This is a genomic window from Rhodospirillales bacterium, assembly GCA_028824295.1.
Lineage (GTDB): Bacteria > Pseudomonadota > Alphaproteobacteria > TMED109 > TMED109 > VXPW01.
This window is the reverse complement of the sequence record JAPPED010000008.1, coordinates 57,672-115,342: the sequence shown is the minus strand read 5'-3', so window position 1 is coordinate 115,342 and position 57,671 is coordinate 57,672. Positions and strand designations below refer to the sequence as shown.

Below are 57,671 nucleotides of genomic sequence, written 5' to 3'. Positions count from 1 at the left end.
CCGACCTCGGTCGTACCCCCGCCAATATCCACCACCATGGACGCGTTGGATTCCATAATCGGCATGTCCGCGCCCAAGGCCGCCGCCATCGGCTCTTCGATCAGGACCACGTCGCGCGCGCCTGTCGACTCGGCCGACTCGCGAATCGCCCGGCGCTCCACCTGGGTCGCACCGGACGGAATGCACACCGCGATTCGCGGCGAGATGAAGCTTCGGTTCCGGTGCACCCGGCGGATGAAGTGCTCAAGCATCATGCCGGCCATCTCGAAGTCGGCGATCACGCCGTTCCGCATGGGACGGATGGCCCTGATCGAATCGGGCGTCCGCCCGATCATCTGCTTGGCATCCTTGCCAACGGCCAGCGTGTGCGGTTTGCCGTCCCTGTAACCCACGGAGATGATGGACGGCTCGTTCAGGACCACTCCCTGGCCTTGCACGTACACGAGCGTGTTGGCAGTGCCCAAGTCAATTCCGAACTCGCTTGAGAACGCGTCCAGAAGCCCTGAGAAAATGGCCATCAGACAATCCCGCTAAGGTGCGGTTGTGGTTATCCCTGCGCCGCGAATGCCGGTGGAACTCCCCGTTGGCGTTTCGTGAATAGCCGGTTCAGGGCCGTTATGTAGGCACGAGCTGCAGCCACCATAGTATCAGTGTCGGCCGCATGACCCGTGACCGACCGACCGTTCTCCTCAAGCCGGACGGTCACGTCTGCCTGCGCGTCAGTTCCGCCCGTGACCGCACTGACCTGAAATAATTCAAGCCGGTAGTCGCCGGGGACCAAAGCCGCGATTCCCTTGAACACCGCGTCGACCGGGCCCGACCCGGTCAGTTCCTTGCTCTGCTCCACGCCGTCGATGCGGAGCGTGACCGCCGCTTGGGCGTCCTCTTCGGTTCCGCAGCGCAGCGCCAGGTCGACCAGAGCGACCCGCTCGTCCTCCGCGGCAACGCCGACGTCCGCCAGCGCCAGCAGGTCCTCTTCAAAGACTTCCTTCTTCTTGTCGGCGAGTTCCTTAAACCGGACGAAGACGTCGTTCAGCTGGTTGGCACCGAGATCGATGCCGAGCTCGCGCAGTTTCGCGCTCAGCGCCGCCCGGCCGGAGTGCTTGCCCAGCACCAGACTGGACTTGGTGAGACCGACCGACTCCGGGGTCATGATCTCGTACGTCTCCGAGTGCTTGAGCATGCCATCCTGGTGAATGCCGGATTCATGCGCGAACGCATTGGCCCCGACCACCGCCTTGTTTGGCTGCACCGAGAACCCGGTCACTTGCGCGAGCAGACGCGAGGCACGGGTGATATGCCGCGTGGCCACCGACGTCTCATAGACCATCGCGTCCTTACGGGTCCGAAGCGCCATGACGATTTCCTCCATCGCCGCGTTTCCGGCCCGCTCGCCAATGCCGTTGATCGTGCATTCCACCTGGCGCGCGCCCGCTGAAATCGCTGCGAGCGAGTTCGCCACCGCGAGGCCCAGATCGTTGTGACAGTGGACCGACAGGACCGCCTTGTCGATGTTCGGAACCCGGTTCCGTAGCATCGAGATCAGATCGGCAAACTCCGAGGGTATGGCGTAGCCGACCGTGTCAGGGATGTTGATGGTGCTGGCACCGGCGTCGATGGCGCTCTCGACGCAACGGCAGAGGAAATCGTGGTCCGTGCGCGAGCCGTCTTCGGGGCTCCACTCCACGTCTTCGGCGAAGTTCCTTGCGTACGTCACGCTGTCCACGACCAGCGCATGGACTTCTTCTGGTTCCAGCTGGAGCTTGTGCTTCATGTGGAGCGCGCTGGTCGAGATAAACGTGTGAATACGGGCGCGATTCGCCTGCTTCAGCGCCTCCGCCGCCCGCTCGATGTCGCGACGACTGGCGCGCGCCAGGCCGCAGATGATCGAGTCTTTCACCGACCCCGCGACCGCCTGCACGGCCTCGAAATCTCCGTTGGACGCGGCCGGGAAACCCGCCTCAATCACGTCCACATTCAGGTGGGACAGCACCTCCGCGACCCGTAGCTTCTCCTCAAGGTTCATCGAGCAGCCGGGAGACTGCTCTCCGTCTCGCAGGGTGGTGTCGAAGATCACTACATGATCGGCGGATTTAGCCATGACGTTCCCCGAGGGCAGACGCGCAGAAGTGGCGCGGTTCCACGGCTCTTTGGCTCCGCGCTCGCTCAGTGCACTGTCAAGCTGTACCTACCCTGAAATTACCGCAAGTTCAACGGTTTTCGGGCGCTCGGCCCGCCGCGGCGCTCAATTCTTGTCGCGGTCCACCAGCTTGTTTTCGGCCAACCACGGCATCATGGCTCGGAGCTTTTCACCGACTTCCTCGATCGGATGGCCGGCCGCGCGTCGCCGCATGCTCTTGAAGCTTGGCTGTCCGACGGCGCACTCGGTCATCCACTGGCGTGTGAAACGGCCCTTCTGGATGTCCTCGAGCACTCCTTTCATTGCGGCCCGCGCCTCCTCGCCAATGACGCGCGGGCCGCTCGTGTAGTCGCCGAATTCGGCCGTGTTGGACACCGAATAACGCATGTTGGCGATGCCGCCCTCGTAGATGAGGTCGACGATCAGCTTGACCTCGTGCAAGCACTCGAAATAGGCCATTTCGGGCGCGTAACCGGCTTCCACCAGCGTCTCGTACCCGGCGGTGATCAGTTCGGTCAATCCGCCGCAAAGCACCACCTGTTCCCCGAACAGGTCGGTCTCGCACTCCTCCTTGAACGTGGTCTCGATGATGCCCGCGCGGCCGGCCCCGAGCCCGCAGCCGTAAGAGAGGCCGATCTCCAGCGCGTTCCCCGACGCGTTCTGGTGGACGGCCACCAGGGAGGGCACGCCACCACCCCGCTCGTACTCCGCACGCACGGTATGCCCGGGCCCTTTCGGCGCCAGCATGAAGATGTCGAGATCGGGGCGCGGGTCGATCAGGCCGTAGTGAATGTTCAGGCCGTGGGCGAATCCGAGGGCGGCGCCCTGCTGCATGTTCTGCTCGAGGTGGTCGCGCCAGATTCCCCCCTGCAGTTCGTCGGGTGTCGCCATCATCATGACGTCGGCCCAGCCAGCACCGTCGGCGACGGAGACAACTTCAAAGCCGGCCGCCTCCGCCTTCGCGGCGGAGCCGGAGCCGGCGCGAAGCGCGACCTTTACGTCCTGTACACCGCTGTCGCGCAGATTGGCGGCATGAGCGTGGCCCTGGCTTCCATAACCAATGATGACGACCTTCATTCCCTTGATGAGATTGGCGTCTGAATCGCGGTCGTAATACACGCGCATGAATGTGTCTCCTGTTGGAAGTCGTGGGCCAGGCCAGCGAGCCAAGCCGCGCGAATTTAGGAAGTCGTATCGCCGCGGGCGAGTGCCACCGCGCCGGTCCGGGCCACCTCGGCGAGGCCGAGCGGCCGCATCAGATCAATGAAAGCGTCCAGCTTCCCCGCCGATCCCGTCAATTCGAAGATGAACGAACGATTCGTGCTGTCGACCACCCGGGCACGGAAGATGTCCGCAATCCGGAGCGCCTCGACCCGCTTCTCGCCCCGCCCCTGCACCTTCACCAGCAACAGATCCCTGGCCACGTACGGGCCCTCGAGGGTCAGGTCCACCACCTTGTGCACCGGCACGATACGGCCGATCTGGCTGCGGATCTGCTCCACGGTCATGGGCGTGCCGGTCGTCACGACGGTGATCCGCGACATGCCCCGTTCACGATCCACCTCGGCGACCGTCAGGCTTTCGATGTTGTAGCCCCGCGCCGAGAACAGCCCGACGACGCGCGCCAGCACGCCGAACTCGTTGTCCACGAGCACCGACAGGACGTGGGTTGAACTGGTTTCGTCCACCTTCAACCCCCCCAGGGCCGGCATGCGCAACGACGGAGCGCCCCAGCCGGGTCGTCCTTCGCCGGGAATGTAGCGAACGCACCGGGCACGCGGAAGGCGGACGCCCGTTCGCTGGAACGGCAGGTGCCCCGCATCATTCGCGTGCCGTCCCGTTGATGGGCCGGCGTCAACGGCCGGCACCGGTCGCAGGACGACCTCCAGCAGCTTGACACGGCCACGGCGCGGCCAGCGGCAAGGCCCGTCCGACGTACATGCAGTCGGCCGGAAAAGCTCCGCGACCGCATGGTTAGCCCGACGCCGGGCCGGCGGCTTCCTCCGTCCCGAGCAGAGACCACAACGAAATCCAGCCCTGCAGCGCCGCGACATGCACTAGGCCGGTCACCACGGCCGCCACCACGGTGGCCAGCAGGACCTTCCGAACCAGCAGCGGTCGGGCGGGCGCACCCGGATCCTGCCCCGGCACGCGCTCCCGGGACGGTTCGATTCCCACCGGCAGCAGCATGAAGAACAGCAGCCACCAGACGATGGAGAACACCACCACCAGGCCGAGCGCCGACATCAGCGCTGTTCCAGTTCGATGAGCGTCCCGTCGAAATCCTTCGGGTGCAGGAACAGGACCGGTTTCCCATGCGCCCCGATCTTCGGCTCGCCGTCGCCGAGCACTCTCGCGCCCGCCTGCACCAGCCGGTCACGGGCGCCGCCGAGATCGTCGACCTCGTAGCAGAGATGGTGAATTCCGCCCGCCGGGTTCCGCGCCAGGAATGCAGCCACGGGCGACTCGTCGCCCAGCGGATGCAGCAACTCGATCTTGGTGTTGGAAAGCTCGACGAATACCGTGGTGACCCCGTGATCCGGGAGCGGGAGCGGCGCCGACACTCGCGCGCCGAAAATATCCCGATAGCGGCGGGCGGCGGTGTCGAGATCGGGAACCACGATGGCAACGTGGTTCAGTTCGCCCAAGATTGATTCCATCCCGTCAGCCCCCCAGCCGGATCAGTTCCACGACGACGTCCGGCTGCTTGAGCAGGGACCGGCGACACGCACGGCGCACGGCCTTCTCGAGAATCGGCCGAGCGTGCCCGTCTTCCTCGCACTCTCCGGCCGCGAACCCGTCCCACACGCTGAGGACGGTCTCGGCGATGTCAATTTCTGCCCCGTTGCTCACCGGGTCGAGCCCGTGAAACGTGACCCGCGGCTCCACCAGGACCTCGTCATCCTCCACGACCATCGTCACGGTGACCGCCCCATGGTACGCCATGCGCCGGCGGGCCTGCAGGTGGCCGGCCTCGCGGGGCACGACGTCGGTCCCGTCCAGGATCAGCCTCCCCGCCTCGACCCAGCCGACCTCCGCCGCTTGCGGCGCCAGACGGATCACCCTGCCGTTACGTGGCTCGAACACCTCGGGCACCTGCAGGGACCGGGCGAGATTGGCGTGCGCGCGGATGTGGAGCGGCTCGCCGTGCACCGGCAGTGCGATCTGCGGCCGGATACAGTGGTACATGCGCGTGAGCTCATCGCGCGCCGGGTGTCCCGACACGTGAATCGGCGCCTGCTCCGAGGTGACGACGTCGCACCCCAGCTCAATCAGTCCGTTCCAGATTCGCTTGACCGCGATCTCGTTCCCCGGAATGACCCGCGACGAAAAGATCACCCGGTCGCCCGGCGCGAAATGCAGGGCGCGATGCCGCCGCTCGATGATCCGGGACAGCGCCGCCCGGGGTTCGCCCTGCGAACCGGTGCAGACAACCAACAGGTCGTTGCGCGGAAACGACCGGATCGCGTCTTCCTTGATGAATGCCGGGACACCGGCAAGGTATCCCGCCGCGCGCGCCGCGTCGGTGAGCCGCCACAACGACCGCCCCACCAGCGCCACCTTGCGGCTGCACCGCCGGGCCACCTCCGCCACCGTGCGGAGCCGCGCCACGTTGGAAGCGAACGTCGCCACCGCTACCAGCCCTGGCTGTCCGTCGACCAACGGGACCAGCTCGTCGGCGATATCGCCCTCGGATCCCGACTCCCCGGCGACCAGGGCATTGGTGGAATCGCAGGTGATTGCCAAGACCCCGGCGTCACCCAGCTGCCGGAGCCTGACTTCGTCCGTCGTCGGTCCCAGCCCGGGCCGCGGGTCGAACTTCCAGTCGCCCGTGTGCAGCACCACGCCGGCCGGGGTGGTCAGCGCGATCGCGTGAGACTCCGGAATCGAGTGCGTGATGGGCACGTACTCCGCGCGGAAGTGGCCGAGCTGGCGCGATTCACCGGGCGCCACCTGGTCCACCGGAACGACATCCCGCAGGCCGGCGTCCGAGAGTTTTTCCTGCAGGAGCATGGCCGCGAACGGGGTCGCGAGCACCGGACACCGGAGCCTGGGCCAAAGGTGATGCACCGCGCCGTGGTGATCCTCGTGGGCGTGCGTCAGCACGATGGCCTCGATCCGGTCCTCCATGCCTTCGAGCGCCCGGATGTCCGGCATCACGACGTCCGCCTCCGGCATCCGCTCGTCCCGAAACGACACGCCGCAATCGATCATGATCCAGCGGCCATCGTACCCGTAGAGGTTCAGGTTCATGCCGATTTCGCCGGAACCGCCCAGAGGCACGAACAGCAGTTCGTCGGAGCCGGGAATCGGCAGGCTGCTCATGCCGGGGTGTCCCGGTTGTGGCGATGCACGAAGCACAGTCCGTACAGCGTGAGGTTGGGGTCCACGGTGTCGATGACGCCGGTGGCCTGGGCGAACAGATCGGCCAGCCCGCCCGTCGCCACCACCTGCATCGACGGCTGTCCCCGTTCCGTCCGTATCCGTTCGATCAAGCCCTCGATCAGGCCGACATAGCCCCAGTAGATCCCTGACCGCATGGCGGAAACCGTGTCCCGGCCGACGACGGCCGCAGGCCGCCCGATGGCGATTCGCGGCAGACGGGCTGCCTCCGCGTGCAGCGCCTCTAGGGACAGGTTGACGCCGGGGGCGATCACGCCCCCTTCATACGAGCCGTGCGCGCCGACGACGTCGAAGGTCGTCGCTGTCCCGAAATCGACGACGATCACGGCGCCGCCGTACCGGCGGTAAGCCCCCACCGCATTGACCAGCCGGTCGGCGCCAACCTCCTGGGGACTCGGAATATGAACCTCGATGCCGAGGTCGAGCCCGTCGCCGACCACGTCGGCCCGGCATCCGAACATCCGGTCGGCTAGCAGGCGCAGTTCGAACAGGGACGCTGGCACCACCGTCGAAATCACGACGGCGCCGACGGTGTCCGGGCTGCGGCCGTCCAGTTTCATCAACTGCGACAGCGTTGCCGCGTACTCGTCCGCCGTACGGTCCACCGACGTCGCCAGGCGCCACGACACCAGCAGGCGATCGCCCTCGAACATGGCGAACACCGTGTTGGTGTTCCCGACGTCCACGGCCAGCAGCTGCGACGCCATCAGCCGTCCATCTCGGGAAACGCATCGCCGGCAATGATCCGCCGACGCTCGCCGTCGCCCTGGTCGAGCAGCAGCGCACCGTCATCGTCGACGCCGGCGAATGCCCCCTGCACTTCGTCGTCGCCGATGCGCACCCGAAACGGGGTCCCGGCCGGCAGCGCCAGGGCGCGCCAGCGCTCGAGAATTCGGTCGTGTCCGTGCGCCGCGCGGGCGGCCAGGCGCTCCAGATACGCAGCCAGCAGGCGGGCGGGGCTGACCGGCGGTGCCCCCTCGCGTGCAAGATCGGTCGCCGGCAGTGACGTCGCATCGGGGTGCGAGACCAGGTTTACGCCGGTCCCGACCACCGTGGCGGCACGCTCCGGCGCCGTCTCCGCCAGAATCCCGGCGACCTTGCGGCCGCCGACCACGAGGTCGTTCGGCCATTTCAACCGGGCGGCCACCGTGCTCCCCGTCACCTCGAGCACCGCCTCCACCAGGCAAATCCCGGCCCGAAACACCTCGAGGGCCGGGTGCGCGCCACCGGCCCCGGGACGCACCACCGACGCGTAGAGATTGCCGGGTGGAGAGACCCAGCCGCGGCCGTGACGGCCGCGGCCCTGCTCCTGCCGGCGTGCCCAGACGACGAGGTTGGCTTCCGCGGGGCGGCCGGCCCGACGCCACGCTTCAGCGTTCGTGCTGTCCACGGTGTTCAGCCGCACCACCCGAAATTCCGTCACCGCTTCCGCTCAGAGTCCAAGCGTGCCTGCGGCCCGGGCCGCCGCCTCGACCACCACGGGGGCCACGAATAGAAACAGCAGCGCGGTCAGCGCCGTCGCGGTCACCGTCCACGTGACCTTCCGTCCGGGCATGTGCTCGAAATCCTCGTCCCCATCCGCGAAATACATCACGTAGACCACGCGGAAGTAATAGGCGGCGGCCACCACGCTGGCGAGCACGCCGACCACCGCCAGCCAGAACAGGTCCGCCTCGACCGCTGCCCGAAACACATACAGCTTGGCCAGAAATCCGGCGAGCGGCGGCAGGCCAGCCATCGACAGCAACAATGCCGAGAACGCCAGCGCGAACATCGGGCGGTGCCGACCGATTCCCGCGAGGTGCTCCATCTGCTCGAACGGCTGATGGCTGCGGTGCATGGCCAGGAGACAGGCAAACGCGCCGATGGTCATGACCGCGTAGATCGCGAGATATACGCACGCTCCGTGGATTCCCTCCGGTGTTCCGGCGGCAATCCCGACGAAGATGTATCCCGAGTGACCGATGGTCCCGTAGGCCAGCAGCCGTTTGAGGCCCGTCTGCCGGAGCGCGCCGAACGCCCCCACCGTCATGGACAGGACCGCCAGCACCGCGATCGCCGGCATCCACACGTCCGCCAGGCCGATCAGTGGCCCGAACAGCACCCGCAGCATCAGGGCTCCGGCCGCAACCTTGGGAGCGGCGGCCAGGAACGCCGTGACGGGCGTCGGAGCCCCCTCGTAGACGTCCGGGGTCCACATGTGGAACGGCGCCGCCGACAACTTGAAGGCGATTCCTGCCACCAGGAAGACCAGCCCGGCCGCGGCACCGAGCGGCGGAGCATCCGGCAACGCGACGGCGAGCGCGTTGAAGTCCGTCGTGCCGGTGAACCCGTAGAGCAGCGCGCAGCCATAGAGCAGCAGGGCCGAGGCCAGCGCGCCCAGGACGAAGTACTTGATCCCGGCCTCGCCAGCGTGACGCGATTCGCGCTTCAGTGCAGTCAGGACGTAGAGCGGGATACTCATCATCTCGAGCCCCAGGTAGAGGCTCATCAGATTGTTCGCCGACACGGTCGCGAGCATGCCCAGTGCCGAAAACAGCACCAGCACCGGGTACTCGAATGCCCGCATGCTCGCCGACTGGCGGCCCTCCTCCGCAATCAGGAGGGTCCAGGCGGTCGCCCCCAGGACCAGGATCTTCATGAACTTGCCGAACCCGTCGACCACGAACAGCCCGCCGAAGATGAGGCCGTCGGGAGGCGTCGGAACCAGGGCCAGCGCCCCCACCAACGTGAGCAGCGCGGCCCGGGTCAGCCATACCCGCCGTTGATCGACAACGAAGGGGCCGACCATGGTGAGCACGGTCGCCCCCAGCGCCAGGAGCAACTCGGGCAGCGCGCCCAGGATTGCCGGGGTCAGCTCCATCACAAACCGCCACCCGTCTGTGCGGCCAGCAGCCTCGCCGCCAGTTCGGCCGACGGTCCCTCGACCAGCCGGAACACGAAGTCCGGCTGGATGCCGAGCCAGAGGACCAGGATCGCGAGCGGCAGGAACATGCCGGTTTCGCGACGATCCAGATCCGGCAGCGGCGGCCCCGCTGGCACCCTGCCGAACACCACGCGGCGGTACAGCCACAGCATGTAGGCGGCCGACAGCACCATGCCGGCGGCCGCGCAGGCCGCGAAGACCGCGCTCACGGGAAACACGCCCACGATGACGAGGAACTCGCCCACGAAGCCGCTGGTGGCCGGCAATCCGACCGCGGCCAGCGCAAACAGCATGAACAGGACCGCGTAACGCGGCATGGAATGGACGAGGCCGCCGTAGTCGGCGATCTCCCGGGAGTGCCGCCTGTCGTACACCACGCCGACCACCAGGAACAGTGCCGCCGACACCAGGCCATGGCTCAGCATTTGCACGATCGCGCCGGAGATCGCCCGTGCGGAAGCCGTGAACAGCCCGAGCGTCACGACTCCCATGTGGGCCACCGACGAATAGGCGATCAGCCGCTTCATGTCGCGCTGCATCAGAGCGACCAGCGACGTGTAGAGGATCGCGACAGCACTCAGCACGTAGACCAGCGGCATGAATTCCGCGCTTGCCGCGGGCAGCATCGGCAGCGAAAAGCGGAGGAAACCGTAGCCGCCGAGCTTCAGGAGGACGCCCGCTAGGATGACCGACCCGGCGGTCGGCGCCTGGACATGGGCGTCCGGCAGCCAAGTGTGCAGCGGCCACATCGGCACCTTGACCGCGAACGACGCGAACATCGCGATCCAGATCCAGCGCTGGGCGTCGACGGCGATCGGCATGTGCTCCAGACGGTCCATGTCGGTGGAGCCGGCCAGGCTGGCGAGCGTCAGGATCGCAATCAGGAACAGCACCGACCCGGCCAGGGTGTAGAGCACAAACTTGAAGGCGGCATGCACGCGCCGCTCGCCTCCCCAGATCCCGATGATCAGGAACATCGGAATCAGGATGGCCTCGAAGAACACGTAGAACAGCAGGGCGTCCCGCGCCACGAAGACCCCGATCATGAGGGCCTCCATGGCCAGGAACGCGACCATCCACGAGCGCACGCGCTCAACGACCGTCGTCCAGGAGGCAACGATGCAGATCGGCACCAGGAGCGCCGTCAGCAGGATGAACAGGACCGAAATCCCGTCCACGCCGACGTGATACGCGACGCCGAGCTTCGGCAGCCACACGGCGTGCTCGACAAACTGGAAGCCGTCCTTGCCCGGATCGAACCGGGCGGCCAGCACGATCGCCAATGCCAGGTTGGCAAGCGAGGTCCAGAGCGTCACATCGCGGGCGTTGCGGTCATTCTCCGCTCCGCTGCGGCCGGTCAGGGCGAGGAAGGCGATTCCCGCCACCGGCAGGAACACCAGCAGCGACAGGATGGGCCAGGTGCTCACGAAAGGCCCCCCACCAGCAGGTTCCACGCCGCAAACAGCACCGCCCCGATGACCACCACCAGCGCGTAGTGGTGCAGCTGGCCGGTCTGCAGGAACTGCACGCGCACCGCGCCCGCCAGGGCAGCCCGGCCGACCCCCTCGGGGCCGCGCCGGTCGATGAGCCCTTGATCGATCACGGCGGCGAGGAAGCTCCCCACGCGTCGAACCGTTCGCACGACGAACCCGTCGTAGAGTGCGTCAAATCGCCAGCCCGCGGCCAGGAAGGCTCCCACGGCGGCGGTCCTGGCCGCCGCCCGGGCCCCGAGCTCGGGACGAGCCACGTACACCAGCCACGCCACCAGCAGCCCGCCGCCGCCGGCGACCGCCGGAGCAATCGGCACCCATACCGGAACGTCGCCGTGGTGCGCCGTGGCAAACAGACCGCGCCAGAACGGGGTGCCCGCGTCCGCCAAGTCATGCGCCCACCAGCCGGCCACGCACGCCGCCGCGGCGAGCACCAGCACGGGGAACCGCATCGACCATCCCGGCTCGTGCACCGCCGCCAGCACCCGGGCGGGCGCCCTGGCCTCGCCGGCGAATACCAGGAAGACGAGGCGCCAACTGTACAAACCCGTCAGAAACGCCGCGGCGAGGCCCAACCAGAAGCCCGTCAGTGCGACCGGTCCGTGGGCGGCAAACGCGCTCTCGAGAATGACGTCCTTGGACCAGAAACCGGCAAACGGCGGCAGGCCCGACAGGGCCAGGCTGCCGACCACCATGGCCGCGCACGTGAGGGGCATCCGGCGGGCCAACCCGCCCATGCGGCGCAGGTCCTGTTCATGCGCAAGCGCGTGAATCACGGCACCGGCGCCGAGAAACAGCAGGGCCTTGAAGAACGCGTGCGTAAACAGATGGAACAGCGCGGCCGCGGGCACCGCCACCCCGGCCGCGAGAAACATGTAACCCAGCTGGCTGCAGGTCGACCACGCCACCACCCGCTTGATGTCGGTCTGGGCCAGCGCGATCGTCGCGGCAAACAGGGCCGTGGCCGCGCCGACCACCGCCACCAGGCCCATGGCCACCGGCGCCCCCTCGTAGAGCGGCGCGCAGCGGGCCACCAGAAACACGCCCGCCGTGACCATGGTGGCGGCGTGCAGCAACGCGGATACCGGCGTCGGCCCCTCCATCGCGTCGGCCAACCACGTGTGGAGCCCGATCTGCGCGGACTTGCCCATCGCGCCGACCAGCAGCAGCACGCCGATTACCTCCAGGGCCGGCAGGCCGAGCAATGTTGCCGCGCCCGCGTCCGCCGCCCCGCCGAACACCGCGTCGAACGTCAGGCTCTCGAACGTCAGCGCGATTGCCGCCAACGCGAGCACCAGCCCCACATCGCCGATCCGGTTCATCAGGAACGCCTTGATCGCGGCGGCATTGGCCGTGGACCGCTCGTACCAGAAGCCGATCAGGAGGTACGAGGAGAGGCCGACCCCTTCCCATCCGCAGAACAGCTGCAGGAAGTTGTCCGCGCTGACCAGCAACAGCATCGAGAACGTGAACAGCGACAGGAAGGCGAAGAAACGCGGTCGGTGTGGATCCTCGGCCATGTAGCCGATGGCGTAGAGGTGTACCAGCGCCGATATCGCGTTGACCACCACCAGCATGAGCGCCGACAGCGGATCCGCGCGCAGGGCCCAGTCGAGCTGGAGTCCGTCCACCGCGATCCACGTGGCCAGCGACACGCGGGCCGGGTCGTCCCCCAGCCCGGCCAGGACGCCGATCGACGCGGCGAGCGCCAGTGCCGTGAGGCAGGTGGTCGTGATTCCGGCCAGGGCCGGGCTCGCCCGCCGGGACAGCAGGGCCGCCAGCGCCGCACCGGCCAGCGGCAGGAACACGGCGGCGACGGTCATCATCCCTTGAGATCCTGAATGTCTTCAACCGCAATGGTCCCGCGGAGCCGGAAAAACACCACGAGGATGGCGAGACCGACGGCGGCCTCCGCCGCCGCCACGGTCAGCACGAACAGCGTGAACACCTGGCCGGCCGGGTCGCCGAGATAGGCCGAAAAGGCCACGAAGTTCAGATTCACCGCCAGCAGCAGCAACTCGATCGCCATCAGGATCATGATCACGTTTCGGCGATTCAGGACGATGCCGATGATCCCGACCGTGAACACCGAACCGCCCAGCATGAGGTAATGCGCAAGCGTGACCGTCATCGACCCTGCTCCGACACCCCGGCACCCACTGCCGGATCCTCCAGGCGAATCGATTCGCCCTGGTGGCGGACGAACTGCCGCACCGGGTCCTGCCGGCGCACGCCGGGACGGTAGCGGTGCGCGAGCACGATCGCGCCGATCATGGCGACGAGGAGGATGGCTCCCGCCAGTTCGAACAGCGCCGCATAGTCCGTGTAGATCAGGCGGCCCAGCGCCCGCGTGTTGGATACGCCACCGGGCAGCGGCTCCGGAGCCTCGGCAGGACCGCCCGCAAAGGCCACGAACGCGAGTTCCAGCAACAGGATGGCGCCGGCCGCCAGGGCGGCGGGCAGCCGGGCCCGGAGCGTCCCGCCGGGCTGCCCGGTGTCCAGCGTCATGACGACGAACAGGAACAGCACGGCGACAGCGCCCACGTAGACGATCAGCATCATCATGCCGAGGAACTCGGCACCCAGCAGGATGAACAGCCCCGCAGCGTTCAGGAACGCCAGAATCAGGAAGAACACCGCGTGTACGAGGCTGCGCGCCGACACGACGAAGACGGACGACATCATGAGCACGGCCGCGCACAGCCAGAAGAACAGGTCGGGCGCGGTCATGGCCGGTCAGCGCGCCGTCGCGTCGGCGGCAAGGCGCTCCGCGATCGCGTGTTCCCAGCGGTCGCCGTTCTCAAGCAGGCGCTCCTTGGTGTAGAGAAGCTCCTCGCGTGTCTCCGTCGAAAACTCGAAGTTGGGCCCCTGCACGATGGCGTCGACCGGGCAGGCCTCCTCGCACAGCCCGCAATAGATGCACTTCGTCATGTCGATGTCGTATCGGGTGGTGCGCCGGCTGCCGTCGGCCCGGGGTTCCGCCTCGATGGTGATCGCGAGGGCTGGGCAGACGGCCTCGCAGAGCTTGCAGGCAATGCAGCGCTCCTCGCCGTTGGGATAGCGCCGCAGGGCATGCTCGCCGCGGAAACGATGGCTCAGCCGGCCCTTTTCATTCGGATAGGCGAGGGTCACCGGCGGGCTCAGCATCCGTCGGAACGTGCGGGTCAGGCCGGCGAAGAGCTCGACCAGCGACGCCATCCGGAGCGCGTGCAGGATCCGGATCAGGACGTTGGGCTCCGTCATCGGATCACACCCTTTCCGGCAGCCAGTCGAACGCCACCAGCACGGCGGACGTCAACACCACCCAGGCCAGCGTCAGCGGCAGGAAGACCTTCCAGCCGATCCGCATCAGCTGGTCGTAACGGTACCTGGGTAAGGTGGCGCGCACCCACAGGAACACGAACAGCAGGAACGCGGTCTTGAGGGCAAACCAGACGATGCCCGGGACCGGCAGCACCTCCGTTCCCGGCACCGGCAGCCAGCCGCCCAAGAACAGGATCGTTCCCATCGCGCTCATGAGAATCATGGAGGCGTATTCGCCCAAGAAAAACATGACGAACAGCATGGACGAGTACTCGGTGGCGTACCCCGCCACCAGCGCCGCCTCGTCCTCGGGCAGATCGAAGGGCGCGCGGTTGGTCTCGGCCAATGCGGAAATGAAGAACACCACGGCCATGGGAAGCAGGGGTACCACGTACCAGATGCGTTCCTGTGCCTGCACGATCTCGGTCAAGTTAAGCGACCCAGCGCAGAGCACGACAGTCACGATCACGAAGCCGATGGACACCTCGTAGGAGACCATCTGGGCCGCCGACCGGAGGGCGCCCAGAAACGGGTACTTCGAGTTGCTCGCCCAGCCGGCCATGATGATGCCGTAGATCGCGAGCGACGAGATCGCGAACAGGTACAGCACCCCGACATTGATGTTGGCCAGCACCAGCTGTTCGCTCACCGGGATGACCGCCCAGGCGGCGAGGCTGAGCGTAAACGTCACGACCGGGGCCAGCACGAACACCACCCGGTTGGCGCGGGACGGGATGACGATCTCCTTAGCCAGCAGCTTGAGACCGTCAGCGAACGGCTGCAGCAGGCCGAACGGCCCCACGACGTTCGGACCGCGACGCCGATGGGCAGCGGCGATGACCTTGCGCTCCGCAAGGGTCAGGTAGGCGATGCACACGAGCAGCGGCACCACGACCAACAGGATGCCGAGCGTCACCTGCAGGATCGTCAGGACGGCATCAAGCATCGGCGACGGCCCGGGCACAGGCAGCCATGGTGGCCGAGGCCCGGCTGATCGGGCAGGTGCGGTAGTAGTCGGGAACCACTTCCGCGAACGGCGCTCCATCCAGTTCGCCGCCCGCATTCCCGAAGGACGTCAGCGGCGCCGGCGGCGGCACCTGGTCGATCGCCGTCAGATGCGGGTGCGCCGCCTCGATCCAGCGCCAGAGCCCCGCCAGCGAATCGTAGGGCAGCGGTGTCCCCATCCGCGCCGCCAATGCCACGGGAATCTTCCAGTCCGGTCGGGCGTCGCCCGGAGGCGGATGGGCCGGCCGAGCCCGTTGCGGCCGGCCCTCGGTGTTGACGTAGGTGGCTTCCTGCTCGGTGTACGCCGCCGCCGGAAGCAGTACGTCAGCGTAGCGCGCGCCGCGATCGGCATGATGTCCCTGGTAGACGGTGAACGTGTCCCGGAAGGCTTCCGGATCGATTTCATCGGCGCCCAGAAGGTACATGAAATCGAGCCCGCCCTCGTTCGCCGCGCTCACCATGCCCCGCGCATCGAGCCCGCCCTCGGCAGGCACCACGCCAAGCTCCAGACCGCCCGCGCGCGCGGCGCACCGCTGCAGCACCGAAAATCCGTTCCAGTCGGCGCGGGCGGCATCCGCGGCTTCGGCCACCTGCCGGGCCAGGCCGAGGATGACGGCCCCGTCTGCGCGTGCCAGGGCGCCCGAACCCACGACGATCAGGGGATGCCGGGCCTGCCCCAACGCCGCTGCGAACGGATGCGTCCCCAGCGCAAGCTCGGCGAGAGCGTCTGGACCGTTGCCAAGTTCGGTCACCGGGTAGGTCAGGTCGGTCGCCGGGCCGATCCGGGCGACCGGAATGCCGGTCGCACGCCAGCGCTTGCGGATCCGGGCGTTGATCACGGGAGCTTCGCGGCGGGGATTGGTGCCGACCAACAGGATCGCATCCGCCCGGTCGATTCCGGCAATGGTCGCGTTGAAACGCCACGAGGCCGGCTTCCCGGACCCGAACGCACCCCCATCCTGGCGGCAGTCCACGCTGGCGACACCGCGCTGGCGCATCAGGTCGGCCAGCGCCGCCATGCCCTCCAGCCCGACCAGATCGCCGGCCAGCAGAGCGGTCCGGGCGGCCGCTGCGTCCTGCAGCGCTGTTGCCACCGCCGCAAGGGCAACGTCCCAGGTCACCGGCTCGAACGCCCCGTTCTGCCGCAGCCACGGCTGATCCAGTCGCCGCACGGCCAATCCGTCGACGGCATGGCGCGACCGGTCGCCGATCCATTCCTCGTTGATGTCCTCGTTGACCCGCGGCAGCACGCGGAGCACCCGGCCGTCCCGTGCATCGATCCGGATCGCCGATCCGGTGCCGTCCAGGACGTCGACGCTTTCGGTATGGGACAGCTCCCAGGGACGGGCCGCAAAAGCGTACGGCTTCGAGGTCAGTGCGCCGACCGGACACAGGTCCACGACGTTGCCGGCCAGCTCGCTGTGCAGGCATCCCTCGAGCGCGGCCACGATCTCCATGTCTTCGCCGCGGCCCATGGTGCCGAGTTCCGGGACGCCGGCCACTTCATCCATGAACCGGACGCACCGCGTGCAGTGGATGCACCGGGTCATGACCGTCTTGACGAGCGGGCCAAAATCCTTGTCCGACACGGCGCGCTTGGCTTCCCGGAAGCGGCTCCGGACCCGCCCGTAGTAGAGGGCCTGGTCCTGCAGATCGCATTCGCCACCCTGATCGCAGATCGGACAGTCCAGCGGATGGTTCACGAGCAGGAATTCCATCACGCCCTCGCGCGCCGCCTGCACGCGCTCGGACTGCGTCAGGATCTGCATCCCCTCCGCCACCGGCATGGCGCAGCTCGCCACCGGTTTGGGGACGCCGACCTGCTCCACCAGGCACATGCGGCAGTTGCCCGCGATCGACAGGCGTTCGTGAAAACAGAACCTCGGGATCTCGACACCCGCCTGCTCGCAGGCCCGGAGGACCGTGGTGCCGTCGGCGACCTCGACCTCGGTTCCGTCAATGCTCAGCTTGGGCATCGAGCGTCTCAGGCGGCAAGGAAGCGGGAGCTTCCGGCGACGCGCTGTTCCAGTTCGTCGCGGAAGTGCGTCAGGAGGCCCTGCACGGGCCACGCGGCCGCGTCACCCAGGGCGCAGATGGTGTGTCCCTCGATCTGCGCGCACACGGACTCGAGCGTATCGAGATCCGATGGCGCGGCCTCTCCGGCCACGAACCGGTCCATGATCCGCGACACCCAGCCGGTCCCCTCCCGGCATGGGGTGCACTGACCGCAGCTTTCGTGCCAGTAGAAGTGGGACAGCCGCGCGATCGCCGCCACGATGTCGGTGGTGCGATCCATCACGATGACGCCCGCCGTGCCCAGCGCACTGCCGGCCTCGCGCAGCCCATCAAAGTCCATCTGCAGGTTGTCGCACGCGGACGCCGGCAGCACCTTGGTGCTGGAACCGCCGGGGATCACCCCCAATAGGTTGTCCCAGCCGCCGCGGACGCCGCCGCCGTACTGCTCGATTAGTTCGCGGAGCGGGATGCCCATCTCCGCCTCCACCGTGCACGGGCGTTCCACGTGCCCGGACAGGCAGAACAGCTTGGTACCGGTGTTCTGCGGGCGGCCGATACCGCCGAACCAGGGCGCCCCGCGCCGCAGAATCGCCGGCACCGCGGCGATCGTCTCGACGTTGTTCACGGTCGTGGGATAGCCCCAGAGGCCGGCGCTTGCCGGGAACGGCGGCTTGAGCCGCGGAAACCCCTTCTTGCCCTCCAGGCTCTCGATCAGTCCGGTCTCCTCGCCGCAGATGTAGGCACCCGCCCCCCGGTGGACGTGGATGTCGAAGTCGTGACCCGATCCGCAGGCGTCCGGCCCGAGCAGTCCGGCCGCGTAGCATTCCGTGATTGCCGCCTCGAGGCAGCGCCGCTCCGCCTCGAATTCGCCCCGGACGTAGATATAGGCGGTGTGCGCGCTGATGCCGACCCCGGCCAGCAACGTCCCCTCGATCAGTTTGTGCGGTTCGTGCCGCAGGATCTCGCGGTCCTTGCAGGTCCCCGGCTCGCTCTCGTCGGCGTTCACGATCAGGTAGTGAGGCCGGACGGGGGCGGGTTCCTTCGGCATGAACGACCACTTGAGGCCCGTCGAAAAGCCCGCCCCGCCCCGGCCCCGAAGGCCGGAATCACGGATCGTGCCCTGGATGGCCTCGCGGCCGCGGCGGATCAGCGCCCGGGTGTCCTCCCAGTCGCCGCGCCGCCGGGCGGCTTCAAGGCCGGGGTCCGCGGTCCCGTCGAGATTCGGGAAGACCCGGTCGGCGTCGCGCACGGCTTCAGCCGTCCTTTGGGCCACGATGGGCCTGGATCCAGGCGCGCATCTGCCCGCCGTCCAGGCGTTCGTGGAAATCGTCGTTGATCTGGACGACCGGCGCGTCCGCGCAGGCACCGAGACACTCCACCTCGATCAAAGTGAAGTCGCCGTCCGGCGTGGTCTCGCCGGGCGCGATGCCGAGCTCGTGCCGGGCGGCGGCAAGCACCTCGTCGCTGCCCCGGAGCCAGCACGGCGTCGTGCGGCACACCTGCACCAGATACCGGCCGACCGGCCGGTCGTGGAACATCGAGTAGAACGTGACCAGTTCCCGCACCCGCATCGATGGCATGCCGAGATAGTCGCCCACCGCGTCGACGACCGCGGCCGGCAACCAGCCGCCGTGCCGTCGCTGCGCGAGGTCCAGGAGCGGCAGCACGGCGCTCTGGCGGTGCTCCTGCGGGTACCTGCCGAGAATCCGCTCGGCCTCGTCCCGGTCCGGGCCGGGAAAGAGATCGGCGCCTCCGGTCATCGGTCGACCTCCCCGAAGACGATGTCCAGCGACGCGATGCAGGCCACCACGTCGGCCAGCTGGTGCCCGCGGACCATGGCGTCGAGGCCCTGCAGGTGCGCGAAACCCGGCGCCCGGATATGGCACCGGTACGGCCGACTGCCGCCGTCGGCCACGAGATAGACGCCGAACTCTCCCTTGGGCGCCTCGACCGCCGCGTAGACCTCGCCCTCGGGCACGCGCACGCCTTCCGTGAACAGCTTGAAATGCGCGATCAACGCCTCCATCGAATGTTTCATGTCGCCGCGCGCAGGTGGCCGGATCCGGGGATTGCCGGCGAGCACTGGCCCGGCCGGCAGGCGGGCGATGCACTGGCGGATCAGGCCGACGCTCTGGCGCATCTCTTCCAGCCGCAGGAGATAGCGGTCGAAGCAGTCGCCGTTCGTGCCCACGGGCACCTTGAAGTCGAGGTCCGCGTAGACCTCGTAGGGCTGGGCGCGCCGCAGGTCCCAGGCGATCCCGGATCCCCGGATCATCGGTCCGGTGAAGCCCCACGCCAGTGCGTCCTTGGCCGTGACCACGCCGATGTCGACGGTGCGCTGGCGGAAGATCCGGTTCTCACTCAGCAGCTCCTCGACGTCCGCCAGGATCGTCTCGAAGCCGTCGGCCCACGTCAGGATCTCGTCCGTGAGACCGGGCGGGAGGTCCCGATGGACCCCGCCCACCCGGTAGTAGGCGGCATGCAGCCGGGCACCCGAGGCCGCCTCGTAGAACCCCATCAGTTTCTCGCGTTCCTCGAACAGCCACAGGAACGGTGTGGTGGCGCCAAGGTCGAGCGCCTGCGCCCCGATCTGCAGCGCGTGGTTGAGGACCCGCGTGATCTCGTCGAACAGGACGCGCAGGTACCGCGCACGCGGGGGAATATCGAGTTCCAGCAGGCGTTCCGCGGCGAGCACGAAGGCATGCTCCTGCGCCATCGGCGACACGTAGTCGAGCCGGTCGAAATAGGGAATCGCCTGCACGTAGGTCTTGTGCTCGATCAGTTTTTCGGTGCCGCGATGAAGCAGCCCGATGTGCGGATCGGCCCGCTCCACGACCTCCCCGTCCATCTCGAGCACCAGACGCAGCACCCCGTGGGCGGCCGGATGCTGGGGCCCGAAGTTCAGCGTCAGGTTCTGGATCTGGACGTCAGTCATGCTCCGGATCCTCCGGAGCGGCCGGCGGCGCTCCCTCCCAAGGGCTCTCGAAGTCGAACTCCCGAAACGCCTGGGGCAAATGGACCGGCTCGTACACGACGCGCTTCAGTCCGTCGTCGTACCGCACCTCAACCTTGCCCGACAGGGGGAAGTCGCGCCGCAACGGATGACCCTGAAAACCGTAGTCCGTCAGGATTCGCCGCAGATCGGGGTGGCCGTCAAAGGCAATGCCGAACAGGTCCCAGACTTCGCGCTCGTACCACCCGGCGGCCGGGAATACTTCCACCACCGACGGGACGGGAGTGTCCTCAGGCACGGCGACCTTCACCCGGACCCGCCGGTTATGCACCACGCTGAGCAGGTGGTACACCACCTCGAAGCGGCTTGATCGTTCGGGATAGTCCACCGCGCAGAGATCCACCAACTGGGTAAACCGGAGGCCCGGCTCGTCCCGCAGGTAGGCCAGCACCTGCGCGATGTCCGGTACGGCGACCTGAAGTTCATCGTCGCCGAATCGGGACTGGCCCCGCGCCGCGGGAAAGTCGCGCTGGACGGCGGACAGCAGGGCCGCGTGCGCGCGCCCGGGGTCGGCGCCCTCGGAGAACTCGCTCATACCAGCTCCTGGCAAGGGTTCAGGCATCGCGTCCTACGCGCCGCCCCGACCGCGTTCACGCCCCCTTGACCCTCCCGGTGCGCCGGATCTTCTTCTGCAGTTGGAGGATGCCGTACAGGAGCGCCTCTGCCGTCGGCGGGCAGCCGGGCACGTACACATCCACCGGCACGATCCGGTCGCAGCCGCGGACGACCGAATACGAGTAGTGGTAGTACCCTCCGCCGTTGGCGCAGCTCCCCATGGAGATCACCCAGCGGGGTTCCGCCATCTGGTCGTACACCTTGCGGAGTGCGGGCGCCATCTTGTTGGTAAGGGTGCCGGCCACGATCATCACGTCTGACTGGCGCGGACTCGGCCGGAACACTACGCCAAACCGGTCAAGGTCGTAGCGGCTGGCACCGGCGTGCATCATTTCGACGGCGCAACAAGCGAGGCCAAACGACATTGGCCACAGCGAGCCGGTGCGCGCCCAATTGACGAGGCGGTCCAGCTGGGTCACGACGAACCCCCGGTCCGAAAGACCGTCGGCGAGCGGATTGGCCAGAGTCGGCGCGCCTACTCCCATTCCAGCGCTCCCTTTCGCCATTCGTAGACGAAACCGGCCGTCAGCAGCGCCAGGAAGACCATCATCGACCCGAACCCGTACAGCCCGATGTCACCGAGGGCCAGGGCCCAGGGAAACAGGAAGGCGATCTCCAGATCGAAAATGATGAACAGGATGGCCACCAGGTAGAAGCGCACGTCGAACCGGCCGCGCGCATCGTCGAACGGCGCAAATCCGCACTCGTACGACGAGAGCTTCTCGGGGTCCGGGCGTTGCGGCGCGATCAGCCAGGCCGCCATGGCCATGGCGCCGCCGATGGCACCCGCCACGACAAAGAACAGGGCGATGGGGAGATAGTCCGCCAAAAACGCGTTCATGGACCCGAGTTCGCATAATGGCGGGAGTGACGGGACTTGAACCCGCGACCTCTGGCGTGACAAGCCAGCGCTCTAACCAAGCTGAGCTACACCCCCATCCGAACGGACAGGCTGCCGGGGTTGTCCCCGTACGTTCTAGGATTGCGGCCGAAAGGTGTCAACCGTTTTCGTGAACCCATGAGGTCGGGGATCTCGGCTTCCCGGTCCGCGAGGGTCCACGAAGGCCGCGGCGTAGCCAGAAACTCCGGTGGCAGCCCGTGCCGGCCCGGCAGGTTCAACCTTCAGGCGCGCCTGCAACCGACACCGGCCAATGGCCGCCGAAGCCGGGCCGTTCGCACCCGTCGGTGCATCGTCCGGGTGCGGATGGCCACCACACGCGGACATCGGCCCAGTGTCACCTAGTTGACAGCGTCCTTCAGCGCCTTGGCCGGGCGAAATCGGACCGACTTGGACGCCTTGATTTCGATCGACTCGCCAGTGCGCGGGTTCCGCCCCATGCGCGCCCCGCGCGATGAAACGGCGAAGGTCCCAAATCCGGCGATCCGGGCTTCGCTTCCCGCAGACAGCGTATTGGCGATGCCGCTCAGGACCGACTCTACAGCGCGGCCAGCATCAGCTTGGCTGAATCCGGTTTCGGCGGCCACTTTGGCCACGAATTCGCTCTTGTTCAAGTGAACATCTCCCCAAGATTGGTGCACAGGCCGCACCGCCTGCCAAAGCGTTGGAAGGTACCCCCGCTGCGCACGTTCTGCAACGAGTTCAGACACCTAATCACATTTGGCGCCCTTTGGCGTCGTTCCGAGCACGTGTCGTCGAACCCGATGACCCGCCATTTTCCACGGTCTGCCGGTTGGTCTCATGGTAGATCGGCAGGGGACGGACGGCTAGACCGGAGCGTCTTCCAGCGGTCCAGCCGCTTGCGAATCTCGCGCTCCTGCCCGCGATCGGTGGGCCGGTACAGGTTTTGTCGCTCCATGTCGTCTGGAAAGTAGTTCTGACCGGAAAACGCGCCGGGAGCTTCATGGTCGTAGGCGTAGCCGGCACCGTAGCCGAGTTCCCGCATCAGCGCGGTCGGCGCGTTCCGGATGTGCAGTGGCGGCGGCAGGGACCCCGAGGACTTCGCCAGATCAAGCGCAGCCCTGTAGGCGGTGTACGCGGCGTTGGATTTTGGCGCACAGGCCAGCTCGATGGTCGCCTGCGCCAACGCCAGCTCGCCCTCGGGAGAGCCCAGTCGTTCGTAGGCATCGAAGGCGGCGATCGCCCGGGCCAGTGCGTCCGGAGCGGCGAGTCCGATATCTTCCGAGGCCATCCGGATCAGGCGGCGCCCCACGTACCGGGGATTCTCGCCGGCCGCCAGCATGCGCGCCAGCCAGTACAGTGAGGCGTCCGGATCCGACCCGCGGACCGACTTGTGCAGGGCGCTGATCAGGTCGTAGTGCTGGTCACCCTTGCGGTCATAGAGAAGGGACCGCGCCTGGACACGGGTCCGCAGGGCCGCCCGGTCGAGCGGCGCCGGCGGAGGGTCCGCCCCAAGGTCCTCGGCGAGGTTGATCAGGATCCGGCCATCGCCGTCGGCCATGTTGATCAGCGCCGTCCTGGCTTCCGGCTCCAACGCCAGCGGCCCGCCAAGGCGGTGCTCCGCGCGCTCCAGCAGTTCCGCAAGCGCCGAGTCGTCCAGCCGCCTCAGCGTGAGCACCCGACACCGAGACAGCAGCGCCGCCCCCACCTCGAAGGAGGGGTTCTCGGTGGTCGCACCGACCAAGGTGACGGTGCCGTCCTCGACGGCCGGCAGCAGCGCGTCCTGCTGGGTTCGGTTGAATCGGTGAATCTCGTCGACGAAGAGCAGGGTCCCCCGCCCTTCGCTCCGCCGCTCGGCAGCGTCGGCAAAGGCCTTCCGGAGGGTTTGCACACCCTGGCCGACTGCGGAGACCTGAACCAGATCGAGATTGCCGGCCGTGGCGAGCAGCCGGCCGATGGTGGTCTTGCCCGTGCCCGGCGGGCCCCAAAGGATGGCCGACCGGATCGCACCGGTGGACACCATCGACGCGATCGGGCCGTCGCCTTCCACCAAATGCGCTTGTCCGACGAGGTCCGCGAGCTGGCGCGGACGCATCCGGTCGGCCAGCGGTCGCTCCGGGGCCGCTGACTCCAGTCCGGCCGCCTCGAACAGATCCGTCAGCGCACGCCTGCCCCGAATGCGCTGTGCGGCATGCTGGCCGCCGCCGGCATCACCCCATCAGTCGTTCTGCCGGTTGAACCCCAGCCGGCGCCACCACGGGCCCTTGTCGGCCTCGGTCGGCTCGGGCGCTGCGCTCGGCGTTTCGGGCGGGCGGGGCGTCTCTTCCGCGGCCACGGTCCGCACTGCCGGGGTCCGGTCGACGAACTCGATGTAGGCCATGTCCGCCGCGTCACCGTACCGGTGCCCGGCCCGGACGATCCGGGTGTAGCCCCCGGGGCGACTCGCGAAGCGCTCGGACAGCGGGCCGAAGAGTTTCGCGATGTCGGCATCGCGCGGCAGGCGGGAAATCGCGTTCCGCCGGGCGTGCAGCGTGTCCTGCTTGGCGAGCGTAATCAGCCGTTCCACGATCGGCCGGAGTTCCTTGGCCTTGGGTAGGGTCGTTCGAATTCGCTCGTGCCTGATCAGCGCGGCCGCCAGATTCTTGAACGCGGCCTTGCGGTGGGCACTCGTGCGGTTGAGCTTGCGGCCGCTGTGCCGGTGTCTCATGTCGTTACTCCGGGCCCGTTCAGCGCATGCGTGCCAGGCGCGCATCGGCCTGGGCCTGAACCAGTTCCTCGATGTTCTCGGGGGGCCAGTCGGTCACCTGCATCCCGAACGAGAGGCCCATGGTCTTCAGCACGTCCCGGATTTCGTTCATCGAGCGCGCACCGAAATTGGGGGTTTTCCGGAGATCTTCTTCGGTCTTGCGGACAAGGTCGCCGACATAGACGATGTTGTCGTTCTTCAGGCAGTTGGCCGCCCGCACGGAGAGTTCCAGCTCCTCGACCTTCTTGAGAAGATGGGGATTGAGCGACGCCGTGACCTCCGGGGTGACCGCGGCGGCGGGTCGAGCCGTGGCCATGGTTCCGCTGGTGATGAAAATTCCGAGCTGATCGTTCAGCGTGCGCGCGGCCCGCTCGACCGCTTCGGACGGAGTCAGGGTGCCGTCGGTTTCTACCGTGAGCGACAGGCTGTCGTAGTCGGTCACCTGCCCCACCCGGGTGTTCTGGACCTGGTAGGCCACCGTGCGGATCGGGCTGTAGATGGCATCGACCGGGATCAGGCCGACCGAGACGTTCTCCGGTCGGTTCTGCGCCGCTGGCACGTAGCCCTTCCCGGACGCAACCGTGAGTTCCATGATCAGTTCGGCTCCGTCGTCGAGATGACAGAGGACGAGATCGGGATTGACAATCTCGACATCCGCCGTCGGCGTGATCATGCCGGCGGTCACGGTGTTCGGGCCCTTCACGCGCAATTCCAGATGGCGCGGCCGCTCGGAATGGGTCCGGAGGATGATCGCCTTCACGTTCAGGATGAGATCGATGACGTCCTCGCGCACCCCGGGGATCGACGAGAACTCGTGCAGCACCCCTTCGATGCGAATGGCGGTGACCGCGGAGCCTGGCAGCGAGGAAAGCAGCACGCGGCGGAGCGCGTTCCCAAGCGTGAGTCCGAAACCACGTTCCAGGGGCTCGATGACGAGCGTCGCCTTGCGCGACGGATCGGCGCCCGGCCGAACATCGACGGCCGATGGACTGATCAAGTGTTCGGAACCCAACCTGAAATCGCTCATGCGAATGGTGTCTCCTGATTGGTGACGGACGTTGCGCCCCCGCCCGGCCGGAGCAGGCTCGTCGGTCTCCGCATGCTGACTCGCGTCAGACCCGGCGACGTTTCGGCGGACGGCAACCGTTGTGGGGGATCGGCGTGACGTCGCGGATGGCGGTGATCACGAAGCCGGTACTCTGCAGGGCCCGCAGCGCAGATTCCCGACCGGACCCTGGGCCGCGCACTTCGACCTCGAGGGTCTTCACCCCGTGCTCCTGCGCCTTGCGGCCGACTGCCTCAGCGGCCATCTGCGACGCATACGGGGTGGCCTTGCGCGAACCCGAGAACTCGCGCTCACCCGCAGACGACCACGCGAGCGTGTTGCCCTGGTGGTCGGTGATGGTGATGATCGTGTTATTGAAGGTGGCACTCACGTGCGCGACTGCAGCGGTAATGTTCTTTCGTTGCTTGCGCCGACGACGTTCGCGAGCCATATCGCGTCACTCCGTTGAAATGCCAGACAGGACCCGCGGACTCAGGCCTTCTTCTTGCCGGTTACGGGTCGCGCCCTTCCCTTCCGGGTTCGGGCATTGGTGTGAGTGCGCTGGCCGTTGACCGGCAGCCCCCGCCGATGCCGCAAACCCCGATAGCAACCGAGGTCCATCAGGCGCTTGATCTGCATCGCCTGCTCACGGCGCAACGAACCCTCGATCATCGGCATACGGTCAACGATTTCCCGCACGCGCCCGAGTTCCGCCTCGGTGAGATCACGGACCCGCTTCTCCTCGGACAGGCCGGCCTGCTCACGGATTCGCCGGGCTGTCGTCCGACCGACGCCGTAAATGTGCGTGAGCGCGAAATCCACCCTCTTTTCCGAGGGCACATTGACACCGGCCAACCGAGCCACCGCAAAATCTCCGAGATGCAGCAAGAACCGCGCCCTGCGATGGGCGGGAACCTCGCAAGCATAAGCCCTGCACCCGCGCCGTCAACGGCGTGGCGGCATGCTCACGCGAGTGCGGCGGACTGCAGCGTGCCTACCGCTGCTTCAAGTTAGGTCCGGCATCCCGCATCGTCAAAAACGCTGGAGCCCACTGCGGTATCGACGGGCCTGTTCAGCAAGTTAAAGCGCACGAGGAACGGAGCGTGGTGGGCACGGGCGAAAACCAGTGATAGCAAGGCTCTTGACACATGGATACCCATCGTGCGCAACCGCATCCGCCAAGGCTCCAACCCGCACGGGAGGCCGATCTGACGCACGGGGCCCGGAACCTGTGTTGCCACCCACCAACGCGCAGTGTACTGTCCGACGCCAAGTGACAGTACCTGCGTTTTACCCGGTGTAAAGCGGAGGTTAGCCGTGCCTGGAGGGGTTCCCGCCAACACACATTCAGCCATGGCCGGAGTGGAGGTCGCAGCATGAAGCGAGACTTGTCAACCCTTCCTGACGATATCCACGGTACCGGTGCCCGGATGCCCCTCGTTGCCGTCACAGCGGCCGGACTCGCTGTTCTTTGTCCGACCGGCGCGCTTGCAGCCGCAGATGCTGCCACCGATTTCGTCCTCAATACCTTTTCGTTCCTGATTTGGGGCGTGTTGGTGATGTGGATGTGCGCCGGGTTCACGATGCTGGAGGCCGGCTCCGTTCGCACCAAGAACGCGTCAGTCATCTGCCTGAAGAATATCGGTCTCTACTCTATCGCGGGCCTCGCGTTCTATTTCATCGGCTACAACCTGATGTATACGGACGTCGGCCAGTTCGCAGGAACCCTCAAGCTGCTGTACGGGTCGTCGGCCGAAGAGATTGCCCTGCTCGCCCAGCAGGCGGATGCCGAGGCGGCCGTCGTCAAGGCCGGCTACTCCACGATGTCGGACTGGTTCTTCCAGATGGTCTTCGTGGCGACAACCGCATCGATCGTGTCCGGAGCGATCGCCGAGCGGGTCAAGTTGTGGACGTTCTTCGCGTTCACCCTACTCCTGACCGGCGTCATTTATCCGATTGTCGGCGCCTGGACGTGGGGCGGCGGTTGGCTGTCGGAGATGGGCTTCCAGGATTTTGCCGGGTCTACCATCGTCCACTCGACCGGCGGGTGGGCCGCGCTTGCAGGCATCTACGTGATCGGCGCGCGGCTGCACAAGTTTCGCCCGGACGGAACCGTGAAGCCGACCCCCCCTTCGAATGTGGTGGCCGTGACGCTGGGCGTGTTCATTCTCTGGATGGGCTGGTTCGGATTTAACGGCGGATCGCAGCTCGCGGTGGCTGGTGCCAGCGACGCGGTCGCGATGAGCATCGTTCTCGTCAACACCACGCTGGGGGGTGCGGCCGGCGTGATCGTCGCAATTGCCGTCTCCAGGCCGCTGCTCGGCCGCGTCGATCTGCTTGCCGGCCTCAACGGGGCCATTGCCGGTCTGGTCGCCGTCACTGCCGGTCCCGATTTCGTCGATCATTACTGGGCAGTACTGATCGGCGGGGTCGGTGGTTTCGTGTGCGCCGCGGCCATGCGCCTGATGGAAACCCTGAAACTCGATGACGTGGTCGGTGCGGTGCCGGCGCACCTGGTGGCGGGGATCTGGGGGACGCTGGCCGTCTGCATTGCGGCAGGCGGCGACTTCCTCGTGCAGTTGACCGGAATCGTGGCGATCGGTGCGTTTGTGTTCGTTACTTCGTTTGTCGTCTGGAAGGCGCTGGATCTCCTCATCGGCGTGCGGGTCTCGGCACGGGTCGAGGGACTGGGGCAGGACGTAGCGGAGCTTGGCATCGAGGCGTACCCCGAGTTCATGCTCATGCCTGACGAAGACGACATGAGGGCCGCCGGCCAGTAAATCCGACGCCGGGGGCGCCGGCCGGCTGTCAGGTGAAGCCGTCGCCGGCAAAGCGGCCAATTCTCCGGTCTCGCGCTGGCCCTGCGGCATTTCCGTGACCGGTCGTCCGTGCCGACGTTCCATTTTGCAGGCCCTTAGCATTTCTGGCATAACACCGAGGATGCACTGTGGCCTGCAACGATGGTCGGAGACCAAGGTCGTGATGCAGGGGTGGCCGAGTGGTTAAAGGCACCAGACTGTAAATCTGGCGACGTTACGTCTACGTGGGTTCGAATCCTACCCCCTGCACCATCCAGCAATCGGTTGGGGACAACCGCGTTCAAACGGCACGATGCGGGTGTAGCTCAATGGTAGAGCCCTAGCCTTCCAAGCTAGTTACGTGGGTTCGATTCCCATCACCCGCTCCAGCCCTTACTTCCCTCACAGACCGTGCTGTACAACACAATAATTGTTTTCAATTTTTGCAAACATTTGATTGCCACGCAGCTTGCAAACTTTCGGTTGCCACACGCAGCCTCGGCAGGAGGCCTATCACTCCGGCGGCAGCCCTGACCTGACTCGGCCCAGCTGTTTCGCGGTTTCAGGGTCCAGATTCCTCCGGCGGGCTTCGGGGTACAGGACCTTCGACACCCTCCAGCGCGTAGGTTCAATGCCTGCCCGAGCGAGTCTTGCCGCGACTTCCCGCACGCGCTCAGCCTCCCGGCGAACCTTCCGGCGCTTCGCAGCCTTTTTTTCAGCGCGCCAGCGTGCTCGCAGCTCTCGCAGTTCGTCCGGAAAACGGTACTGGAGATAACCCAGGCTCACGCGAAGACGCTGCGCCGCAGCCGCCGCTGAAACAGGCCTCGAGCCGCTCTCCAAGAGGCGACCGAGTGCACCGGCAATCAGCGCATGGTCACGCCTGACGCGCCTGCCGGCAGAGGAAAAGGAGCTACGTCTTCCAGGGCCGCACCGCCTCCGCCGCCAGGGGTCCAATGCATGCCGCCATGGCCGTCCAGCAACCACACCAGGTCCACGTCGGTACAGCGCGAGAAGCGCAGCACACCCCCGAGCGTCGGTCGATGCCGCGGTTGCCGCCAGCGGTACACGTTGTCCCGCACCGAGCGCTTCAGCGTCGGGTTCGTCCGCCCAAGTTCGGAACCGTGCATGTCCCATGCCTCGTGCAGGCGCTGCACGAACCCGGCTCTGGTCGGCCGCGGCTCACCCGCGTTGTGGCGTGCCAACAGCCGTCCGACCGCGTCCATGCGAAAACGCTCCTCCGGACCCAGTTCCTGCACGCTGCGATCATCGCTTCCCGCCGCCGCCAGAGCGCCGTCGCATACCGGGCACGTGAACAGCCATCCGTACTGCGCCAGCATCGGCTGAGCAGACCCGCAACTGGGACATTCCGTCCGCAATCTCGTCCGGTGCGCGTGGCAGTGCATCACGCCATCGATGTGCCACAGCAAGGGCTCGTACGGTGGTTCCCCGTTCATGGCCCTTTCCGCGTGGCACTCCGGGCACCACGACCGAACAGGCTTGAACAACGATTTGTGCTTGGGATCGAGAACGTCATGCCATCGCCGCATGCCGAGCGTCTGCACGTCCGCCACACCGGTCGCACCTGCCAGCACATCCGCAAGCTTCGGGCCGGCACCGAACGTGCCGTCGACGCGGCGCGCATCCGTGGCGAAGAACTTCGGATCCAGCAAGCCGTCGTCGAAATCTGGGCAAACTCTCTGGAGTTCGCGAAAGAGAAAGTGCGGCTGCAGCATGTGTTCGCCAGCAAGCCGCGAAACGTACCCGGGCAGGCTTTCCACACCGGGCGTCCCCACCCCGATCGGCGGGACCGGAAACAAATGCGGGACCATCAGGCGGAATCCGGCCTGATGCGCCTCGGCGTATGCTCGCCAACCTTGCGCCGGTGAATGGCGTTGCCGCCGGCGGCCCATTTCGGGGTCCTGGTCGAGTTCCGGGGAGCTTGCTTTCGCGGGGTCAGGCCCAGTTCCTGCTGGAGGATCAGCTCATCGTGCGGCTGCACCTCGACATAACGCCTGATGGCTTCCTCGCCTTCCTGGATCGCTTGCAACCGGGCACGCAGGTACGTCGCCGGCTGGCCCTTCCGGACCACGTCGTCAACGCGCAATATCGCTGAACGAAACAGCCCTGCGGGGAGAGCGTCGGACAGCGCTTCGCGAACCAAGTTCGCCAACAGCCCGGGACACCCCAAACACTTGGCGTGCAACCTGCCCATCGCCTGATGGTCGATGGGTTCCATCGTGATTCCCGGGACGTCATCCAGGAGCTTCTGTGCGAACGACCGGAATTGCTCGTATCCGGATCCCTCGCGCAAGTCGGCGTAGCGCGGCAAACGCACGACCGGAGGCGGCCCCAAGGCCTGCACGGACGCCAGGACCGACGCCACCAGGGAATCACGTCCGACCAGCAACATCCGGACGCCGGTCTGCTCGGCGATCTCCTCGACGTAGCGGTACCGCACCAAGTGCCGCGGCCGATCCTCGGAGAAAATCCGCTCGATCTGGTCCACGACCAGCAGGTCCACTTGCCGATACGCCACGGCATTCCGCAAGGCCGCGCACATCACCTCGGTCCGTTCCCGCTGGGACCCCTTCGGCAGGCGCGGCACGATGTGGGTCTGCCCGAACAGGTTCTCTACCTGCTGCGGCGGCGCGCACAGGTGCTCGAGCGCCGGGACCTTTGCCGCGAGCGCAAATTCCCTGACGAGCTGGTCCGGTTGGAACACCGTCCCGCACAGCCCAGTCGCGCGCGCCACCAGCACCGGCATCGCCTCCCGCCCGGCTTTCCGATTGGTGCGCTCGGCAAAAACGCGGGCCACGTCCGACTTGCCGGACTGCTCGGGTCCGGTCAGGAAGCCGATCCGGGCGGGGGACCTGTAGAAGGCTCGCAGCGCCTTCAACGCCCTGCGACGATGCAAGTGTTCGAGCGAAGTGCCGTCGAATTGCGCGAGGGCTACGCCCACGTCAACCGGCGTCGGCATCGTTCACCTCGCCTTCGTCGTCGTCCGTCTTGTCCAGGTAAGCCAGGGGATGGCGGGGCTCGCCATCCTCCGGTTCCATCCCGCCGGCCGCCTCATCGCCGGCCAACCAGCGCGCGGGGTCGTCCGACGAATGCCTCTCCAGTTCTTCCCGGCGGGTACGCGCCGTCTCTTCCTGGGCTTCGTCGATGGCGTCCAGCATGTCCGTCAAGCGATCATTGCCGAGCCGTTCTTCACGGCGGGCGTCGCGTTTCTCAATGGGCATCGTGAGCGAGACCAGGCGTCGATCCCCGGGCACCGCAAAGGCGTCCAGCCGATCCGCCGCATCGCAGCGGAACGCCTCGAGCCTGCCCTTGATCCGGGCAAAGACGACGGCCGCATCCTCGGGATCGAACCGCAGATAGAAGCTGCGCTCGTGCACGGGTTTCCTGGTGAACCGTCCGCTGGCGGCCGGGTTCCGGTAGCGATTGCCCAGGAAATAGAACCCCTTCTGCGGGTCGAGCACGTGCTCCCTGCTGGTGGACGGCAGCGTCGCCCTGCGGAACTGCTCGTCGTACACGAGCTTCTGGTCTGTCCGCAGCCCGCGGAGCTTCCAGCCCTCTTCCAGCGCCTGGTTCGGCGTCATGCCGATTTCCGTGTTGACCGTGTCGTTGTAGAGGGCAAAAAACGCCGCGGTCAGCCGCATGAGACCATCCAGGCCCCAGACCGCATCCTGGCGGGGATCAAATTTCTTCGTCACCATGCGGCGCTTGCGAAGCCGACCGGTGTAGCCGGCCATGTTCCGCAGCAACTGGTCCTGGTGCTCCCGGAACGCGCGTTCCACCTGCCCGGAGAACTTCGGAGCGTGCGGCGGCCGGAATGCCACCGTGCGTCTGCAGGCGCCGACCAGCACCCGGCGCAGCACACCCGAGATGAAGCCGCTCCCGTTGTCGAACAGCGAGATATCGGGAACCCGATGATGGCGCCGCACCAGATCCCGGATCACCAGCAGCGCCATCTCGCCGGATTCGTTCAGGAAACAAATGCACCAAGCGAGCACCGCGCGCGAATAGCCATCAACTGCAATCAGCATCCGGGGCCGGTCAGGCCACGGCTTGCCGCCGACGACCTCCTCGTACCACTTGACGATCCCGTCCATTACGGACCCGTCAAACTGGCCCCGGTGGAACGGCCAATCGCCCAACCGCCCCGCCGGCAGGCCGGTCGACGGCCGGGCCGCATTGCCTGCGCGCGGCGCCCTGGGACGGGGCGCTCCGGCGCTGGACCCTCGCCATGTGGGTCCGCGGACAGGTCGGCGACCGCGACATCCGCTGGCGGAGCCCGGGCTTGACGGCGTACGGACGATCAAGACGTGGCGGCAAGCCGAGTACATCGGCCGCCTGCAGCACCACATCACCGGCACGGTGGCCGAGATGGCGACAAAGATTGAGAGCCCGGGGACGCTGCGCCACTTCTACGCGATCGGCGACCCGTGGACCTCGGGAACGGTCGTGACGATCGTCCAGAACCGGGCGGAGCAGCTCGCCGTGGAGTACCACTTCGGCATGCTCAGCCGCGACCCGAACCCGGCGGAACGTGCGTACGCCGACGGGCTGGTGTGGGCGATCGCGGACGCCGCCCGCGACGGGCGCGCCACCTGGGAAGCCAGCTGGCAGCAGGCCCGGGCCGCGGCACGGGACGAACCCACGCCGCCGCTCACCGAGACGGGCGAGCCCGATCTCGCTGCGGGGCTCGACACCCCCGCGGCGATGGCCCGGTTCGCCGACGACCTCGACGGACCCTTCGGCACGGCGGCCGGCGCCGGGGACTGACGGGCAACGCATCAGCCAACGGCACTGGATCACCGGGACGTTTGTCCCGATCCTCCGGATCGCTGCCTCCGCCGTCTGCACCGCTGTTCCGCGCAACTACACGCGACCCCGCGCGGTCGGGACGCCCCATAGCACAGCCCCACGCACGGGCGCCGGCTGGTTCGCCGAATTCGTCCGGGACCCCGAGGCACGGGTCACGGCTTGATCCCGAAGACCGGGGCGTCCATGTCCCCGCCTTTCCGTCGATGTCGGGCCGCCCCGCGTGGTGTTCCTACCGCGTTCGTTTGTGTAACATTATAACATTTCCGGCATGCTTCGCACGGTGAGACTTGTGATGGCCGAACCGCCGACCCGACCCCGGCCCTGCACCGACCCGGAGTGCCGCGGACGGCACGCACCGGACGAGCGGGTCGCGCTGGCAACAGCGATTTGCCAGGAACGCGGCGTACAGATGACCGCGTTGCGAAGGCGCATCCTGGAACTGCTGTGGGACAGCCGGGGACCGACCAGCGCCTACCAGTTGATGGAGACGCTCAAGCGCCGGGATGCGCGCGTCGTCGGGCCACCAACCGTGTACCGGGCGCTCGACTTCCTGATGGCGCAGGGTCTGGTCTCCAGAATCGAGAGCCTGAAAGCCTACGTCCCGTGCGTCCATCCCGAGCGCGACCACGATTGCCTGTTCTTCATCTGCCGGGACTGCCGGACATCGTTCGAGTTCGAGAATCCGCGGATCGCAGCACTGCTGGCCGAGGATGCCGCCGGGTTCGGGTTCGTCGCGACGCGTCGCACGGTCGAGGTCGAGGGCAGGTGCGCGCGATGCGCAGAAGCCGCCACGGCATAGCTGGATCCGATGGCCTGTACCCATGGAGAGCCCGTATCCGGAAAGACCGTCCCGGCTGCCCATCCCCGGCATGACGTGGTCGCCGCCAGCTACAAGGACGGTGCCACCATCCTCGTGCAGGTCGGCCGCACGCATTCGGTTCTGGTCAAGCGGCTCGGCGAGGGCGCTGTGAGCGCGCTCGCATGGTCGGCGAACGGACAGCATCTCGCCCTCGGAACCGAACGCGGTCCGGTCGGCCAAATCAACCTTTCCGACTGGCGGACCCCCTCGTGAGCGCGAACGGTGGAACTTCAGCCGAGGCTCCTTCATGAAACGGCGAGCACAACGGGCACCTTCCCCATGCATCGACGTCTGCCGTACCGACCCGACGACGGGGTGGTGCCTGGGCTGTGGCAGGACTGACGCCGAAATCAGAGAATGGCGCAAGCTGACACCGTTCCGCCGAGGCCGGTTGGAACGGGAACTCGCGCGGCGCCTGGCAAAGCTCGGACAGCGCAAGCCATCGGAAACCGACTGAAACCGTCGACGACCACCATTCACGATCCGAGGACTCTGCTTCCGTCGGTATGTCTCCTGCCGACGGGGCCAAGGAATTTCCTGCGGCAGCGCTGCCGCACGCCTGGGTGGACCTGCGCAGCACCGTCATGCCGGGTACCGCCGTTCCCGTCACAGCCGGCGCTCTGGATCCACGGCCACGTCCACGACGCGGTGGACACCAGGCTGGGCGAGACGCGGATGCCGGCCAACCCTCGGGGCTACCCCGGCGAGGGCCGCGGCAACGGCTACCGGGCGGACCTGACGCTCGACATCTGAGCCCTGCAATACGCACAAGGCGCGCGCCTGCCGGCGGCAAGTTGCCAGTTCGCCGGGCGGAATGCAGCCGACGGCTTGAACCCACCACCGATCCCCGACTCCACGAACCCGTCCCGTTCCACCGGGACGCCGACCAGGAGACACGCCATGCCACGTTCGTCACGCCCGACCCGGGCCGAACTCGCAGCCAGCGCCGCCGCGGCCGGCATCCGCAAGCTCAGGTACCGCGTGGTCCAGGACTTCGACGAGGAGGAAGTCATCGGCAACAGCCGCCCGGAAACCGACGGCAGCAAGGCGGTCAGCGCGTACTGGCGCTCGCGCCACCGGGCGCTGAAACGAGTGCTACTCGAGACGGCGAGGGAACTCTTCAGGAAGGCCGTAGAGCGCGAGGAGACCGCCGGCGGCGATCCGCTGTACAGCGTCACCCTGACGTGGACGCCGGCCGACGACCGGTGCCACGTCGAGACGCTGTACAAGCCCTGCTACAACCACGGCGTGAAGCTCGGCCGGAAGGCCCGGAAGGAGCTCCGGAAGCTGGCCGGGAAGGTCTTTGCCGTCGCCGATGCCGCCGAGGACGGCGGCCGGTTCGACCAGGCGATCCGGCTCACGGTCGACACGCCGAGCGGCCTTCCGACCGAACTGGTCAGCGACCCGGGCGATGTCTGCCAGGACGACGCGACCTACGCGCTCGCCGCCGCCGCCGCGCGGCACCTCCGGAAGCGCCGGCCCGACTGGCAGGAACTCGACCACGACGGCATCGTCGATACGTACCTCAGGGTGAAACGCAAGCGCGGGGGACGCCTCAAGCTCATGCTGCTCGCGTGCCCGCTGACCGGCGTGCCGGTCCCGGGGCCCGCGCACACGTGCTAGCCGAACCCGCGAAGGGGCGAGGCGGGCGGCACCGGATTGCCCAAGCGCCGATGCGCCGGGGTTGGCACGGGCCGCCGAAGCCAGGAGGGAAACGATCGGATGGCCAACATCGAACCATCAACTATCGGGCAGCCCGGTGCCCACAACGATTGGGCTCAACTCTTGGGCTGGCCCTGATGGTCAGTTGCTGTCTCAGTATGATTCTTGAACCGTTGTTGCCGTGCCTCTGAAGCCGTCATCGTTTCCACCTTTAGGCGTCCCGAACTTCCGGCAGAGGAAAACTTGTCGAGACGCTTGGAAATCTTCTTCAGCGACTCTGCGATATCATAGTCAGCGGATCCGCTCGGCGGAAAGATCACGAGAAACTGACACACATCCATTTCATGCTCTTCTTCGAATTGTTTCCCTTCCAGGTTTTGCCACTTGACTATTGCCCGGAAGGGTGGAAGCCGGTCATCTCCCAGCAGCCCACCTCCACTGCCGAAAAACATACAAATGCGTTCACCCTGCGGCAGGAATCCATACGGTGTTCTGTCAGATCTATTCATCGGGGCGACCCGGCCATTCGCGTAAAATCATTCATCGAAATCAAAACCGAATTCAATATTCCTTGCGGGACCACGCCCCACGTTTTCCAGGACTAGGTTCAGTAGCGATACGTGCTTCGGGTCACCTGTTAGATACGCGATCACCTTGGGGTCTTCGCCCACCTTTCTGAACAGTTTATTCTCCCGGACAAGGCTGTAAGTCGCCCATGCCGTGATTGCTGCGGCAACCGCCACGACAACTGTCGCGACAGCGGTCACGATGCCATGGCCGGTGGCAACCCATTCCAGGATTGAACTCACTGTGCTGTGCTCCCCTATTTTGCCGCCTGCTGCTGATTGCTTCTCAGCAGCGCCTCCAGTGCGGCGTCGTTAGAAATGTCCGCATCCCACCCGTAAGCCGCCGCGACGGCGGCATCGAGTTCCACGTGGGCGTCGGCAAGCCACTGGGGGCGCGCGTTGTAGAGGTTTGTAAGCGTGCGTGCCTTCAGTTCGTTCGCCGCTGCCGCGTCGCGGGCGACCGGGCGCATCGGATAACCGGGAACCTGCTCGTCCCACCACTCCACCCATTCGGGTGGATTCAGCCAACGGTCGCGGAGGTCGACCAACCGTTGCGCGGCCTCCGCTATGGCGACGGCGCGGGGTTCGCTGGCATAATCGGCAGCCGGAACGTCCGGTGACAGGCCCTCGGGGAAGGGGAAGGTCTCGAAGGTCGTGGTCGGCGTGTAGCGGGGCCGATCCTCCAGGCTGGTGCCCAGCCGCAGCGACCATGCCTCGTGGAAGCGGCTGTGCAGGATGCCGAACGTCGTGTCGTCGTCACGGGCGATTACGATGAGCTGACAGTCGGGCAAGATGCGCGCTTCGCACCATGCGAACAGGCGATGCTTGGCCACGCGCGGAGTAGCGATAAATCGGGCCATGCCTTCCAAGGCCTGCCACATTTCCGGGCGCGGACGCTCGTGCCGCCACCAAAACCGCTTGACTGATGCCACCCTGTTCTTTTGCCGCTTCGGCCAGACATGCTCCCTTACGTGCGCGAAGGGCGCTTCGTAGAGCGCGGCGTCGGCCTCCAACATCTCCCACCCGAAATCCACAATCCACTTGCCCGCCAGACGGCGGGTCAGGTCCATCCCGTTGACCCAGGGCCTCAGAACGTCGGCGTTGGGCCGTCCGTTCGGATTGGCCGGCAGGCGCAGCCATTCCCGCGCCAGATCGCCCGGAACGTCGAAAGCGCCGTTCTTGGTGTCGCCCAAGAACGCCACACCGCGATTGTCCGAGAGTCTGGCGGCACCGGTAAGGTCAGCCGCCGCATCGGTCAGATCGGCATTGATGCGAGCAACGTCTATGCCATCCAGGCGCAAGGAACACCCGGCGTCTCTCGGGCCGAAGCAGATCAAAGACACCCGTACGGCAGCACCGTCCACGATCCATGGCTCGTCCGCCCAAGCGTCGTAAATCGTTGACTCGGCAACGATCCGATCGAGCACGACGCGATTGTTACCTCCGCGAATCGAATTGGTTGCGGCCAGGCCACTTCGAGAGGCGCTGCCGGAGGTCACCAGTTCGCCCGCCTTGCGAAACCAGTAGCAGACAAGATCAGCGGACCCTGGGACCGATTCTCGATAGGTGTGGCGTAGGCGCTCGGTGTATTCGTGACCCAACCCATCGCGCATGACCTTGTCTCCGAGGAACGGCGGGTTGCCGATCACGACGTCGGCTTCCGGCCAATCCGGCTCGGTCCCGTCCGGTGCGAGGATTGCGTCGCGGCATTCGATGGTGTCGAGCGGGTCGAGGATCGGATTGGTCGATGCGCCGAACCCGTTGCGCCGCATCCACTGGATTTCGCCGATCCAGATTGATACCCGGGCAAGCTCTGCCGCGTAGGCGTTGATCTCGATGCCCTTCACGCTGGCTGGACCAATCTCCGGGAACCCGCGCGCCAAGCCGAAGGCCTCCGCCTCGAGCTGGACCCGGTGCTCGATGTCCTTGAGAGCGTGCAGCGCAAGGTAGAGGAAGTTGCCCGAGCCACAGGCCGGGTCGAGCACAGTGAAGCGGCGCAACCCTTCGAGGAAGGTGCGCACTAGGCCGTCCGCCTGCCGGCGTTGCCGCGTCTGCGCGGCCTTCGACCGCGCCTTCTCCGCACGCTTTAGCGCGGCAGCGATGGCGCTCTTCGCCATCTCCCATTCCTCGAGCAGCGGCCGAACGATCACCGGATCGATGATCCGCATGATCTTGTCGCGGTCGGTGTAGTGCGCGCCGAGCTGCGAACGCTTATCCGGGTCGAGCCCGCGCTCGAACAGAGTACCGAGAATGGACGGATCGATCTCCGACCAGTCGAGCACCGCCGCCTCAAGCGCCGTCTCGACATCATTGCCTTCGAGCGGCAGGGCGGTGTCGTCGTCGAACAACCCGCCGTTGAACCAGGCCACCGTTTCGAATCCCACATCGCCGCCGGTAGACATTGCGCCGAACAGCCGCGACGCGTAGTCAGCGAACTTCTCGGGTTCGCGCCGCGTGCGCTCCAGCATCCGAGTGAACATGCTATCGGGCAGCAGGCCCACGTCCTCCGCGAACATGCAGAACACCAGCCGGTTTACGAAGTGCGCCACCGTCTGCGGGTCGTGGCCGCGCTCGCGCAGGGACTGCGCCAGCAGCGCGAAGGTCGCCGCCGCGCGCTCGGTCAGCGCCTGCCGGCTCTCGCCGGGGCGCAGGCGTTCCGGATCCGACATCGCCCACTTCAGCTTGTCCCGGCAGGCCGCGTCGGCGAGATCGTCGAGCGCGAACTCGTGCGTCGCGCTCACGCTGTTCGTCCAGTTGGTGCGGATGCGGAACCGCGCCATGTCCGAGACGATCAGGAGCGGCGGGTTCTCCAGCGCCAGCGCGTACTGCCGCAACTGGCTGAACGCCGCGTCAAGGTTGGCGTGCTTGCCCTTGTACTCCCAGGCAAAGCAGTGACGCTTCCACACGTCCGCCCAGCCACCGCTGCCGCCGTCCTTCCGTGCACCGCGCTCGAAGCAGTAGTGCTCACCGGTCGGGTCGGCCTGCGCCGGGGTCGGTTCGCCGAGCAGCCGGCAGAGATCAATGAAGTGCTCCTGGGCGGCCGAACTTTCCTTCAGCTCGGACGCGCGCCACTTGGCGATGAATGCGCCCGGCGTCATCGGGTCCATGGCGTCCGCGCAACCGGTGCAGCACCGGAACTAACCTGTCCCGTTGGAAGATGCATGTGCTGACGTTCCGGCGTTCGGCTGCTCCGCAGTCCGCTCAGTGCCCTATCGGTGTTCTCCTCCCCTTCCGCCGCGCGGACCCAAAGGTCAGAGGCGACATATCTGATCATTCGTCCACCGTCGACCGCAAATGCCCGTCCCGCAACCAGACAATCGTTGAGAAGAGAAATTCTGTCATGAAGATCGCATTGAGACTGCTCTGCATTGACGAATACTCGACCAGACCGTGAACGACGGCATGACGGTTCGGTACTGGGTCATCCGCGAAACGCTGCCGCGCATCGTCATCCCTGACCGACTCGTACAGGTGCCTCGACAGACGACGACACAGGTGCAGTCCGAAGAAGCCCGCCCGCCTCGCAACCGACACCGGAAGCTCTCGGGTGAGTTCACGCAGCCGAGGCTGGCTGGATAGGTCCTTTGTCAAGCGGTCGCCGTGCAATTCCTTACGTGAAACGCGTTCGATTTCCGGAAACAGGAGACGGCTGACGCTGCGGTAGAGCCGCGCTTCATGCGCCGTCAGCGCCTCACGGAACGTCGCCTTCGCTTCATCGTCCAGAGGGCAGGTGGTCAACCAAGACTCGACCGCGCGGCGGACATCCTCCCAGTGTTCACTGTAGTAGTTGCGCAGGAACGGTTGAATTGCTTGCCCGTCACGAGCGCAGGTCCTGACTTGATCAAACGGAGTGGAACGGTGAAGGAGCCACCCAGACTCGTCCAAGGACTCCTCCAGACGCAGTTGGCTTACCAAGGGTTCCAGAACGTTTGGGAAAGCCGGAAGCTCAAATTTGGGAAGGGAACGTCCAAACTGATGGTCAAAGCCGATTCGCCTGACAACGCCTAGGTACTGTTCAGCTGTTCTCGAAAAGGCTTGGCCTATGTCCGCCAGTGCTGAGTGCAAAGAAACAGGGAAGCGGACAGCAGATCGCTGAGCAGACTGCTGGAATGCCGGCCCTGCATCACGGGCGTGAGACGCTGTGGCCAAGGCCTCGAGAAAGTCAATATTGCGTTTGCGCACTTGTTCCCGTGCCATCTGAAATTGCTCCATGGCGCCAAGCGTCCCCGTAGCAGCATCTACCGTCTACGGGAATCTTTTGCAGCGGGAGCACTTGTCAAGCCTCGATCGGCAGCCTCTCCTCCGCTGGCGACTGCAGCTCCTTCAGCAGCACCCTCCGGAGCCAGTGCTTCTGGCCGATGTCACGCTTGTCCTCCAGTCCCTCGGGCACCTCGTCCAGGGCCCTGGCCAGCGCCGCGCTGGTGATCGCCAGTCCCTCGCCGGAGCGTCCGGGCGCGCCGAAGATCTCCCCGCAAACGACGCCAAGGATTGAGCACTTTTCCGGCACCATCCGAACCACTGGAGCCGAGCGCACCCAATTGCGGGGCCGTCAACTGTTTGGCGCCGCATGCTGCTGAAATTCCCTGAGACTGGATGGCCCATCGTCGAGGGCATCTTCAGCAGCAACTGCACTCACCTTGCGACAGGACAAACCGACTGAGGTTGGTCAGCACAAGGCGTTCGATTGGGTAAATCGGACTGCTGCCGCCTTATCTGGGGAACCAGCCGAATGCCCGGTGCGCCGGGACAGAGCTTCAGCCAACTGGGCCGTACGTTGAAACCTTTCCTTTGCCACGCCGCCAAAATTGCAAAGATTCGTTAGCCACGTGACTGTGGAGCCCTGAAATGCCCAACTAATGATGCAAACACTCAGTTTCCAGAGGTGCAAACATGAAGTGTGTTGCGCACGTGCGCTGTCCGGTCCGCGACGTCAGCGACGGTCGATGATGTCGAAGGCGGTCGGAGAATTTGCGTGGATGACCGGGAGAAACTGCGCGATCGGTTTAATCGCAGTTTCTCACATTGGGACCCAGAACTGCCAATGGACGCCGTAAAGCCCGGTGTCGCTTCGCTCATCGTGCGGCGCGGATGGATCATCTGGACTAAGTTCGAGGCACAAGCCGAGGATGACCTGCCACACCTTGACTACTACGCCATGCACCGGATGACCAACGACCGCCATGTCCGACTGTACGCGGACGGTGACACGAACTGCCTGCCGACGATTGTGTCGTACATGATCCACCCGGCTGACGCCACCAACGCAGAAGTGAAGGCATTGGATGAGGAGCGAGCCTCGCGGAAGCAAGCGGTGGAGGAGCTGTTGGAGGCCAAGGGCTTCGTCATGACGGCCGATGCCCACCCCAGCGCCCCAGTCAACCGCCATCTCGCGATGCACTCGGAACGGCAAGACCCCGACCCCGACTAGCTGCCTGTCCGGCCGCCAAGGGGCCGTCAGCTGCGCCCTATGGGACCGAGGGGCGGCAAGGCGCAACGCCCCACTTCGGCATCTACCTTGTGCAGAACCCGCAGCATGGCGGGTAGCGCTAACACGCCGTTGCCGCCGGAGAGTCGTACGCGGCATAGCGCGGATTACCCGCGATTGAAACGATCGACTCGGTAGGGACGCAGGTCGATGTTCGGCTGGCGCATGCCCACCAAATCGGCAACCAGCCTGCCCACCCGCGGCCCCATCGTCATACCGACATGCTGAGATCCGAATGCGAAGAGAACGGCCGGCGCATCTGGGAGCGGTCCGATCAGCGGCAGGCTATCGACCGTTGACGGTCTCTGACCCATCCATGTCGTTTCCTCCCGCCATGCAAGACGGGGGTAAACCCGTCGGATGGTACGCCGCAGCGCCTGGAGCGGCGCCTGGCTTGGAGGCGCGTTGACGGGGGCCACCTCCACTGTCCCGGCGAAGCGCAGGCCGTCTGCCATCGGTGTAACCGACGTCTTGGCATCAGCCACCATGATCGGACCGCGCGGCATGTGAGAGGCGCCCGACAACATCACGTGATAGCCTCGCTCGGCAACCATCGCCGTCTTGTAACCGAGGCGTCTTGCCAGCTCTGCCGACCACGCTCCTGCGGCCAGCACCACCCGGTCGGAGTGGTGCCGGGCACCGCCCGCCAGGGTGACTGCCGCCCCGCCACCCTCGCAGGGTGCGATGTCGACTACCTCCCCGAGCAGGAACCTTCCGCCCTCGCGTTCGAAATGCACAGCGAGAGCCGCCACGTAACCCGCTGGCGACGCGATGTACCCGTGGTCGCGGAACGAGGCCGCGAAGCCATAGGTGTCCGACAGCTCCGGCTCGCGCACGTTCAGCGTCTCGCGATCCCACTCGTCCCAGTTACTGCCCAACCGTCGGCGCAGGCTGAAAACGAATGCATCCTTCTTGAACGCAGCGCGGTCGCGATAGATGGCGGTGTAGTTGGCCGACTGAACAAAGGACAGCGCGTCGGTTCCACGTGCAAGGGCCAGATGCTGCTCGACAGTGTCACTGATCAGTGGCGCGAGCGCCGCGGCGATCTGCGCGACCTTGGTACGCCTGCCATTCCAGAGGAACTGCAGAAGCCAAGGCATGGACCGCACCAAGCTGACCCAGTGAACGTGTAGCGGCGCATCCCGGCTTAGTAGATAGCCCGGCAGCTTCCACACCAGCCCTGGCACTGAAACCGGAATTAACGAACTCGCGGCGAGCACGCCAGCGTTGCCCCAAGATGCCTGGCCCGGGTCACCCGGTCGGACCCGGTCAATGAGGGTGACTTCGTGTCCGTCACGGCGCAGCCACTCGGCCGTGGATATTCCAATGATCCCCGCACCCACGACGGCGACGCGCACTGAGCTAACCATCCCGCGATTCCGAAGGGGGCCAACAGAAGCCAAACCCGCGAAGGACCCTACCGGTCGCTGCCATGCGAATCCCTCGTGACATTGCCCCGGCCACAGTTGAAGCTCCGCGTTGCTGTGGCGGACGCCAAGGAAAGCCTAACTTCCGCGACGGCTGGAGATCTCGTCGAGATCAACGGTCGTTCAAAACTCGGTGATCAGCTGCAACGGACGTTCAACACCCGCTGTGCGACGAACGTGTACGTTCCGATTGCTACCGCTGGTTCTCCCTGAATCCTAAACGTCTCGGCCAGCCACGCCAGCTCGCAAAGAAGTGGTCTGTCTCATCGGGGCCGACTAGCAGCCCGCCGCTGCGAACCCCCTCAGCCCACAACTTCTCGGCCGGTTCCCGCAAACGGGGCCACCAGCGGGGGCTATGACCCACGGAAGCGAGCTTGTCCCCAAGTTTCGCTTCTGTTTTGCAGCACACTCTTTGTTTTTGGTTGGGCCTTCTATCGAATACCTGACGGGCTACGTTGCCAGCCGTCAATTCGTTGCCAGGCTTGGTCTGACTTGAACCAGCTCTAATTCGGCCCCCACATTCCGGCGGGAAGATTCAGGAACTAGGACTTTTCGAATAGCCGCGGTCCCCGGCCAGGCAAAGCCCTTCGTCAATGAAGGCTTCCGGTCTTCTGCTTACTTCTTGCATCCGAGTTGCTAGGCGATGGCGGGCGTTGGAGACGGCGAACGCAGACCCGAGTTCCCACGTCGGTATTCACCTAGTTCCCTGAGTGGTCAGGGCGCTGCCGTAGGGGCGTCGCAGAAACGTTCAAGCCATCGGCGTCGCCACAGGGTTCTGGTCCTGCGGACCCTGCTCATGTGACCACGCGGTTGCGCAAACCTTCAGACCCCGGAAGGCCTCCGCTAATCCTAGGTTGCGCCGTTCAAGCCAATACCTCGGAGATCAAAGGAGCCTGCGCACTCTGCGGTAATCCCGTCGAACTGGCCGCCGTCACTCTGACGGGGCCCTAGTCGACGAGCGCGATGTTTTCGGCGGACATCCTGCCGTTCCGCCCCGGCACGAGTTCGAAAGACACTCTCTGCCCTTCGTTCAACGTGGCAAGATTGGCTCTTTGGACGGCGCTGATGTGAACGAACGCATCCTCCGAGCCATCCTCGGGCTGAATGAACCCGTACCCCTTGTCAGGGTTAAACCATTTGACAACACCAGTAGCCATGACAGCTTCCTTTCACGACAATTTGGTCGCAACGCCGCACTATACGGCGCTCGTTGAAAACGTTCACACTGTCGGGGAAGGTATTTGGCCGCTCGGTTACGCGGGCAATCACGTACGCAACAGCGCTTTAGCAACGCCACTGAATCATACTTGTGAACGACAAGCGCGCAAGCAACTACGAGGCGAACAGGTTCTGGAGCTGAGCCAGCTTCGCGGCACGCAGGACAAGCGAGCTCAGGAAATCCGTTTCCCGGCGGACTACGAATATCCGCAGCGAGGCACGCTATACGCGGGGAATTCACGCGTCTGCCCCGAGTGATCAAGGATGTCCAGCCCCACTACGCAACACACGCTCGGCACCCAACCGATGCCGCTTCCTGATGCGAAATACCCGAACTACGCGACCACGTGGCTGCGGTCAGGCCGAAGCTCAGGTGCCTGGAAATCTACACCGATGTCCGACTTCACCGCCGGTCGCAGCCTCTCCCGCATGCGGAAGGCACTTAACCCAACTGCCTGAGCCGGCCCGAATGTCAATCCGGCGTCGAATTGGCCCACCAATGTCGAACCAATGCAAGCCGCGAATCAAGCGAGTTTGCCTGGCGACAAAGCTGGGTCGCTTGGTGCGAGAAACTCTTGGCTGATCGGCCCAGAGACGCGCGTGCCAAGCCGCGAGACAAGGCAAGGGCAGTTCATCCAGACCACGAACGTTGTCCGGGTTCAGACGGGCGAAATTGCCGGATCCGGGCGCCCGGTTGGCGGTCGATACACGACAATCGCCGGAAATTCATGCCAACGCTTGGCTTCCGGGCAGGCAAGCTTAAAGTGCGGTTCGCGATCGCCCGCTGATGGCTCACCGCGCTTGGTGAGGCGGATGGACAATCCACCAACAACGCATTTCCACTTGCGAGAACATGGGGCGTGTTTCGCAGTGTTCTGCAAGCCAATCGAAAGGTGACATCGTTGGACCGAAGATCGTTTCTTTTCACCGCCGCCGCTGTCACCTCCTCGGCTGCACTGGCCGCATGTGGCCCGGAGGAGGATCAGGCACAGCAACAGACCCTGGATGCCGGTACGCCCGACCAGCCTGGTCAGGCTCCCAACGCCAATCGCGGGCTGCGCGAATGGCGTCTGGTCACGACATGGCCGAAGAACTTTCCCGGCCTGGGAACCGGTGCACAGCGCCTCGCCGACAACATTACCGTGGCGTCCGAGGGGCGACTCTCCGTCAAGCTGTTCGCCGCCGGGGAACTGGTGCCGGCCTTCGAGAGCTTCGACGCGGTGCGGGAAGGCAAGGTGCACTTGAGCCACTCGGCGCCGAACTATTGGATCAGCAAGCATCGCTCCGCCCCGTTTTTTGCATCCGTGCCTGGCGGCTTGGTCGCGCAGGAACAGAACGCGTGGATCTACCATGGTGGCGGGCAGGAACTCTGGGACGAGCTCTACGCCGAATTTGGTCTGAAAGCGTTCCTAGCCGGCAACACCGGGACCCAAATGGGCGGCTGGTTCCAGAAGGAAATCAACTCCATCGACGACTTCCAAGGCCTCAAGATGCGCATTCCCGGTCTCGGTGCGGAGGTGATCAACCGGCTAGGCGGCACTGCCGTCAACCTGCCGGGTGGCGAGATCATGCCCGCCCTCCAGTCGGGGGTGATTGACGCCACCGAATGGGTCGGACCATGGAACGATCTGGCATTCGGCTTCTACAAGATCACGAGGAACTACTACGGACCTGGCTTCCACGAGCCCGGTTCGGCCATCGAACTGGTGGCCAACCGGGCGGCCTGGGAAGACCTTGAAGCGGACCTCCAGGCGATTGTGGCCGACGCTGCAGCCGCAACCAGCGTGCGCATGCTTGCCGAGTTCACGGCTGCCAACATCCAGTCGCAACGCGTGCTGACTGAAGAGCATGGCGTTGTCCTGCGTCCGTTCCCGTCAGACGTCTTCAAGGAAATGATGCGCCACAGCGACGACGTAGTGCGGGAGACGGCGCGGGAAGGGGACCTCGCGAGACGCATCTTTGAAAGCTGGGAGCGTTTCCGAACCGAAGCTCGCGCACGCAATCCGTACGCGGAACAGGGTTATCTGCAACTCCGCGGTTAGCCCGTTTCCGTTGCACGCGATCCTGTGCTAGTTCGTGCACTTTATCGCGCTGGCCAACAGCCGCTGAGAATGCGCCGATCGTCGCGGGGCCAACCCCGCTGCCGCTGATGTTTCCTGCCAACCCGAATGTGTGTCAGATCAGCCGGAAACCCATGAGCCATCGGTGAACGAACCGCCGTGGCGAAACCAGACAACGGCCAGGCCACTTGGAGCAATTACTGTTGACGCCACGACCGGAACCCTTCGCACTCTCGGTCCCCGACGAAGCAATTGCGGATCTGCGGGAGCGACTTGCCAGGACGCGCTTCCCCGATCAAACACCCGGGGCGCCATGGACATTTGGCACCGAGGTCTCCTGGCTGAAGGAATTGGTGGCGTATTGGCATAGCGAGTTTGACTGGCGCGCCGCCGAGGCACGTCTCAATGCATATCCGCAATACATCGTTCCATTGTCGGGAATCGACGTGCATTTCCTGCACGTGACGGGGCAGGGCCCGGATCCGTTGCCGTTGCTGATCTCGCACGGCTGGCCAGGTTCGGTGTTCGAATTTCTCGAACTCATCCCGCGCCTCACCGATCCTGCTCGTTTCGGCGGCAACGCCTCTGACGCGGTGACTGTGGTGGCTCCGTCCCTTCCTGGCTACGGCCTGTCATTCAGGCCCGGACAAGAGCGTTTTTCCGTGGCGGAAATGGCCCGGTGCTTCACCACGCTCATGACCGATGTGCTGGGTTACGATCGGTACGCCGTGCAAGGCGGCGATTGGGGTTCGTTCATTTCGTCTCGGATTGCGCTGGAGTTTCCAAAGCGCATCGTCGGGCTGCACGTCAACATGATGCCGATCCCCCGGGATCCGTCGGCCCTGACTCATGCGACGCCCGAAGAGCGCACATGGCGTGAGGAACTCGAGGAATTTCTCAAGGTAGAAACCGGCTACCAATGGATTCAGGGTACGCGTCCCCAGACGCTGGCCTACGGCTTGACCGACTCGCCGGCCGGCCTTGCCGCATGGATCGGGGAGAAATTTGCTATCTGGACCGATAGCGACGGTGACCTGTTCTCGGTCATTTCAAAGGACGATCTGCTCGCGAATGTGAGCCTCTACTGGTTTACGGGCGCAATCGGTTCGTCTTTCTGGCCCTATGTCGCCCGACTGCAGGGCCCGTGGCCGATCCCGACCGGCAGAACCATTGACGTGCCCGTCGGCTACGCCGCATTCCCAAGAGAGATCCTGCGGCCACCGCAGTCCCTGGCCGCCAAGACCTACACTGACATCCGCCAGTGGACGCCGATGGAAAAAGGTGGCCACTTCGCCGCCATGGAGCAACCGGACGCTCTGGCCCATGACATCCTGCAATTCTTGCGCCCTCTTCGGGGAAGTGATTAGCCTTCTTATGAGACCAACCATTTGCTCCGTTGCCGATCCAGTCGCGACGACCAGAAGAAATGCTGGCATGGTCGCTTGATCCCCTGGGTCGTCCGAAGCCGTTAACGCCGGTCACCCGTGTCCAGACGAACTTCAACCTGCCGGGGACCACGAACGTACGACCATCCTGAGCGCGAAGTTCTTCGATGAGGTTCGACGAAGCACGGACCGACCGTCGGGCACTCCTTGTATCCGCTCTCGCCGCCACCATCACGCCTGCCCAAGCGAACAGACCTGACACGCGTGACTCAGCGCCAGCCTGCCGCACGGGGCATCTCCATGGGATGGACATCATCCGACCCGCGGAGTGCGACGACACGAAGAATTGCGGTGATCTGACGTTGACGGAAATTCACCGATGAATCGCGAGAAGCACCGCCTCTGGGACAAGCAGGTGAATGGACAACGTATGACCCACGAAAACAACCGGTTCTCAACATCAATCGGGTAGCCCAGCGTCCGAAGTTGGAACCGTAGACACCGATCTGCTCCGAGCGCATCGCGGTTGCCGACCCTTGGCGTCGGGCGTATCGTCAACACGCATGAGGGCGCATAGCTCAGTCGGTAGAGCAGCTGACTCTTAATCAGCGGGTCCAGGGTTCGAGTCCCTGTGCGCCCTCCAACTAACCTAGGGATTAGATTAAAGAAAGAATCGAATTACAGGGGCCTTCAAGAATGCCAATTTTTGCTAGGTAACGTATAGGTAACACTAAATTTCTTAGTTCGGTGAGCATCTGCGTGATAATGGCGGTCCGATTCTCGGTGACCCGTCGGATAAAGGTAAGTGTTCGGCCAAGCTGTAGAAGGGCGTGGACGTTCCTGTCCGCGCGGACTGATTCTACCGGTTGAGGGTGCGCCTCCAGTCTTTTCTGAGGGGCCTGAGCCAGACGTCCTTTCGCAGCTTGTCTCGGTCGTAGCGCCCGCGTTCATTGGTGGTGGTCCCGTCATGGAGCCAGCCGGAGCCTTGTACACGGCACCGGTGTATCGCGGGGTCTCGACGATGGTTTCGATGGGCACGGGCGTAGTGTTATAGCGTTCGGTCGAGTCCTCGGGCATCGAAGGCGCACCGCGCGACGGCGCTCGCCTTCGAATTCCTGGTGCTCATGGCCTGCCGCTTGGGCGAGGTCGGCGGGGCGCGATGGGACGAGGTGGACGACGCTGCGGCCACCTGGACGGTGCCCTCCACGCGCATGAAGGCAAAGCTCGAGCACCGCGTGCCCGTCTCCCAACTGCGCCGTGGCCGTGCTCGACGAGGTGGGGACGATCCCTGATAGGAGCGGCCTCGTGTTTCCGTCGCCGACCAGTTGCGTACTCAGCGACAGCACGCTAGCCAAGCTGTTGCGCGAACTCGGCATCGCCGCCGTTCCGCACGGCTTCCGGTCCAGCTTCCGCGACTGGGCAGCCGAGAGGACGGACGTGCCGCGCGAGGTGTGTGAACTCGCCCTGGCTCACGTCAACGGCGATTGTGTGGAGGCTGCGTACCGGCGTGCAGATCTGTTCGAACGCCGCCGCGAACTGATGGCAGCGTGGGCTGCCTATCTAGCGTAGTCACCGCTTGGCGCAGACCGTGCATCGGCGTTTACGCACGACCGCCACAAGCCCCCCTCTCAAGACCGTTTGTGCGCATAGGAGACGGCCATTCCGCCACGATGCAGACGGTAGTGCTTCTGGAAGCCCTCCTCGAACGGATTGGGAAGCCAGTCAATCTCCGGCTCCGCCGACAGGGCGCGACGAACCCTGAGGATTCGCCATCGCCAAGTGTTGCCGCGCCGCCTCGCGATGCGCGTGGCCGCTTCAATCTCGCTGATGCCGAGGTCGAAGGACGTGTCGTCACCCTTTGTCGCCTTCACCTCGACGTGCCATCGGATGCCTTGATGGGTGAACCGGAAGTCGAATCCGTGCCCGTCGCTAATCTCGTTCTTCTCGCCCTCCACGAGCGGCCGGACCTTCAACCGCGACTCCGAGACCCATGCGCTCGCACGGACCGACCGTCCTCCAAACTCATTTTGCAGATACCGATATGCATGCATCTCCCCGACGATGCCCACCACTTCGGCCTCCTCCGGGGACAGGCGCCGATGCCCGGTTCTGCCCTTATTTCCTCCGCCGCCGGCTCTGGCTCTGGCCCGAAGCGCACCGAGTGGCGTGAACTCGTCCATGCTCGCCCGTGGACCGGCTGGATCCTCCAGCGTCTCCACATGGTGCCGGAGCAGCGCCGAGTAGTCGATCGCTTCGATTTCGAAGGGCTCGCCGGCGATCTCTACCGTCTTCGCCTTGCGCGCCGCTTCCTTTTCCCGCTCCGCCCGCTCCCGCCGTTTCCTGTCGACGGCCTCCCCGTCGAGCCCCAACCGCTCCCTGATACTCTGCAGGTCCGAGTCGCCCCCGCAGGCTAGGGTGAAGCGCTCGTCGCCCAGCGTCGTCAGCGCAAGGTGCCACAGCTCTGCCTCCGTCCATCGGCGAAGGTACGCGTCTGCGGCGAGTTCCGGCGCCGACGGCAAGTCCGGCACTCTCGATTGCGGATCGCGGAACTCCAGCCACGTCCGGTGCAGGTCGTGCGCGTCGAGCAGCACACGAACGAAACGCTCGCCGTTGACGCGCGCGGTGTCGTACGGGTCCGGTTCTATTGCGATGCCACGCTCCCCGATGGCGTCCCGCAGTTGCCCAGGCGTCTCCGTTCCCTTTAGCACCGCCAGATGCCCCGAGTCGACGATCTCCCGCCAGGTGTCGCACAGGGCGTCCACCACCGCCTCGAACGGGACTTCCCACCACCGTGTCGACCAGTCGTCGGGCGCCGACAACGCGTGCGTCGCGTCTTCGATCTTCCTGAACAGCTCCGGTTCGCCGCAATCGACCGCGATGGCGCGCGCAAGGGCCGCCGACAGCGCCTGCATCCCGTCCAGATGGGCATTCGTCTGCTCTTGGACGTCCCGATTCCCAACCGGTGCGTATTCTTCGCCCAGCCCCTCCAGCACTGCGTTCCACGCCGTTAAATCGGCCACGCAGCCCAACGCACGCCGCGCGGCAATTCCCATCGCATGGTCGTCGCGGCTACGACGCGCCTCCGTGACCAGCGCCGCCGCATCCCATTGGGGCAGGTTGGCGGCCAGCCAGTCCGTCAGACGATCCATGTCGACCGTCGCCGCCTCGAACCCCTCGCCGGCCACGCCGAGCAGCGCCGCGACCGGTCTGATCCGGCTGGCGACCAACCCGGTGTTCCCGGCCCAGCGGCTGCGAATGTCCGCGAACGCTTGGGCGTCGATCTCGGAGCGCTCCAGCGCTTTCTCAATCTCCTCGAGCGAGGGGCTCTCCACGCCTTCGAGCGCACCCAGTACGAGCCGCAGGTCCTTGAGAAGATCTTGGCGGTCGAGCAACGCCTGCACGGCCGGTGCGAGCGCCTCGTAGCAGTACCCCACCTCGTTCGTGACGGCTAGCACGTCGTCCGAGAGCCATCGGGCGGCAGGTTCGCCTTTCGCTATGGGCTCTTCCCCGTCCACCAGCTCGATCGCGATGGAACCGCACTCAAGCACGCCCGCGCCGCGGAGCCGGTCCAGCGCGGCCGCCCAGGCGGTCGTCGTATGCCCCGTGGGGTTCATTCCGCCGTGCGCCAGGATTGCCAGCAGAGGTGCGGCCAGCCAGCCGTAGCGCGTCTCCTCCAGGGCGCGCACGGCCTCCGCCGCCCCGGTCCACACCGCGCCGTCGATCATGTCACGTTCCACGAGTTCGGACGCCAGGCGGACCGGCGTCGCATCTACAAGCGCTCCAGCCAGACGGTTCGCCTGCGCGACCTCCATCTCCAGGACGGGCTTGTCCTCCTCCCTCAACGCCCGCCCCTTCGCAGCGTCGTTCGGCAGGTACGCGCCGGCCAGACCGGCGCCGTCCACCACCTCGAAGTGCCTGTGGACGGTCCGCACCAGAAAGGCGTCCGGGAGACCCCTGCCCACGTCCAGGTGCTGCCACGCGTGGCGCAGCTGCCCCAGGAACACGTCGAACTGCCCCGGGAGTACCCTTTCCGTTCGCCACGCTTCCGCCAGCGCGTCGAGCAGATCTGGCCCGATCCGCTCCCCGTCGGTGGGGTAGACGTTGAGGCCCAGCCGCTGCAGCGTCTCGAACAGTTCCGCTTCCCCGTCCAGCCTGCGCGACAGTTCGAGCGACAGGGGACGCAGGTGACGGAACCGCTCGCGCTGGCCCTGGAGCAGCGACACCGGCACCAGCCAGCGATCCGAGAGGACGCGCTCCCCACCGACACCGTCCGAAAGCCACGGCGTCGAGCCCAGCCAGTGCTTGAGAGGCGAGGTGATCCGCCGCTCGCTGGCTTCGCCGCTCACCTTCCGCACAGTGACCCGCTCCCAGCCGGCGGGCCACCCCCGCATCGAATCTACGACGAGCCGCGAGAACACCCGGCGAGCCCCTTGGCTCAGGTCGCCGCAGCCATGCAGTTCGGGCAGATCCAGGATGCCCTCGAGGCGGTAGTCGAATTGACCCACGTATTCAGGCGAGGCCTCCGGACGCACGGCGACCCGCCACGCCTCCCAGGCCTCAGGGGGCACTCCGGATGGGGCGGTCCTCGGAAGGTCGTAGTCGTACTGCGCCATCCGGAACCGCAGCCGGTCCGCCGGTCTCAGGCGAAGACCCCTGGCGACGCCGATGCGTGCGAAGAGGTCCGCCCACCGCCCGACATCGACACCCCATCGCGGATCCCCGGGATCCAGCAGCGCAGCCGCTCGCAGGCGCCCGCCCGCCTCCCCGTCCAGCTCCTCCCAGAGCGTGCGCAGGTCTTCGCCGGATCTTCCCGGCCAGCCGGCGCCGAAGCTGGCTTCCCGCGCCAAGCGCCACCCGCCGCCGCACGCCACCGGCAGGTCCTCGAGCAGCGCGAGCACCGGCTCCGGCGGGTCCTCGCCGAGCAACCCCAGCGTCCAGCCCAGCAGTTCCGCGCACAGCGCTGCCTCCTCGCTCCCGAATGCCGCCGGCGTCGGCGGCACCGCCGCCAGCACGACCTCCCGGAGGATCTCCTCGCGCCGGAATCCTCTTGCGAACCGGCCGTCGAGGAACTTGTGCACTTCCGTGCTCCGTCGGCGCGACCCCTCTTCGTGCGTCAGGACGACGTCATCATGGACGAACGCGATCCGCTGCGTCAGGGAGTCGGGTACGGTGTCGACCAAGTCCGCCTCCTCGTCGATCCCCCTCACCGGCTGGAAGAAGACCCGGGCAGGGCCATCCGCGCTGATCAGGCGTCCGTCCTGGACTGGGAGAAAGCTCGCGGACGCGAGCGCATCGACGCCACCGGGCCTGTTGATCCTGATGAGTTTCCACGGCAGCACGCTGATCACCGCCGTCAGGTAGCTGTCCCAATTCGCGTCGATCTCTCCCGACTGCACGCAGTGCGCCACCCGCTCGACCGTCCCCACCCACTCCGCGGGTGTCGGCTCCACTGACCCGTCGAGCCCCTCGAGGACGGTTTCAACCTCGGACCGGCGCCCCTCGAGCGCAGGGGAAATCACCCTGAACGCCGCGCTCCCCCGCCAGTCCGGCGCGCGTATCGTCAGACCCTCTGCCACCTCGGGCATCGTTCTCGCCTCCGTGGGGACGGCCCAACCGTCGTCGCACAGCATCAGCCGGCGCCCGGCGAGTGGATCGCCTAGCACGGCCGCCCGATCGCGCAGCAGCGCCAGCATGGTCTCGCCGGTTTCGCCGACCTCGCCGTCCGACGAGAGAATGTCGACTATCGTCCGCCCGCTGGCCTCCTCGGGTTCACCTGCCGCCAGATCCCCGATCACGTCCAGGGAAAGATCCACCACGCAGTCGAGGAGCAACCGGTTGTACTCGTCCTCGAACCGGATCCGGCGGCGGTCCAGGGATCCGAAGAACGGTGCGTTGATGTGCGCCCCAGTTCCCGTCGCCATCTCGGTCGGCAGGAAGATCACGAACCGGCCCGCGGCGCTGACCTCCCCCTCCTGCACGGCCACGCCCACCTGCACGGAGTCGACCTCGGGCCACTTGTTCGGCAGGTGCCGCACGGCGTCGCCGATGCGGGCCGCCCATTTCGGATCGGCGCTGCCGCCGAGCGTACGGGTCCACACTAGAAACCGCGCGGCCGCCGCCGACTCCTCCCCGGCATCCGAGCACGAGATCCCCACCCTCTCCCACCGTCCGCATCCGACTTCGCCGAATGCCTCCGCCGTAAGCACTCTCCGCCGAACCGTCCTCCGACGGCCGTCGATGGCCACGACGAGCGTCCTCAGCCGGGGCAGGAACAGCGTCGTGGCGACGTCCAGTAGATTCTCCAGCTGCGTCCGCACCGACGCGACCGCATCGCCGACGTCCCCCGTTCGACCGCCGTCGAGCGGCAGGCGCACGACGGTTGCATGACCGTCGCGCAGCAGCTCGGCGACGGCCTCGCGGTTTTCCCCTATCGGCAATGGCAGGTCGTACGGCGATAGGTACTCTTTCGCCTCCGTGGGACCGTCCAATGCCTCCGCCCTCAACCGGTCGCGATAACGTTGCAGTTGGTCCTCGGTCCAGTCGACGAGCCTCTCGGACGGGTCGAACGGCGAACGGGTTCCGAGTCCTCTTGCCTCCAGTTCCGCCAGCACATCGGCAACCCGCTCACGCACCTGCGGATCGAAGCGGAAGACGAATGCAGGACCGGCCTCCGAGGTGCCGGTCGACCAGATCTCCGGCGCCGAGGCCACCTCGAGGACGCTGCGGAAACCGAGTCCCTTGTTGCCGACGCTCCTGTTCGGATCCTTGGGGCTCTGTCCGAGCCGGCAGAGCCCCTTGAAGTCCCTGCGCTCGAACGCGCGGCCGCTGTTCGCGATCAGAAGCACCGGCGCGGGTTCGGTCTCCAGCACGAACGTGATCTGCCCGCGATCGCCGCCAGATGCCGCGGTCAACGCGTCGTGCGCGTTCTGCAGCAGCTCGAGTACGCACCGTCCTCGATAGGCCTCCGCGATCTGGCCACTGAGGCTGGCGATCGTCTTGTACTTCCTGCTCCCGTGCTTGAGCTCATCCAGGAAAGAGCGGATCTCGCCCAGCGAATGGCCGACGATTTCCCCGTTCGCGCTCTGCCTCGCCGACGATGCATCTATGTCCATGCTCTTCTTGCCCTTCATTTCAGCGCCGTGCAGCCAGCTCCCAAACCATATTGGCATCGCACCATCGCGGAACGCACGCCAATCGTCATGTCGCACCTCTCTCTCTGTTGTTTCGGTGAATCGTAGCTGGTGGCGCCGGGGACCTGCGAACCGAACTCCCTCGGTCCCGCTCTGCCGGGGTCGAACCAACGTTGGGCCAAGCAGACCTAACGACGGCCGTCTAAGCAGCCCGTCGCCGTCCGGTTCTGTTCCGAGCGCCGGCCGTTTCTAACCACCCCGGTCTCCTCCGCCGGGGCGTTGCCTTGCAGGACGCGCTCGTTCGGGCCGTGGAAATGTCCAACTGAAGGTGTTATGAGCGGGCAAAATCGAGAGAATTCCTGCCGTTGCCGCGGTCCACGACATCCACTCCGCAGAACCTCCACGGTCCGAACGAACGCTTACGGATAAAGATGCGTTCGAAGCGTGGAGGCCGGGCGGCATTGTGACCCTTCGTCGGTTAGCGACAGCGTGGAGTCTGCTTCTCGCTAGGCTCTGGGTCTCCGCCTACAGGATCCAACACCAGGCTGGCCACTATCGAGTTCGCTATGGCAAGGCCATCGGCGCGGGAACGTTCGTGATATTCGTCGCGGCAAGCGTGTATCCAATTCCGTGTGTTCAAGCGTGGCTTGAAACCCGGCTCGCCAGCGATCAAGCGGTCCAGAGGGTACAAGACCTCTTCGTGAGCACAGGGGCCGCGCTGATCGGGGCGACCGCTATCGTGACATCGCTAGTGCTGTTCGCGATGCAGGTGAATGTGGAACGCATGCCGCATCGCCTATTCCGGCGGTTCAGCGAGGACCGCAATCTACTCCTTGCATTCGCGAGCGCCTTTGTGTTGGCGGTGTCCGTGGCCTCCCTGTCCACTGTCGTTGAACTGGACAACCTGGCTGTAGTGCTGGTGGCGTCGGTGTGGGCAATCCTCTTGATCTTGACATTGTTTCTCTATGCCTACAGGCGAGCGCTGAGGCTTATCAATCCCTTGGATCAGCTCCAGATGCTTCTCGACGATGCCCGCATAGAACTGCGGCGCTGGGCTCACCAGATCGAACGGGTGAGACCTTTGCTGGTGGACGAAGATCAAGCTGAGATCGACCCGTCAGAAAAGGAACTCATGCCTGATGCTGCACGGGCCATGTTCTTCCGCCTCAGGCCGCACTGGACAGCCGAGGCGTCGAGAAGTGTGCAATACGCCATGGCGTTCGCACGGCGTTATGCGGAGCAGGGCGATTACGAAGTGGCGAGTGGCGGGCTTACCGCAGTCATCGGCATCAATGCGGCCTACGTCGAAGCGAAGGGCAAGACGTTCTATAGCGACAACCTGCTCATCCAGAATCCACTAGCGAGCGACACATTCATCACTGAGAGCCTAGAGCATCTGCGCCAGAACGTGGACGGTGCCATTCGGCGCCGTGATGAGCGGCAAATCGAACAGTCATTGCAGGCGATCGGTGCGCTTGTCCCGGTATATCTCGGTATCAATTACGCAAATGCACATGCGGAGAAATACCATGCGCAGCTTGCTTCCGGATATCTGGCGAACGCCATTCAGGCCGTGGTGCCACACAATCTGACGGACGTCCTGATGGAGGGACAGCGTCTCTTGGGAAGAGCGGCACAGCAATTCCTAGCCGCCGGACAAGCAAACTACCCAGCAGTGCTCAGTGAGAAAGTCGCCACGCTTGCGGGCGCGACTTGTGTCAGCGAGAGTCATCGCCCTGTGTCGCTGGAGGGCGTGCAGCAACTTGCGCACTTGACATTCGTCTTGTTGCGGTCCTCTAGTCACAACGCAGCATATGCACTTCGCAAGGTGCATGAGAACGTCGTCTTCGTTGCGAAATTGCTGCTTAAGGTTCCCAGCGTGCCGATTGGGAACATCCATGCTTCGACGCTGGCTCCGTACTACTCGTCGTCCGACATGCAAAGCCTGCGCGTACATCTGACAGAATTGGTGAATGCCGCGGGTGCGGCAGAAGCAGACGATGAGAATGCAAGGACGGTCATACGTAACCTGGAGGGATGGTCGGACGGCCTTTATCGGACAACGAAAGAGTTACTTCTCGAGAGCATTGCGGTCAGATCTCATTTCACGATACATATGTTTCAATGGATACAAGGCTTTACGGAAATCCTGTTGGCGGCTTCGAACGCGCCTGCCTGCGATCCCCACACCAGGCTGGACCTGCGCAAGAACGCCGGTTGGCTGATAGCCACCTTGGACTGGATTCCGAAAGATGAGGAAACAGTAACCTTCGTCGAAACGTTTGGTCTGACTGAGATTTTGTTCGAAGCCGCGATGAACGCACGAGAGCGCGATTGCGACGACATCGCGGTAGATGTTGACCGCATGCTCGTATCGTGGGCCTTCAAGGGAGGGCGGTACATTACGGGCTGGGGGGTACTCGAGAGAGGACTGTCTGGATGTGCGGCCCTTGCTTTGATAGCAGGGTCTGGCACCGTGGAGGCATTGAAATCCGCCATCAGAGATCATTTGCAACGTGATGGGGCACCGGAGCCGGAGGTGCGGGCACATGGCGCGCACGGCCTGCGTCGACAGGCGCAGGACTTGGCCGAGCGCTCCGCAGAGCCCAGCTACACCCTGTCGATCATGGATCGGGTGATGCAAGACCTCGACTACAGATTGCTGGTCACGCTATTAGAGGAGATTGCAGAA

At 65.6% G+C, this 57,671-nt stretch carries 51 protein-coding genes and 4 tRNA genes (2 of these 55 cut by a window edge); 14 read left to right on the top strand and 41 right to left on the bottom strand.

Going from position 1 to position 57,671, the window contains the following annotated elements:
- The 30 genes from OXH60_05015 to rpsM all read right to left on the bottom strand — a co-directional run.
- Positions 1–518, bottom strand: the beginning of a protein-coding gene (locus OXH60_05015; GenBank protein ID MDE0711478.1) for a rod shape-determining protein. Its footprint begins 535 nt before the window's first position; the window shows 518 of its 1,053 coding nt (coding positions 1–518); the start codon lies at positions 516–518; its stop codon lies off the left edge, out of view.
- A 29-nt stretch (positions 519–547) separates the two neighbouring features.
- The gene (locus OXH60_05010) at positions 548–2,101 is read right to left on the bottom strand and encodes a 2-isopropylmalate synthase (protein ID MDE0711477.1); all 1,554 of its coding nucleotides are present in this window, start codon (positions 2,099–2,101) and stop codon (positions 548–550) included.
- A gap of 144 nt (positions 2,102–2,245) precedes the next feature.
- On the bottom strand, positions 2,246–3,265 hold the full coding sequence (gene ilvC, locus OXH60_05005) for a ketol-acid reductoisomerase (GenBank protein ID MDE0711476.1): 1,020 nt from the start codon (positions 3,263–3,265) through the stop codon (positions 2,246–2,248).
- Positions 3,266–3,321: 56 nt separating this feature from the next.
- On the bottom strand, positions 3,322–3,852 hold the full coding sequence (gene ilvN / locus OXH60_05000; GenBank protein ID MDE0711475.1) for an acetolactate synthase small subunit: 531 nt from the start codon (positions 3,850–3,852) through the stop codon (positions 3,322–3,324).
- A 262-nt stretch (positions 3,853–4,114) separates the two neighbouring features.
- Positions 4,115–4,387, bottom strand: coding sequence for a DUF1467 family protein (locus OXH60_04995; protein MDE0711474.1), 273 nt, complete (start codon positions 4,385–4,387; stop codon positions 4,115–4,117).
- Complete coding sequence (gene mce / locus OXH60_04990; protein MDE0711473.1) at positions 4,387–4,791, bottom strand: methylmalonyl-CoA epimerase; 405 nt, start codon at positions 4,789–4,791, stop codon at positions 4,387–4,389. Before mce ends, OXH60_04995 begins: the two co-directional genes overlap by 1 nt.
- Before the next feature lie 13 nt (positions 4,792–4,804).
- On the bottom strand, positions 4,805–6,466 hold the full coding sequence (locus OXH60_04985; protein MDE0711472.1) for a ribonuclease J: 1,662 nt from the start codon (positions 6,464–6,466) through the stop codon (positions 4,805–4,807).
- A complete protein-coding gene (locus tag OXH60_04980; GenBank protein ID MDE0711471.1) occupies positions 6,463–7,251 on the bottom strand; it encodes a type III pantothenate kinase in 789 nt (262 codons plus the stop codon). The genes OXH60_04985 and OXH60_04980 overlap by 4 nt, the downstream gene beginning before the upstream one ends.
- A complete protein-coding gene (locus OXH60_04975; GenBank protein MDE0711470.1) occupies positions 7,251–7,967 on the bottom strand; it encodes a biotin--[acetyl-CoA-carboxylase] ligase in 717 nt (238 codons plus the stop codon). The genes OXH60_04980 and OXH60_04975 overlap by 1 nt, the downstream gene beginning before the upstream one ends.
- A gap of 9 nt (positions 7,968–7,976) precedes the next feature.
- Positions 7,977–9,407, bottom strand: coding sequence for an NADH-quinone oxidoreductase subunit NuoN (gene nuoN, locus OXH60_04970; GenBank protein MDE0711469.1), 1,431 nt, complete (start codon positions 9,405–9,407; stop codon positions 7,977–7,979).
- Positions 9,407–10,897 carry an NADH-quinone oxidoreductase subunit M gene (locus OXH60_04965; GenBank protein ID MDE0711468.1) on the bottom strand — a complete coding sequence of 497 codons (1,491 nt, stop codon included), beginning with the start codon at positions 10,895–10,897 and terminating at the stop codon, positions 9,407–9,409. Before OXH60_04965 ends, nuoN begins: the two co-directional genes overlap by 1 nt.
- Positions 10,894–12,783 carry an NADH-quinone oxidoreductase subunit L gene (gene nuoL / locus OXH60_04960; GenBank protein ID MDE0711467.1) on the bottom strand — a complete coding sequence of 630 codons (1,890 nt, stop codon included), beginning with the start codon at positions 12,781–12,783 and terminating at the stop codon, positions 10,894–10,896. The genes OXH60_04965 and nuoL overlap by 4 nt, the downstream gene beginning before the upstream one ends.
- Positions 12,783–13,091 carry an NADH-quinone oxidoreductase subunit NuoK gene (gene nuoK / locus OXH60_04955; protein ID MDE0711466.1) on the bottom strand — a complete coding sequence of 103 codons (309 nt, stop codon included), beginning with the start codon at positions 13,089–13,091 and terminating at the stop codon, positions 12,783–12,785. The genes nuoL and nuoK overlap by 1 nt, the downstream gene beginning before the upstream one ends.
- Positions 13,088–13,690, bottom strand: a complete 603-nt coding sequence (locus tag OXH60_04950; GenBank protein MDE0711465.1) for an NADH-quinone oxidoreductase subunit J — start codon at positions 13,688–13,690, stop codon at positions 13,088–13,090. Before OXH60_04950 ends, nuoK begins: the two co-directional genes overlap by 4 nt.
- 6 nt (positions 13,691–13,696) lie before the next feature.
- On the bottom strand, positions 13,697–14,185 hold the full coding sequence (nuoI, locus tag OXH60_04945) for an NADH-quinone oxidoreductase subunit NuoI (protein ID MDE0711464.1): 489 nt from the start codon (positions 14,183–14,185) through the stop codon (positions 13,697–13,699).
- A gap of 22 nt (positions 14,186–14,207) precedes the next feature.
- Positions 14,208–15,209 (bottom strand): NADH-quinone oxidoreductase subunit NuoH, encoded by a 1,002-nt coding sequence (gene nuoH, locus OXH60_04940; protein MDE0711463.1) that lies wholly within the window; start codon positions 15,207–15,209, stop codon positions 14,208–14,210.
- A complete protein-coding gene (gene nuoG / locus OXH60_04935; GenBank protein MDE0711462.1) occupies positions 15,202–17,244 on the bottom strand; it encodes an NADH-quinone oxidoreductase subunit NuoG in 2,043 nt (680 codons plus the stop codon). Before nuoG ends, nuoH begins: the two co-directional genes overlap by 8 nt.
- 8 nt (positions 17,245–17,252) lie before the next feature.
- Complete coding sequence (gene nuoF, locus OXH60_04930) at positions 17,253–18,557, bottom strand: NADH-quinone oxidoreductase subunit NuoF (protein ID MDE0711461.1); 1,305 nt, start codon at positions 18,555–18,557, stop codon at positions 17,253–17,255.
- Positions 18,538–19,044: an NAD(P)H-dependent oxidoreductase subunit E gene (locus OXH60_04925; GenBank protein MDE0711460.1), complete on the bottom strand. Its 507-nt coding sequence runs from the start codon at positions 19,042–19,044 to the stop codon at positions 18,538–18,540. The genes nuoF and OXH60_04925 overlap by 20 nt, the downstream gene beginning before the upstream one ends.
- Entirely contained in the window at positions 19,041–20,219 is a 1,179-nt protein-coding gene (locus OXH60_04920; protein ID MDE0711459.1) for an NADH-quinone oxidoreductase subunit D, read from the bottom strand. The genes OXH60_04925 and OXH60_04920 overlap by 4 nt, the downstream gene beginning before the upstream one ends.
- Positions 20,212–20,832, bottom strand: coding sequence for an NADH-quinone oxidoreductase subunit C (locus OXH60_04915; GenBank protein MDE0711458.1), 621 nt, complete (start codon positions 20,830–20,832; stop codon positions 20,212–20,214). Before OXH60_04915 ends, OXH60_04920 begins: the two co-directional genes overlap by 8 nt.
- A 55-nt stretch (positions 20,833–20,887) precedes the next feature.
- The gene (locus OXH60_04910; GenBank protein MDE0711457.1) at positions 20,888–21,397 is read right to left on the bottom strand and encodes an NADH-quinone oxidoreductase subunit B; all 510 of its coding nucleotides are present in this window, start codon (positions 21,395–21,397) and stop codon (positions 20,888–20,890) included.
- Entirely contained in the window at positions 21,388–21,753 is a 366-nt protein-coding gene (locus OXH60_04905; GenBank protein MDE0711456.1) for an NADH-quinone oxidoreductase subunit A, read from the bottom strand. Before OXH60_04905 ends, OXH60_04910 begins: the two co-directional genes overlap by 10 nt.
- 18 nt (positions 21,754–21,771) lie before the next feature.
- Positions 21,772–21,849: transfer RNA gene (locus tag OXH60_04900), tRNA-Asp, on the bottom strand.
- Between the two features lie 302 nt (positions 21,850–22,151).
- Positions 22,152–22,424: an HU family DNA-binding protein gene (locus OXH60_04895; GenBank protein MDE0711455.1), complete on the bottom strand. Its 273-nt coding sequence runs from the start codon at positions 22,422–22,424 to the stop codon at positions 22,152–22,154.
- Positions 22,425–22,609: 185 nt separating this feature from the next.
- Positions 22,610–23,866 carry a replication-associated recombination protein A gene (locus OXH60_04890; GenBank protein ID MDE0711454.1) on the bottom strand — a complete coding sequence of 419 codons (1,257 nt, stop codon included), beginning with the start codon at positions 23,864–23,866 and terminating at the stop codon, positions 22,610–22,612.
- 123 nt (positions 23,867–23,989) lie between these two features.
- Positions 23,990–24,478 carry a 50S ribosomal protein L17 gene (gene rplQ / locus OXH60_04885; protein MDE0711453.1) on the bottom strand — a complete coding sequence of 163 codons (489 nt, stop codon included), beginning with the start codon at positions 24,476–24,478 and terminating at the stop codon, positions 23,990–23,992.
- 19 nt (positions 24,479–24,497) lie between these two features.
- Positions 24,498–25,544 carry a DNA-directed RNA polymerase subunit alpha gene (locus tag OXH60_04880; protein ID MDE0711452.1) on the bottom strand — a complete coding sequence of 349 codons (1,047 nt, stop codon included), beginning with the start codon at positions 25,542–25,544 and terminating at the stop codon, positions 24,498–24,500.
- Positions 25,545–25,629: 85 nt separating this feature from the next.
- Positions 25,630–26,013, bottom strand: coding sequence for a 30S ribosomal protein S11 (rpsK, locus tag OXH60_04875; protein ID MDE0711451.1), 384 nt, complete (start codon positions 26,011–26,013; stop codon positions 25,630–25,632).
- Between the two features lie 41 nt (positions 26,014–26,054).
- Positions 26,055–26,426 carry a 30S ribosomal protein S13 gene (gene rpsM, locus OXH60_04870; protein ID MDE0711450.1) on the bottom strand — a complete coding sequence of 124 codons (372 nt, stop codon included), beginning with the start codon at positions 26,424–26,426 and terminating at the stop codon, positions 26,055–26,057.
- A gap of 512 nt (positions 26,427–26,938) precedes the next feature.
- Between rpsM and OXH60_04865 the strand changes: the two genes are divergently transcribed.
- The 3 genes from OXH60_04865 (at position 26,939) to OXH60_04855 (ending at position 28,749) form a co-directional block, all read left to right on the top strand.
- A complete protein-coding gene (locus tag OXH60_04865) occupies positions 26,939–28,342 on the top strand; it encodes an ammonium transporter (protein MDE0711449.1) in 1,404 nt (467 codons plus the stop codon).
- A gap of 204 nt (positions 28,343–28,546) precedes the next feature.
- A tRNA-Tyr gene (locus OXH60_04860) sits at positions 28,547–28,633 on the top strand.
- A gap of 42 nt (positions 28,634–28,675) precedes the next feature.
- Positions 28,676–28,749: transfer RNA gene (locus tag OXH60_04855), tRNA-Gly, on the top strand.
- A gap of 474 nt (positions 28,750–29,223) precedes the next feature.
- Here OXH60_04855 and OXH60_04850 read toward each other — a convergent pair.
- The 3 genes from OXH60_04850 to OXH60_04840 are packed head-to-tail and all read right to left on the bottom strand — an operon-like array spanning position 29,224 to position 32,472.
- Positions 29,224–30,189, bottom strand: a complete 966-nt coding sequence (locus OXH60_04850; protein ID MDE0711448.1) for a TniQ family protein — start codon at positions 30,187–30,189, stop codon at positions 29,224–29,226.
- Positions 30,189–31,337 (bottom strand): AAA family ATPase, encoded by a 1,149-nt coding sequence (locus OXH60_04845; GenBank protein MDE0711447.1) that lies wholly within the window; start codon positions 31,335–31,337, stop codon positions 30,189–30,191. The genes OXH60_04850 and OXH60_04845 overlap by 1 nt, the downstream gene beginning before the upstream one ends.
- Positions 31,321–32,472: a transposase family protein gene (locus tag OXH60_04840; protein ID MDE0711446.1), complete on the bottom strand. Its 1,152-nt coding sequence runs from the start codon at positions 32,470–32,472 to the stop codon at positions 31,321–31,323. The genes OXH60_04845 and OXH60_04840 overlap by 17 nt, the downstream gene beginning before the upstream one ends.
- A 136-nt stretch (positions 32,473–32,608) precedes the next feature.
- On the opposite strand from OXH60_04840, the gene OXH60_04835 reads away from it, so the two are divergent.
- The 5 genes from OXH60_04835 (at position 32,609) to OXH60_04815 (ending at position 35,669) form a co-directional block, all read left to right on the top strand.
- A complete protein-coding gene (locus OXH60_04835; protein ID MDE0711445.1) occupies positions 32,609–33,145 on the top strand; it encodes a hypothetical protein in 537 nt (178 codons plus the stop codon).
- 334 nt (positions 33,146–33,479) lie between these two features.
- Entirely contained in the window at positions 33,480–33,986 is a 507-nt protein-coding gene (locus tag OXH60_04830; GenBank protein ID MDE0711444.1) for a Fur family transcriptional regulator, read from the top strand.
- 9 nt (positions 33,987–33,995) lie between these two features.
- Positions 33,996–34,259 (top strand): hypothetical protein, encoded by a 264-nt coding sequence (locus OXH60_04825; protein MDE0711443.1) that lies wholly within the window; start codon positions 33,996–33,998, stop codon positions 34,257–34,259.
- Between the two features lie 34 nt (positions 34,260–34,293).
- Positions 34,294–34,503 carry a DUF1289 domain-containing protein gene (locus OXH60_04820; protein MDE0711442.1) on the top strand — a complete coding sequence of 70 codons (210 nt, stop codon included), beginning with the start codon at positions 34,294–34,296 and terminating at the stop codon, positions 34,501–34,503.
- Between the two features lie 443 nt (positions 34,504–34,946).
- Positions 34,947–35,669 (top strand): hypothetical protein, encoded by a 723-nt coding sequence (locus OXH60_04815; protein ID MDE0711441.1) that lies wholly within the window; start codon positions 34,947–34,949, stop codon positions 35,667–35,669.
- A 155-nt stretch (positions 35,670–35,824) separates the two neighbouring features.
- On the opposite strand, the gene OXH60_04810 is transcribed toward OXH60_04815, so the two are convergent.
- The 5 genes from OXH60_04810 to OXH60_04790 form a co-directional block, all read right to left on the bottom strand.
- Positions 35,825–36,217, bottom strand: coding sequence for a hypothetical protein (locus OXH60_04810; protein ID MDE0711440.1), 393 nt, complete (start codon positions 36,215–36,217; stop codon positions 35,825–35,827).
- Between the two features lie 27 nt (positions 36,218–36,244).
- On the bottom strand, positions 36,245–36,517 hold the full coding sequence (locus tag OXH60_04805) for a hypothetical protein (protein MDE0711439.1): 273 nt from the start codon (positions 36,515–36,517) through the stop codon (positions 36,245–36,247).
- Between the two features lie 14 nt (positions 36,518–36,531).
- Positions 36,532–39,381, bottom strand: coding sequence for a class I SAM-dependent DNA methyltransferase (locus OXH60_04800; GenBank protein ID MDE0711438.1), 2,850 nt, complete (start codon positions 39,379–39,381; stop codon positions 36,532–36,534).
- 163 nt (positions 39,382–39,544) lie between these two features.
- Entirely contained in the window at positions 39,545–40,486 is a 942-nt protein-coding gene (locus OXH60_04795; GenBank protein MDE0711437.1) for a hypothetical protein, read from the bottom strand.
- A 64-nt stretch (positions 40,487–40,550) separates the two neighbouring features.
- Positions 40,551–40,784 (bottom strand): hypothetical protein, encoded by a 234-nt coding sequence (locus OXH60_04790; protein ID MDE0711436.1) that lies wholly within the window; start codon positions 40,782–40,784, stop codon positions 40,551–40,553.
- Positions 40,785–41,315: 531 nt separating this feature from the next.
- Between OXH60_04790 and OXH60_04785 the strand changes: the two genes are divergently transcribed.
- Positions 41,316–41,702, top strand: coding sequence for a hypothetical protein (locus tag OXH60_04785; GenBank protein ID MDE0711435.1), 387 nt, complete (start codon positions 41,316–41,318; stop codon positions 41,700–41,702).
- Between the two features lie 164 nt (positions 41,703–41,866).
- Here OXH60_04785 and OXH60_04780 read toward each other — a convergent pair whose 3' ends face one another.
- Both OXH60_04780 and OXH60_04775 read right to left on the bottom strand, forming a co-directional pair.
- The gene (locus OXH60_04780; protein ID MDE0711434.1) at positions 41,867–43,129 is read right to left on the bottom strand and encodes an FAD-binding oxidoreductase; all 1,263 of its coding nucleotides are present in this window, start codon (positions 43,127–43,129) and stop codon (positions 41,867–41,869) included.
- Between the two features lie 1,004 nt (positions 43,130–44,133).
- Positions 44,134–44,343: a cold-shock protein gene (locus OXH60_04775; GenBank protein MDE0711433.1), complete on the bottom strand. Its 210-nt coding sequence runs from the start codon at positions 44,341–44,343 to the stop codon at positions 44,134–44,136.
- A gap of 963 nt (positions 44,344–45,306) precedes the next feature.
- Between OXH60_04775 and OXH60_04770 the strand changes: the two genes are divergently transcribed.
- From OXH60_04770 to OXH60_04755, 4 genes are all read left to right on the top strand, one after another.
- Positions 45,307–46,446 (top strand): TRAP transporter substrate-binding protein, encoded by a 1,140-nt coding sequence (locus tag OXH60_04770; GenBank protein MDE0711432.1) that lies wholly within the window; start codon positions 45,307–45,309, stop codon positions 46,444–46,446.
- 221 nt (positions 46,447–46,667) lie between these two features.
- The gene (locus OXH60_04765) at positions 46,668–47,831 is read left to right on the top strand and encodes an epoxide hydrolase (protein MDE0711431.1); all 1,164 of its coding nucleotides are present in this window, start codon (positions 46,668–46,670) and stop codon (positions 47,829–47,831) included.
- A gap of 585 nt (positions 47,832–48,416) precedes the next feature.
- Positions 48,417–48,492 (top strand) — tRNA-Lys (locus OXH60_04760).
- Positions 48,493–49,154: 662 nt separating this feature from the next.
- Positions 49,155–49,418: a hypothetical protein gene (locus tag OXH60_04755; protein ID MDE0711430.1), complete on the top strand. Its 264-nt coding sequence runs from the start codon at positions 49,155–49,157 to the stop codon at positions 49,416–49,418.
- A gap of 59 nt (positions 49,419–49,477) precedes the next feature.
- Here OXH60_04755 and OXH60_04750 read toward each other — a convergent pair whose 3' ends face one another.
- Positions 49,478–55,018, bottom strand: a complete 5,541-nt coding sequence (locus OXH60_04750) for a hypothetical protein (GenBank protein MDE0711429.1) — start codon at positions 55,016–55,018, stop codon at positions 49,478–49,480.
- 556 nt (positions 55,019–55,574) lie between these two features.
- Here OXH60_04750 and OXH60_04745 point away from each other — a divergent pair.
- A protein-coding gene (locus OXH60_04745) for a hypothetical protein (GenBank protein ID MDE0711428.1) crosses the window boundary here: on the top strand, positions 55,575–57,671 show its 5' portion. The gene runs 48 nt beyond the window's last position; only the first 2,097 of its 2,145 coding nucleotides appear in the window; the start codon lies at positions 55,575–55,577; its stop codon lies beyond the right edge, outside the window.

Coding starts and splice junctions, on each gene's coding strand:
- OXH60_04820 (MDE0711442.1), top strand. CDS start 34,294: ATGAAACGGCGAGCACAACGGGCACCTTCCCCATGCATCGACGTCTGC.
- OXH60_04845 (MDE0711447.1), bottom strand. CDS start 31,337: ATGCCGACGCCGGTTGACGTGGGCGTAGCCCTCGCGCAATTCGACGGC.
- OXH60_04890 (MDE0711454.1), bottom strand. CDS start 23,866: ATGCGTCCGCGCCAGCTCGCGGACCTCGTCGGACAAGCGCATTTGGTG.
- ilvC (MDE0711476.1), bottom strand. CDS start 3,265: ATGCGCGTGTATTACGACCGCGATTCAGACGCCAATCTCATCAAGGGA.
- OXH60_04830 (MDE0711444.1), top strand. CDS start 33,480: ATGGCCGAACCGCCGACCCGACCCCGGCCCTGCACCGACCCGGAGTGC.
- OXH60_04865 (MDE0711449.1), top strand. CDS start 26,939: ATGAAGCGAGACTTGTCAACCCTTCCTGACGATATCCACGGTACCGGT.
- OXH60_04880 (MDE0711452.1), bottom strand. CDS start 25,544: ATGAGCGATTTCAGGTTGGGTTCCGAACACTTGATCAGTCCATCGGCC.
- rpsK (MDE0711451.1), bottom strand. CDS start 26,013: ATGGCTCGCGAACGTCGTCGGCGCAAGCAACGAAAGAACATTACCGCT.
- OXH60_04780 (MDE0711434.1), bottom strand. CDS start 43,129: ATGGTTAGCTCAGTGCGCGTCGCCGTCGTGGGTGCGGGGATCATTGGA.
- OXH60_04795 (MDE0711437.1), bottom strand. CDS start 40,486: ATGGAGCAATTTCAGATGGCACGGGAACAAGTGCGCAAACGCAATATT.
- OXH60_04750 (MDE0711429.1), bottom strand. CDS start 55,018: ATGCCAATATGGTTTGGGAGCTGGCTGCACGGCGCTGAAATGAAGGGC.
- OXH60_04785 (MDE0711435.1), top strand. CDS start 41,316: ATGGACGCCGTAAAGCCCGGTGTCGCTTCGCTCATCGTGCGGCGCGGA.
- OXH60_04910 (MDE0711457.1), bottom strand. CDS start 21,397: ATGGGAGTAGGCGCGCCGACTCTGGCCAATCCGCTCGCCGACGGTCTT.
- nuoG (MDE0711462.1), bottom strand. CDS start 17,244: ATGCCCAAGCTGAGCATTGACGGAACCGAGGTCGAGGTCGCCGACGGC.
- OXH60_04810 (MDE0711440.1), bottom strand. CDS start 36,217: ATGAATAGATCTGACAGAACACCGTATGGATTCCTGCCGCAGGGTGAA.
- rplQ (MDE0711453.1), bottom strand. CDS start 24,478: ATGAGACACCGGCACAGCGGCCGCAAGCTCAACCGCACGAGTGCCCAC.
- OXH60_04775 (MDE0711433.1), bottom strand. CDS start 44,343: ATGGCTACTGGTGTTGTCAAATGGTTTAACCCTGACAAGGGGTACGGG.
- OXH60_04985 (MDE0711472.1), bottom strand. CDS start 6,466: ATGAGCAGCCTGCCGATTCCCGGCTCCGACGAACTGCTGTTCGTGCCT.
- OXH60_04850 (MDE0711448.1), bottom strand. CDS start 30,189: ATGGTCCCGCATTTGTTTCCGGTCCCGCCGATCGGGGTGGGGACGCCC.
- OXH60_04920 (MDE0711459.1), bottom strand. CDS start 20,219: ATGACTGACGTCCAGATCCAGAACCTGACGCTGAACTTCGGGCCCCAG.
- OXH60_05010 (MDE0711477.1), bottom strand. CDS start 2,101: ATGGCTAAATCCGCCGATCATGTAGTGATCTTCGACACCACCCTGCGA.
- nuoN (MDE0711469.1), bottom strand. CDS start 9,407: ATGGAGCTGACCCCGGCAATCCTGGGCGCGCTGCCCGAGTTGCTCCTG.
- OXH60_04995 (MDE0711474.1), bottom strand. CDS start 4,387: ATGTCGGCGCTCGGCCTGGTGGTGGTGTTCTCCATCGTCTGGTGGCTG.
- OXH60_04915 (MDE0711458.1), bottom strand. CDS start 20,832: ATGAGCGAGTTCTCCGAGGGCGCCGACCCCGGGCGCGCGCACGCGGCC.
- OXH60_04905 (MDE0711456.1), bottom strand. CDS start 21,753: ATGAACGCGTTTTTGGCGGACTATCTCCCCATCGCCCTGTTCTTTGTC.
- OXH60_04980 (MDE0711471.1), bottom strand. CDS start 7,251: ATGGCGTCGCAGCTGCTGGCCGTGGACGTCGGGAACACCAACACGGTG.
- nuoH (MDE0711463.1), bottom strand. CDS start 15,209: ATGCTTGATGCCGTCCTGACGATCCTGCAGGTGACGCTCGGCATCCTG.
- OXH60_04825 (MDE0711443.1), top strand. CDS start 33,996: ATGGCCTGTACCCATGGAGAGCCCGTATCCGGAAAGACCGTCCCGGCT.
- OXH60_04790 (MDE0711436.1), bottom strand. CDS start 40,784: ATGGTGCCGGAAAAGTGCTCAATCCTTGGCGTCGTTTGCGGGGAGATC.
- OXH60_04815 (MDE0711441.1), top strand. CDS start 34,947: ATGCCACGTTCGTCACGCCCGACCCGGGCCGAACTCGCAGCCAGCGCC.
- nuoL (MDE0711467.1), bottom strand. CDS start 12,783: ATGACCGTCGCCGCCGTGTTCCTGCCGCTGGCCGGTGCGGCGCTGGCG.
- ilvN (MDE0711475.1), bottom strand. CDS start 3,852: ATGCCGGCCCTGGGGGGGTTGAAGGTGGACGAAACCAGTTCAACCCAC.
- nuoK (MDE0711466.1), bottom strand. CDS start 13,091: ATGACGGTCACGCTTGCGCATTACCTCATGCTGGGCGGTTCGGTGTTC.
- OXH60_04925 (MDE0711460.1), bottom strand. CDS start 19,044: ATGACCGGAGGCGCCGATCTCTTTCCCGGCCCGGACCGGGACGAGGCC.
- OXH60_04950 (MDE0711465.1), bottom strand. CDS start 13,690: ATGACCGCGCCCGACCTGTTCTTCTGGCTGTGCGCGGCCGTGCTCATG.
- OXH60_04840 (MDE0711446.1), bottom strand. CDS start 32,472: ATGGACGGGATCGTCAAGTGGTACGAGGAGGTCGTCGGCGGCAAGCCG.
- OXH60_04800 (MDE0711438.1), bottom strand. CDS start 39,381: ATGGACCCGATGACGCCGGGCGCATTCATCGCCAAGTGGCGCGCGTCC.